Source organism: Ferrimonas sp. YIN67, assembly GCF_057219095.1.
This window is the reverse complement of record NZ_JBXVVJ010000004.1, coordinates 288,357-329,595: the sequence shown is the minus strand read 5'-3', so window position 1 is coordinate 329,595 and position 41,239 is coordinate 288,357. Positions and strand designations below refer to the sequence as shown.

General features: G+C 56.7%; 40 protein-coding genes, 1 tRNA gene and 1 riboswitch. Of the genes, 26 read left to right on the top strand and 15 right to left on the bottom strand.

The genetic code is table 11. The features are described from left to right. Positions 1–368 precede the first annotated feature (368 nt). Positions 369–1,127, bottom strand: a complete 759-nt coding sequence (gmhB, locus tag AC2D8U_RS11845) for a D-glycero-beta-D-manno-heptose 1,7-bisphosphate 7-phosphatase (RefSeq protein WP_484619258.1) — start codon at positions 1,125–1,127, stop codon at positions 369–371. Positions 1,128–1,256: 129 nt separating this feature from the next. Here gmhB and metN point away from each other — a divergent pair, with 129 nt between their 5' ends. From metN to AC2D8U_RS11790, 11 genes are all read left to right on the top strand, one after another. Then, a complete protein-coding gene (gene metN / locus AC2D8U_RS11840; protein ID WP_484619257.1) occupies positions 1,257–2,291 on the top strand; it encodes a methionine ABC transporter ATP-binding protein MetN in 1,035 nt (344 codons plus the stop codon). Then, on the top strand, positions 2,281–2,934 hold the full coding sequence (locus AC2D8U_RS11835) for a methionine ABC transporter permease (protein ID WP_484619256.1): 654 nt from the start codon (positions 2,281–2,283) through the stop codon (positions 2,932–2,934). The genes metN and AC2D8U_RS11835 overlap by 11 nt, the downstream gene beginning before the upstream one ends. A 91-nt stretch (positions 2,935–3,025) precedes the next feature. Further along, positions 3,026–3,820, top strand: coding sequence for a methionine ABC transporter substrate-binding lipoprotein MetQ (gene metQ / locus AC2D8U_RS11830; protein ID WP_484619255.1), 795 nt, complete (start codon positions 3,026–3,028; stop codon positions 3,818–3,820). A gap of 475 nt (positions 3,821–4,295) precedes the next feature. Then, positions 4,296–4,892 carry a LemA family protein gene (locus AC2D8U_RS11825; protein ID WP_484619254.1) on the top strand — a complete coding sequence of 199 codons (597 nt, stop codon included), beginning with the start codon at positions 4,296–4,298 and terminating at the stop codon, positions 4,890–4,892. Positions 4,893–4,904: 12 nt separating this feature from the next. Further along, entirely contained in the window at positions 4,905–6,719 is a 1,815-nt protein-coding gene (locus tag AC2D8U_RS11820; RefSeq protein ID WP_484619253.1) for a M48 family metallopeptidase, read from the top strand. A 332-nt stretch (positions 6,720–7,051) separates the two neighbouring features. Beyond that, positions 7,052–7,315 carry a hypothetical protein gene (locus AC2D8U_RS11815; RefSeq protein WP_484619252.1) on the top strand — a complete coding sequence of 88 codons (264 nt, stop codon included), beginning with the start codon at positions 7,052–7,054 and terminating at the stop codon, positions 7,313–7,315. A gap of 530 nt (positions 7,316–7,845) precedes the next feature. After that, a complete protein-coding gene (locus AC2D8U_RS11810; RefSeq protein ID WP_484619251.1) occupies positions 7,846–8,121 on the top strand; it encodes a hypothetical protein in 276 nt (91 codons plus the stop codon). Positions 8,122–8,154: 33 nt separating this feature from the next. Further along, on the top strand, positions 8,155–8,793 hold the full coding sequence (locus tag AC2D8U_RS11805; protein WP_484619250.1) for a DUF2589 domain-containing protein: 639 nt from the start codon (positions 8,155–8,157) through the stop codon (positions 8,791–8,793). A gap of 10 nt (positions 8,794–8,803) precedes the next feature. After that, a complete protein-coding gene (locus AC2D8U_RS11800; protein WP_484619249.1) occupies positions 8,804–9,361 on the top strand; it encodes a DUF2589 domain-containing protein in 558 nt (185 codons plus the stop codon). A gap of 20 nt (positions 9,362–9,381) precedes the next feature. After that, positions 9,382–9,993 (top strand): DUF2589 domain-containing protein, encoded by a 612-nt coding sequence (locus AC2D8U_RS11795; protein ID WP_484619248.1) that lies wholly within the window; start codon positions 9,382–9,384, stop codon positions 9,991–9,993. Positions 9,994–10,019: 26 nt separating this feature from the next. Beyond that, a complete protein-coding gene (locus tag AC2D8U_RS11790) occupies positions 10,020–10,379 on the top strand; it encodes a hypothetical protein (RefSeq protein WP_484619247.1) in 360 nt (119 codons plus the stop codon). Between the two features lie 8 nt (positions 10,380–10,387). Here the strand turns inward: AC2D8U_RS11790 and AC2D8U_RS11785 are convergent, their stop codons facing one another. Next, positions 10,388–10,702, bottom strand: coding sequence for a hypothetical protein (locus tag AC2D8U_RS11785; RefSeq protein WP_484619246.1), 315 nt, complete (start codon positions 10,700–10,702; stop codon positions 10,388–10,390). A 226-nt stretch (positions 10,703–10,928) separates the two neighbouring features. Between AC2D8U_RS11785 and AC2D8U_RS11780 the strand changes: the two genes are divergently transcribed. The 3 genes from AC2D8U_RS11780 to AC2D8U_RS11770 all read left to right on the top strand — a co-directional run bounded on the left by AC2D8U_RS11780 (position 10,929) and on the right by AC2D8U_RS11770 (position 13,606). Continuing rightward, positions 10,929–11,711, top strand: a complete 783-nt coding sequence (locus AC2D8U_RS11780) for a D-hexose-6-phosphate mutarotase (protein ID WP_484619245.1) — start codon at positions 10,929–10,931, stop codon at positions 11,709–11,711. Between the two features lie 72 nt (positions 11,712–11,783). Next, the gene (locus tag AC2D8U_RS11775) at positions 11,784–12,473 is read left to right on the top strand and encodes a GntR family transcriptional regulator (protein ID WP_484619244.1); all 690 of its coding nucleotides are present in this window, start codon (positions 11,784–11,786) and stop codon (positions 12,471–12,473) included. Positions 12,474–12,526: 53 nt separating this feature from the next. Next, positions 12,527–13,606, top strand: coding sequence for a beta-ketoacyl-ACP synthase 3 (locus AC2D8U_RS11770; protein WP_484619243.1), 1,080 nt, complete (start codon positions 12,527–12,529; stop codon positions 13,604–13,606). A gap of 208 nt (positions 13,607–13,814) precedes the next feature. Here the strand turns inward: AC2D8U_RS11770 and AC2D8U_RS11765 are convergent, their stop codons facing one another. Together AC2D8U_RS11765 and AC2D8U_RS11760 are read right to left on the bottom strand one after the other, a co-directional pair. Then, the gene (locus tag AC2D8U_RS11765) at positions 13,815–14,888 is read right to left on the bottom strand and encodes an AI-2E family transporter (RefSeq protein WP_484619242.1); all 1,074 of its coding nucleotides are present in this window, start codon (positions 14,886–14,888) and stop codon (positions 13,815–13,817) included. 22 nt (positions 14,889–14,910) lie between these two features. Beyond that, complete coding sequence (locus AC2D8U_RS11760) at positions 14,911–15,138, bottom strand: sulfurtransferase TusA family protein (protein WP_484619241.1); 228 nt, start codon at positions 15,136–15,138, stop codon at positions 14,911–14,913. A 131-nt stretch (positions 15,139–15,269) separates the two neighbouring features. On the opposite strand from AC2D8U_RS11760, the gene bepA reads away from it, so the two are divergent. The 5 genes from bepA (at position 15,270) to AC2D8U_RS11735 (ending at position 19,946) form a co-directional block, all read left to right on the top strand. Next, complete coding sequence (gene bepA / locus AC2D8U_RS11755; RefSeq protein ID WP_484619240.1) at positions 15,270–16,724, top strand: beta-barrel assembly-enhancing protease; 1,455 nt, start codon at positions 15,270–15,272, stop codon at positions 16,722–16,724. A 26-nt stretch (positions 16,725–16,750) separates the two neighbouring features. Continuing rightward, complete coding sequence (gene arsC, locus AC2D8U_RS11750; RefSeq protein ID WP_484619239.1) at positions 16,751–17,104, top strand: arsenate reductase (glutaredoxin); 354 nt, start codon at positions 16,751–16,753, stop codon at positions 17,102–17,104. Continuing rightward, positions 17,101–17,490 (top strand): DUF2069 domain-containing protein, encoded by a 390-nt coding sequence (locus AC2D8U_RS11745; protein WP_484619238.1) that lies wholly within the window; start codon positions 17,101–17,103, stop codon positions 17,488–17,490. The genes arsC and AC2D8U_RS11745 overlap by 4 nt, the downstream gene beginning before the upstream one ends. Positions 17,491–17,547: 57 nt before the next feature. Continuing rightward, the gene (locus AC2D8U_RS11740; protein WP_484619237.1) at positions 17,548–19,395 is read left to right on the top strand and encodes a hypothetical protein; all 1,848 of its coding nucleotides are present in this window, start codon (positions 17,548–17,550) and stop codon (positions 19,393–19,395) included. A 212-nt stretch (positions 19,396–19,607) separates the two neighbouring features. Continuing rightward, positions 19,608–19,946: a DUF1904 family protein gene (locus AC2D8U_RS11735; RefSeq protein ID WP_484619236.1), complete on the top strand. Its 339-nt coding sequence runs from the start codon at positions 19,608–19,610 to the stop codon at positions 19,944–19,946. Positions 19,947–20,036: 90 nt separating this feature from the next. Here the strand turns inward: AC2D8U_RS11735 and hda are convergent, their stop codons facing one another. From hda to upp, 4 genes are all read right to left on the bottom strand, one after another. Beyond that, positions 20,037–20,744 (bottom strand): DnaA inactivator Hda, encoded by a 708-nt coding sequence (gene hda / locus AC2D8U_RS11730; protein WP_484619235.1) that lies wholly within the window; start codon positions 20,742–20,744, stop codon positions 20,037–20,039. Between the two features lie 61 nt (positions 20,745–20,805). Further along, a complete protein-coding gene (locus AC2D8U_RS11725; protein WP_484619234.1) occupies positions 20,806–21,834 on the bottom strand; it encodes a DUF2066 domain-containing protein in 1,029 nt (342 codons plus the stop codon). Between the two features lie 85 nt (positions 21,835–21,919). Next, a complete protein-coding gene (locus AC2D8U_RS11720; RefSeq protein WP_484619233.1) occupies positions 21,920–23,143 on the bottom strand; it encodes a uracil-xanthine permease family protein in 1,224 nt (407 codons plus the stop codon). Positions 23,144–23,238: 95 nt separating this feature from the next. Then, a complete protein-coding gene (gene upp / locus AC2D8U_RS11715) occupies positions 23,239–23,865 on the bottom strand; it encodes a uracil phosphoribosyltransferase (protein WP_484619232.1) in 627 nt (208 codons plus the stop codon). A 285-nt stretch (positions 23,866–24,150) separates the two neighbouring features. Here upp and purM point away from each other — a divergent pair, with 285 nt between their 5' ends. The 3 genes from purM to AC2D8U_RS11700 all read left to right on the top strand — a co-directional run bounded on the left by purM (position 24,151) and on the right by AC2D8U_RS11700 (position 27,288). Continuing rightward, positions 24,151–25,188, top strand: a complete 1,038-nt coding sequence (gene purM / locus AC2D8U_RS11710; protein WP_484619231.1) for a phosphoribosylformylglycinamidine cyclo-ligase — start codon at positions 24,151–24,153, stop codon at positions 25,186–25,188. Positions 25,189–25,218: 30 nt separating this feature from the next. Beyond that, entirely contained in the window at positions 25,219–25,863 is a 645-nt protein-coding gene (purN, locus tag AC2D8U_RS11705; RefSeq protein WP_484619230.1) for a phosphoribosylglycinamide formyltransferase, read from the top strand. A 678-nt stretch (positions 25,864–26,541) separates the two neighbouring features. Next, complete coding sequence (locus AC2D8U_RS11700; protein WP_484619229.1) at positions 26,542–27,288, top strand: HAD-IIA family hydrolase; 747 nt, start codon at positions 26,542–26,544, stop codon at positions 27,286–27,288. Positions 27,289–27,325: 37 nt separating this feature from the next. On the opposite strand, the gene AC2D8U_RS11695 is transcribed toward AC2D8U_RS11700, so the two are convergent. Beyond that, positions 27,326–27,985 (bottom strand): SIMPL domain-containing protein, encoded by a 660-nt coding sequence (locus tag AC2D8U_RS11695; protein WP_484619228.1) that lies wholly within the window; start codon positions 27,983–27,985, stop codon positions 27,326–27,328. Between the two features lie 77 nt (positions 27,986–28,062). On the opposite strand from AC2D8U_RS11695, the gene AC2D8U_RS11690 reads away from it, so the two are divergent. Then, positions 28,063–28,710, top strand: a complete 648-nt coding sequence (locus tag AC2D8U_RS11690) for a helix-turn-helix transcriptional regulator (RefSeq protein WP_484619227.1) — start codon at positions 28,063–28,065, stop codon at positions 28,708–28,710. On the opposite strand, the gene AC2D8U_RS11685 is transcribed toward AC2D8U_RS11690, so the two are convergent. From AC2D8U_RS11685 to AC2D8U_RS11665, 5 genes are all read right to left on the bottom strand, one after another. Then, a complete protein-coding gene (locus AC2D8U_RS11685; protein ID WP_484619226.1) occupies positions 28,707–29,537 on the bottom strand; it encodes an SDR family oxidoreductase in 831 nt (276 codons plus the stop codon). The genes AC2D8U_RS11690 and AC2D8U_RS11685 overlap by 4 nt on opposite strands. 54 nt (positions 29,538–29,591) lie before the next feature. Further along, positions 29,592–30,848 (bottom strand): cyclic di-GMP phosphodiesterase, encoded by a 1,257-nt coding sequence (locus AC2D8U_RS11680; RefSeq protein ID WP_484619225.1) that lies wholly within the window; start codon positions 30,846–30,848, stop codon positions 29,592–29,594. Positions 30,849–31,033: 185 nt separating this feature from the next. Beyond that, a complete protein-coding gene (ligA, locus tag AC2D8U_RS11675; protein WP_484619224.1) occupies positions 31,034–33,067 on the bottom strand; it encodes an NAD-dependent DNA ligase LigA in 2,034 nt (677 codons plus the stop codon). Between the two features lie 73 nt (positions 33,068–33,140). Next, a complete protein-coding gene (gene zipA, locus AC2D8U_RS11670) occupies positions 33,141–34,247 on the bottom strand; it encodes a cell division protein ZipA (RefSeq protein WP_484619223.1) in 1,107 nt (368 codons plus the stop codon). Positions 34,248–34,278: 31 nt separating this feature from the next. Beyond that, complete coding sequence (locus tag AC2D8U_RS11665; RefSeq protein WP_484619222.1) at positions 34,279–37,737, bottom strand: chromosome segregation protein SMC; 3,459 nt, start codon at positions 37,735–37,737, stop codon at positions 34,279–34,281. 152 nt (positions 37,738–37,889) lie between these two features. On the opposite strand from AC2D8U_RS11665, the gene cysZ reads away from it, so the two are divergent. Next, positions 37,890–38,648: a sulfate transporter CysZ gene (gene cysZ / locus AC2D8U_RS11660; protein WP_484619221.1), complete on the top strand. Its 759-nt coding sequence runs from the start codon at positions 37,890–37,892 to the stop codon at positions 38,646–38,648. 129 nt (positions 38,649–38,777) lie between these two features. After that, a riboswitch (purine riboswitch) is annotated at positions 38,778–38,876 on the top strand. Between the two features lie 42 nt (positions 38,877–38,918). Continuing rightward, entirely contained in the window at positions 38,919–39,485 is a 567-nt protein-coding gene (locus AC2D8U_RS11655; protein WP_484619220.1) for a xanthine phosphoribosyltransferase, read from the top strand. A 158-nt stretch (positions 39,486–39,643) separates the two neighbouring features. Here AC2D8U_RS11655 and AC2D8U_RS11650 read toward each other — a convergent pair whose 3' ends face one another. Beyond that, positions 39,644–40,057 carry a VOC family protein gene (locus AC2D8U_RS11650; RefSeq protein WP_484619219.1) on the bottom strand — a complete coding sequence of 138 codons (414 nt, stop codon included), beginning with the start codon at positions 40,055–40,057 and terminating at the stop codon, positions 39,644–39,646. 312 nt (positions 40,058–40,369) lie between these two features. Between AC2D8U_RS11650 and AC2D8U_RS11645 the strand changes: the two genes are divergently transcribed. Then, a tRNA-Ser gene (locus AC2D8U_RS11645) sits at positions 40,370–40,457 on the top strand. Positions 40,458–41,239: the final 782 nt, after the last annotated feature.

Below are 41,239 nucleotides of genomic sequence, written 5' to 3'. Positions count from 1 at the left end.
TACTCAATGAATACTGAATTTCGTATAGTCACTCAGTAAACATTAAGAAATGATGATTTCTCAATCCTACGTGAGTGCCCACACAGATTGTCTGACAAATTGTTAAAGAGCTTGCTTCGTTACCAAAGCGAGATGCGCATTCTACACATCCATTTTTGTTCGTCAACCCTTGATTTCATTAAGGATTAACATCGCCGTTAGGGTCTCAGTGAAGAGCACCACCGCGAAACTGTTTCGCCATGCCCCGTCGACAGGAAGCGCATTATAGGGATGGCCAGGCAAGTTGCAACAATAAATCACTGCCAAACGAATCGCCTGGCTAATTTTCCACCAAAGCACCGAGATCTGGATGCCTTTTAACCAATCTGTCAGCTTCGATCAGCCGAATTAGTAAGGATCCAGGTAACCGCCTCTGGCAATGCATCGCTTACGGTATCGGCTAGAGCCGTTCCTTGCGCCGTTACACTCTTACCACTGCGAACCAAAACTTTTCCCGCAACCCCAGCAGCTTTAGCCGCCAGCATATCATCAGCCTTATCGCCCACCATATATGAAGCGCCCAACTCCACCCCATGTTCTTGGGCGCCTAGCAACAACATCCCGGGTTTCGGTTTTCGGCACTCACAATCACAGACGTAAGGTGCCTCTCCTTTTTGCGGATGATGAGGGCAGTAATAGATAGCGGTAAGTGGCGCGCCAGCAGAGGCAAAACGTTCTGCCATCCAATCGCACAGGGTCGAAAAATGCGCCTCACTATAATAGCCACGAGCGATACCCGACTGATTAGTCACCACGATAAGCTTAAAGCCGGCATCGACCAGTCGAGCACAGGCCTCCAGTACGCCAGGCACAAATTCAAAATCCTCGATCTTGTGTACATAACCGTGATCCACATTAATCACGCCATCCCGATCGAGAAATACCGCCTTACTCATTCGCTGTTCCTGCTCTTCGTTATTGCCCATTCCCCAGTGACACGCCTTTTTGGCATCAAGCATAGGGTGGATCTGTTTGTTGAGTGATATACCGAGCCATCCGCTGCTAAGTATCCCTTTGCCAGCTTGGCGGGTCAATTTAGCCCTGATATCACGATAGATTGGTCGACCAAGGCGCCATTGGGCGGTCATTAATCACGCAAACACCCGGTTTGGACGGCTAAATGGCTAAGTGTCCATTGACAGACTTCTGGACGGCTATTTAAACTGCATCCATCGGGCCAAGGCCCCACACGATAATGATAAGGCGACAGAATCGGTATGATCACTCTCGAAGCCATCCATAAAACATTCCGCCAGGGTGACCGCGTGATCCCGGCCCTACGCCCCACGGATCTTCATGTTCCTGCCGGCAGCATCTTTGGGATCATCGGAAGCTCCGGCGCCGGTAAGAGTACCCTGATCCGCTGTGTGAATCTGCTGGAGCGCCCCGATGGGGGGGCCGTAAAGATTGACGGTGTCGACCTCACCCAACTGAACGCCGCCGCATTGCGCAAGCAACGCCAGCAGATCGCGATGATCTTCCAGCACTTTAACCTGCTGGCCTCACGTACCGTCTTTGATAATGTTGCCCTCCCGCTCGAGCTGGGCGGCCTGGGTAAGGCGCAGATCACCGAGAAGGTAAACCAGTTGCTGGAGCTGGTCGGGATCGCCGACAAAGCGAGCAGCTACCCGGCCAACCTGAGTGGCGGGCAGAAACAGCGGGTGGCCATCGCCCGGGCCCTGGCCAATGAGCCTAAGGTGCTCCTGTGTGACGAAGCCACCTCGGCACTGGATCCGGAAACCACCAAATCAATCCTCAAACTGCTTAAAGAGATCAACCAAAAGCTGGGATTGACCATCTTGCTGATCACCCACGAGATGGAGGTGGTTAAGCAGATCTGCGATCGCGTTGCCATCATCGATCAGGGCAGCCTGATTGAGCAGGATGAAGTGGGCCCCTTCTTTGCCAACGCCAAAACCGAACTGGCCCGTCGCTTTATTCGCTCGACCCTGCATCTGGATGTACCCGATAGCTATAAAGCAACACTGCAAACCGAACCGTTCGAAGGTTGTCGCCCTCTGGTGCGCCTCACCTTCCGCGGCGACAGTGTCGATGCGCCGGTCCTTACTCAGGCCGCCAAACAGTTTGGCACCGACAGCAACATCCTCAGCGCCCAGATGGAATACGTTGGCGGCACCAAGTTTGGCCTCATGCTGGCTGAACTGATGGGCACACCGCAAGCCATCCAGGAAGCCCAACGCTATCTGATTGAACACAATATTGATGTAGAGGTACTTGGCTATGTCCAGTGATCTGATCCCCCTGCTGTGGAATGCCACCCTGCAGACCCTGCAGATGGTCTTCCTGTCCGGTCTGATCGCGGCCCTGGCCGGGATCCCCATCGGCGTGATCCTGCACCTGACCAAGACCGGTCAGTTGCTGGAAAACCTGTTGGTTAACCGAGTCCTCGGCGTGATTGTTAATGCCGGTCGCTCAGTGCCTTTCATCATCCTGCTGGTAGCGATCATCCCGTTTACCCGCATCGTGGTGGGCACCAGCATCGGCACCATGGCCGCCGTTGTACCGCTGACCGTCGGCGCCATTCCCTTTATCGCCCGTTTGATCGAAGGCGCGCTGATGGAAGTCCCCGGCGGTCTGGTGGAAGCGGCCCAGGCCATGGGCGCAAGCCCAGCCCAGATCATCCGTAAGGTTCTGCTGCCGGAAGCCCTGCCAGGGATCCTTAACAGCATCACCATTACCCTGGTGACTCTGGTCAGCTACTCCGCCATGGCCGGCGCCGTGGGCGGTGGCGGCCTGGGCGATGTCGGCATCCGCTACGGATACTACCGCTTCGAACTGGACGTCATGCTCGCAACCATAGTGATCCTGCTGGTACTGGTTCAAGCGATCCAATCCCTGGGTGACTTTGTGGTGCGTCGTATCGATCACAGATGAATGGCGCTCAAAAAACCAGCAGCACTCACGGCAATAACGCCAAAAACACGATAAAAAGACCAAGCTCAACATAACGAAAAGGTACAACCTCATGACCAAGACTCTACGCGCCCTGTTCGCCGCCGCCGCGGCTCTGGCCCTGTCCGCCTGTGGCAGCAGTGATTCCGATACCCTGAAGCTGGGTGCCATGGCCGGTCCGGAAGCCCAAGTCGCCGAAGTGGCCGCCAAACTGGCCAAAGAGCAGTTCGATCTCAACGTTGAGATCGTGCCCTTCACCGACTACGTGACGCCAAACGCCGCCCTCAATGACGGCAGCATTGACATCAACGCCTTCCAGCACCGTCCCTACCTGGATGGCCAGGTTGAAGCCCGTGGTTACGATCTGGTGGCCGTTGCCAACACCTTCGTTTACCCGATCGCTGCCTACTCCAACAGCATCAAGAACCTGGACGAACTGGCCAACGGCGCAAAAGTTGCCCTGCCAAACGATCCAACCAACCTGGGCCGCTCCCTGGTACTGTTGGAAGCTCAGGGCCTGCTGACCCTCAAAGAGGGCGTTGGGATCGCCGCGACCCCGCGTGACGTGATCGACAACCCGAAAAACCTAGAGCTCCTGGAGCTGGAAGCCGCACAGCTGCCCCGTGCCCTGCAGGACGTCAGCTTTGCCGTGATCAACAACACCTTCGCAGGTCAAGCTGGCCTGACCCTGGAGGAAAACGGGCTGTTTGTTGAAGACAAGGAGAGCCCTTACGTGAACCTGATCGTGGCTCATACCAAAAATCAGGACGACGAGCGTATCGCTCAGTTCATCAAGGCCTACCAGAGCGAAGCCGTACACGCCAAGGCCCTCGAGCTGTTCAACGGCAACATCGTGAAGGGCTGGTAAGCAAACGCTTTTGCCCTAACAGGGTTCAGTAAAAAAAGAGGAGGCTTCGGCCTCCTCTTATCGTCTCTGCTCTAGGGGGATGCACGGTTGCCAAGACTCCCAAGCTCAGTTCTAGCCTGGCTTCCTCTTTCTTTGTGACCCTATCGTGCCCATCCAACGCCACCGGCCAGATACGACTGAAACCTTGAGCACCTTCCTGAATGCGTGCGCCCAGCTTGCATAGACTCGCTAGGATCACAGTAGACGCTCAGGACCCGTATTGATGCCGTCGCCATATTGCCGTCCCGTCTCCGCCTAAAACAAAGCGTTACCTTCACGGCATGACCCCGTACTCCCAGCCCCATCGTCCCTGGCACCTTTCCCGCTGTTTCACTCCCCTGGGAGTTCCTGCTCGCAAAATCCCGGTTCCCCCCTTTCCATTACCAAAGCGGAACGCTACTGTTTAGGTCTTATCCATTTAGATCAGGACGTTACCATGTCTATCGGCACCATCGCCTCCCTGGCCATTGCAGTCATTCTCGTGCTCTATGTGATCAGTATCTTTAATAAACTGGTTGCCTTGAAAAACCGCCATCAGAACGCCTTTTCTCAGATCGAGGTTCAGCTCAAGCGCCGCTATGACCTGATCCCCAACCTGGTGGAGACGGCCAAAGCCTACCTCAAGCATGAACGGGACACCCTGGAAGCGGTGATCCAGGCGCGCAATCAAGCCATGGCCGGACTTCAGGCCGCCAGCAAGCATCCTACCGATCCGAGTTGTATCGGCCAGCTCGCCGCCGGTGAATCCGCCTTGGCCGGTGCCATGGGGCGCTTGAGTGTCGTGATGGAAGCCTATCCGGATCTCAAGGGCAATCAGAATATGATGCAGGTTTCCGAAGAGCTGACCACCACAGAAAATCGCGTCGCCTTTGCCCGCCAGGCTTTCAACGACGCCGTCACGGCCTACAACCAATACAAGCAGCAATTTCCACCCATCCTCTTTGCTGGCCTGTTTGGTCATGGCCAGGATGCGGCTTTGCTGGAGTTTGCCGACAGCGCCCAGATCCAGGACGCTCCCAAGGTCCAGTTTTAAGGGACATTCAGCATGGATTTCTTCGCTCAACAGGAGCAGGCCCGACGTCGTACGGGACTACTCCTGTTCCTGTTTGCACTGGCGCTTTTGGGGATCATCGCCGGGATCAACCTGGTGATTGGCCTGGCCTTGGGTTTTGGCTCTGGCACCACAGATCCAATGAGCTCCGTAACCACCTATCTGCTCTCCCCAAGCAGCGCCGGGATCAGCTTTATGGTGCTCCTGGTTATCGCCCTGGTGAGTGGCTTCAAGTGGCTGACGTTACGCAGCGGAGGCGTTGCCGTCGCCGAGTCACTGGGAGGCCGACCGATCCTGGCCAATACCGAGGATCTCGACGAGCGCCGAGTCCGCAACGTCGTCGAGGAGATGGCCCTGGCGTCCGGCCTGCCCGTACCCCCAGTCTATCTACTGGAGCATGAAGAGGGGATCAACGCCTTTGCCGCCGGTCACACCCCTGCCGATGCGGTGATAGGGGTCACCCGGGGCTGCGTCGCCAAACTTAGCCGCGCCGAGTTACAGGGGGTGATCGCCCATGAGTTCAGCCACATCCAAAATGGCGACATGCGCCTCAATCTGAGGCTGATCGCCGTACTGGCAGGGCTGCTGTTCATCAGTCAGATCGGTGAATTCGTCGTCCGTGCTATCGGCCGAAGCGGTCATCGCAGTCGAAATCGGGACAGTGACAAGGCCGGCATGGTGATCATGATGATCGGTGTTGCCCTGCTGGTACTGGGCTGGATCGGCACCCTGTGCGGCAATCTGATCAAGGCCGCCGTCAGCCGCCAGCGGGAATATCTGGCCGATGCCGCGGCGGTACAGTTTACCCGCAACCCCTCTGGGATCGCCGATGCCCTCAAGCTGATCGGGGCCGATCTCAATGGCAGCACCCTTGACCACCCCGAAGCCGCTGAAACCAGCCACCTGTTCTTTGGCCAGTTTCGACCCTTGACCTCCATGATGGCCACTCATCCGCCGTTGGAGAAAAGGATCCAGGCCATTGAGCCTCAATGGGATGGCAGCTACACCGAAGTGCTACAGCGACTGCGAGTACGCCAGGACAGTGCCAAGGAGAGCGAGCCCTCTTTGGCGGATGAAACTTCTGGACGCAACCTGGAAAGCATACTAACCGGGGCGGTGCTTCTCAGCCAGTTACCTCTGTTCCTGCAGGATAAAGCCCATGAGCCCGAGGACGCCAGAGAGCTCGCCTTGGCCCTGCTTTGGCCTCGTCAGGGTGCCAACACCATCGCAGAGCTTCCTCCTGCGGTTAAACAGGGGATCGAGCAACTAAGAGAACAACTTATTCCGCTCAGTCAGAAGCAAAAAATGGGGCTACTGCAGTTGGCCATGCCAACGCTGCAGATCTTGTCGCCCCAGCAAAAACGTACCCTGCTGCAACAACTGGCCACCTGCTGGCACTGCGACGATCAGGGCTTGCTGCGCTGGTGTGTCTGGCAAGTGCTCCGCCACTACCTCGAGGAGCGCCCCACCAGGCCGCTATCGCTGGATCAGAAAAAACGCGCAGCAACGTCGCTCATCGCCCTGTTAGCCCATCTGGGGCATGAAAACGGTCAACACACTCAAGATGCCTTTGAGCGAGGGATCCTCGCCTTTGGGCTGCGAAAGGCAGAACTGCCGATGCAGCCCCCATGGCATACGGCCGCCATGGCTATCCCACAGCTTAGAAACCTTTCTCCCCTGCGCAAACAACGGTTTCTGGAAGCCTGTCGCGTCTGCGTTGAACATGATGGACAACTGACCGCTGAAGAAAGCGTCCTCATGCAATGCTTGGCATTGTGTCTCGACGCGCCTCCCGCCCCGCTAGCCTGATGGTGTTAAGGCCGGTGATCCCATACCGGCCCTTGTTCACTTCAGAACGGTCCACGGGTAGCAAGGCATCGAAAGGAATGGGTCGCCGTAAACCTGCCTCCCTGACTCCCACGGGCATTCGCTTACGCATCTCAGATCTGCACCTTCCTGTGCTGCCCCTATTTACCGAAATCAGGATAATGGGTCCGTTTAGCCACTTCCAACTCGACCTGTTCGTTAGTCAACACCGACAGCCGAACTCAAGGGATTTAACCTCGCTTCACTCAACCGGTTTAGTCCCTTATGTGGCATAGGCAAGGCTGACCCTATTGAGTCGCCAAAAGGAGTGGCAGATGGAAACCAAGCAAATAGCTCAACTTAGATATGCCTACCAGTTCCTCACTCAGAACCAAGGGCAAACGATTTCATTGCAGGATCTCGCCGTCGCAACCGGCTGGAAGTTAAGCAGCATCCGCGCCTGCTATGGCAAGAAATGGAAGGGGGTGATATTAAAACCTCTGAAGAAAAGCCAGTTTAAGGTGATCATGCCAAAATCCATGACGCTAGATGAATTCACAGAGCTGCCTGCGCTGCTTGTCGAGCCCGTAATTCCGTAATCAAAATGAGCAGTCCCCATGCCCATTTCGAATGCGCTCCAGGGTTCATCCCCCTTTTAATCCCTGATTGGTGTTCAGTCGATATACGGGCTCGATTGTTTGCTCTCTCCTGGCGCACCAGAGCCAACCAGCGCTTCACCTTCGACTCTCATGCTCTAACACCAGGGAGTAAAGCCGCCCAAAAACGCCGGCTTGTGGCTGAGTTTCGTTCCTAACTGAGAGGAGACCAGAATAGATTAGACGCAACGATTCTGCGCAAAACCCTGCCCGTGTGTTGAAAGGCACCAGCCATCCCCTAAACGCAGGCCCATCAAGGCATATGGGCCGTTCTATCACCGCCATACTTTCTCACTAAAACTGATAACCACTTATTTAATAAGGATAAAAATCGACCCCACTTCACTCAACCAAAGGAGTACCCGAACCACAATCGAACCAAACTCCTCACGCTGACGCTAAGAGCAATGGAGCGCCTTCGTCTGCCGGTATTACTCAATTCAGACCCTTCCGTACAGCTCAAGGAGTGAGCTATGGCGTTGCTGCTGTTACCACACAGCATCAGGAAAACCTCTTTCTTGATGTTGCTTTCATCTTCTTGCCACGAAAGCGAGAACCCTCTATTGGCTCTCCTGAAGAGAGGGGTCTCAATTGACCTGCGGCAGGCTCTATCAACACTGCTTTACTACGGTTTTATGCGAGACCCTCTGGCCTGCTGGCTTGCTCCAGGGTTACACCACCGCCGCAACATTGCAGAAATCCTGCTCCTCTCGAGCCGCCATACCCGGCAGACACAGATAGTGTTTTAAACCTTTTATTGAACCACCTACTGGGGTGACATCATGAGTAAGAAAAACCAAACCAGTGATCAGTTTCAAGGGTTGCCCATGTCCCACCTGATAGGCGGCCCTTTGTCGGCCTTATGTGAAGGGCAGGCGCAATTGGCTCGCACTACCAAAGAGTACATAGAGGACGTCTGCTTTGAGCACTTTCAGGACGAGCAGGGTGAAGACAAAAGCCGGATCCGTATGGTGGATTTTAACTTCGATCAGCCCCATGAAACGGTCAATGAGAAAACCGGCGAAGTCGAATTACACACCCAGCAATATAAGGTGTCCGTTCCCTTTATCTCCATCATCTCCGTACCCAACCTTCAAGTGGAGAGCGCCGACATCAACTTTCGCATGGAGATCAAAGCCAGCCACTATGTCGAGCGCAAAGATCAAGCCAACAAGGCGCAAGATACAACGCCTAAAAGCGGGTCTCTCCAGGCGCGTTTTGAGCAGCGTAAACGAACCGTACTTACCGGCAGTGTGAGTGGCCGACAGGAGAACAGCACCGCCGCGACCTTTGATTTCAACATCAAGACCCGCCAGCAGGGCACTCCGGAGGGCCTATCCCGAGTAATGGATCTGCTCCATAAAAGCATCGCCCCCGTAAAGGTGGGCCCCTCGAAGCGCCTAGAGACAGATAACGACTAAGGAGAGCCGAATGAAACTGCATGATCTGGTCGAAGCGATCATGGACTCGGTCACAGAGGCCCAGAATCGCATCGAACAACAAAACATCGCCAATGTGGTTCAGTATTTCGAGGTCCACAGGGAGGACGTTGAGAAAGAACCGCACCAACAGCGGATCGTGCCAAAAACCCTGGAGTTGAGCTTTCCAACCCAGGAGATGGACGACCAGGGCGAACCTGTGATGCAAAATGGCCAGCCCAAGATGGTCGATCAACCTGTGCAGGTTCCGCTGCTCGCCATGGCTCAACTTAACCCAATTAAGATCAAAGACATGTCCGTCGAGTTTGAACTGACACTCGATGGCATTGAAAAGGTAAAACGCACGCAGGGCGAACAAGAGTCAAAAAACCTTCTGCAGGGCCTGCTGGATCAAAGTGATGCTCGAACCGTTATGAGCACAGATCTTAGCGGCAAATCGACTTTCGGTCGTCGTAAAGGCCGAAATGCGGAGGTGAAGATCACCTTCGAAAGTGGCGAGCTTCCGGAGGGCTATTTGAAGGTTAATAGCCATCTAATGAAGCTATTCTAACTCTGTGAAAGGAATCAACCATGTCAGAACTAGTCAAAATGTCCGATCAGTTCCAGGGCTTGCCGATGGAAAGCCTGATCGGCGGCCCACTCAGCGCAGCTTGTGATGCTCAGATCAACCTGGCACGTGCTACCTCGGACTTCATCGAAAGTGTCGGATTCGAAACCGTTACGGTCGATGGCACTGCGTCCAAGAAAGTCCGTAACGTCGAGTTTTCTTTCTCTAAGCCTGAAGAGATCCCCCAATCCGATGGCTCGGTAAAAATCGAATCCCGCGACTATGTGATCAACGTGCCTTTTATCTCCATCGTCTCGGTTCCCACCCTGCAAGTGGATAATGTGGACGTGTCCTTCAACATGGAGGTGAAATCCTCCTTCTCTGAGACCAGTAAGCAGGACATGCAGGCCTCCATGGAAGCGGAAGCGGAGTACAACGCCGGACTCTTCAAGGTACGGGCCAAGGTACAGGGTTCAGTCTCCTCCTCCAAGGAGAGTCAACGCTCCAGCGATAACTCGGCAAAATACGCCGTTCAGGTAACCGCTAAGCAAACCGGAACCCCCGAGGGCCTGTCCCGGGTACTGGACATCCTGCAACAGTCCATCGCCCCGGTACCGGCAAACCAAACCACCTGATTTCAGGAAAATAGAAGGAGACTGCGGTGATACAAACTCAATCGCACACTGACACTTTTGACATTACCAATGTGGTTTATGTCCACCGCGTGGTGGTTGGGAGCGTCGATCCGCAGTCGATCCCCACCGAAGAGCAGAACCAGGAAAAGCTGGCGCTGATCAATCGCTGTCTCAACGAGTCCCCCAAGGGTAGGATCATGGGCATGGAGCGAAGTTTCTCCATTCTCAGGATCGGGGAACACCAAGTGGTGCTGGAAGCTATGTCCTACCACATCGGGTTTACTCGCCAACCCTACTGGCTGCTGGAAGAGGAGAAACGGCGCAAACAGCAGCCCCAGTTCAAAGTCGATCCGGAAAAGATGAAACAGTTTATTGAGCCCCAATAGTCGTGGCCCTACTGCAGACCTTTCCTGTCTCCTGGCGCCTCAAGGCGCTGGGCAGACATCTCCCCTTCGGCGTTCAGTAGATAATGGTATTCGCAAAAAGTGTCGCACTCGGGGCATTTGGCCCGGGCATTGAGCACACAGCGATTACCTTCCAGCGGCGTGATGTTGCCATGGATCTGTGGTAGCTCAATGGTGAAACCACACTGATCGCACTGTGCACGAAACCCATTGAAAGTTGCGCCATTGGCAAACTCGTGGGGAAGAACGTCCGTGATGGGGGGTAGCAGAGTCCATTCTATCTGTTTTCTGGTCGTAGGAGTCATAAGGCCCACTTTGATCAACAAATAGAGGCTCAAAGCCTAGACGAGATTGGTAAAGCTGCCAGTTACCAAGTGGCATCATCTTCCCTCCTAGTGCCAAGTTCAATGCATTACCCTGGCTTGCGCCCGCTCCCGCCCTTGAGGATACTGTCTGGTCGAGGCCAATTCACAAGCGTTTCCGCTCGAAGGCCCCTCGGCTTCGCACGCTCAAATACTGCAAGGAGATCCTATGGAAGCACTCAATCCCCTGCTCTTCTCTTTTGGCCTCCATACTCTGGAGATCAGCCGCTTCGGTGGTCAGATCCTGCGCTGGCAATACCGCAACCGTCCCATCCTTTGGCTTAGCGAACGGACAGATCTGAGTGGTAAAACCCCCATCCGCGGTGGCATCCCCGTCTGTTTCCCCTGGTTTGCCGATCTCCAACCTGGGCCCAAGCATGGTTTTGCCCGTACTCAGATCTGGACCTTGATCGAGCAGGATGAACAAAGGGGCCGGGTCTGCCTTCGCCTCGAAGATAACACAGCAACCCGTGCCATCTGGCCCCACGCCTTTCGAGCCGAACTGCTTGTGCAACTTAGCGACCATCAATTGGAAGTCACCCTGCTGATAGAGAACAGCGACAGCCAGCCATGGGAATTTACCGCAGCCTTGCACAGCTACTTTCAGGTCAACAAGGTGGCTGACTTAACCCTGCCTGAGCTGGGCGGTCGATACTTTGACAATAAACTCACCGGCACCCGGGATCAGTTTACCGACAGCACGCTGCCCATCCCGTTGGACGCCATCGTTCCCGGCCTGATTAACCTAGACCTGCCATCGGTGCAGTTGCAACATCAGGGCGCCGATGCCCTGGTCCTGTGGAACCCAGGCCCCGGTTCAGGGATCTCCGATATCAGCCCACAGGGCAGTGAACACTTCCTCTGTGCCGAGGCAGCGGCTTTAACGCCCATTACCTTGGCACCCGGCCAACAGCACCGCCTGTCACAACGCATCCGGCTTCAGCACCGCTGACCAGCTAAGGTTCCCTTTTCATTCTCCTTCGGAATGGGTAACCTCGACGGCAGTCATGCAAGAAAATACGCTATGAATCAGTCCAGTCCAATTGTTCATAAAACTCGCACCCAGGTGGTCGTCGAGGTACTCAGGGAGCGGATCCTATCCGGAGAGATCCGGGCCGGTGAGCCCCTGCGCCAGTCTAATCTGGCCAGTGAACTGAATGTCAGCCGGATCCCGATACGGGAGGCCCTGCTTCAGCTAGAAGCGGAGGGGCTGGTCCATTTCGAAGCGCATAAAGGGGCAACGGCAACAAGCTTATCGCCGGTACAGCTTGACGAACTCTTTGAGCTGCGGGCACAGCTTGAGCCCAAGTTGCTGGCACGCTCAATTCCCAACCTCACCGAGCAGCATTTGGCCATCGCTCAGGAGTATCTTGAGCAGCTGGGGGTTGCCTTTGCCCAGGAAAATGCCGTCAACAGCTGGAGTGAGCTCAATAGTCAGTTTCATATCAGCCTGTACGCCGGTGCCGATCGGCAATACACCCTGGATATCGTCCGTGGGCTCAACACCAATGCCGATCGCTATATTCGACTACAGCTCCTGCTCGGAGGCGGGATCCCCACCGCCGAGCAGGAGCACCAACAACTGCTCGACTTGTGTCGCCAAGGAGATGTGGAGGGTGCCACCGACCTGTTGCGTCAACACATTCTCAGTGCGGCTGACAGCGTCAAACGCCTAGTCACTCAGCACGTCTCGCCGACACAACCGCAAGCTTGATCCCAACTACAATGAACGAAAAGACGGTACCCGTCTTCTTCTAGGAGTTTTCTATGCCTTTTGCCCAGATCACGGGATGGGGGAAGTGTTTGCCACCGGCAACCCTGACCAACGATGATCTCGCTACCATCATGGACACCAATGATGAGTGGATCCGCAGCCGCACCGGTATCCAGGAGCGCAGGATCAGTCATGTAGATACCTCTGCCCTGGCTACCGTTGCCGCCAAGCGGGCCTTGGCGGCTGCTGGGCTCAGCGGTACAGATATTGACATGATCATCCTGGCCACCGCGAGTCCGGACACCCTCGTCCCGAACATTGCTGCCACGGTACAGGCCGAACTCGGTGCCCAATGTGCTGCCTTTGACATCAATGCTGCCTGCTCGGGCTTTCTCTATGCGCTGGGGCTGGCCACGGCCCAGATCCGCAGCGGCCAAAACCGCCGGATCCTGGTGATCGGTGCCGAACGACTGAGCTTCTATATCAACTGGACTCTACGCGATACCGCCGTGCTGTTTGGCGACGGTGCCGGCGCCGTCGTGCTTGAAGCCAGCGAACAGGAGGGCGGCGTTCTCAGCTATGCCATGGACAATGATCCCGCCGGACGGGAGCACCTCAAGGTTAGCGGGTTTGGTTCTGGGATGGACCGGTTCTCACCCCAGGCCAACGAATTCTTCCTCCAGTTCAATGGCCGTGAGATCTTCAAGCGTGCCGTCGGCGGCATGGCTAAACTGAGTCAGCAGGTTATGGGCCAGGCAGGCCTCACTGCTGACGACATCGATCTTGTCGTCCCGCACCAGGCCAATGTGCGCATCATTGATACCCTGGTAGCCAAGATGGGTCTTCCCGCCGACAAGGCCTTTGTGAACATTCAAAAGCACGGCAATACCTCCGCGGCCACCATTCCCATGGCACTGTGTGACGCCTTGGAGCAGGGACGTGTTCAACCGGGTGACATCCTGCTTAGCTGCGCATTTGGTGCCGGGTTAACCTCCGCCGCCGCCGCAATCCGTTGGGGCAGCCGAGTGACTCCACTGAGCCAAAGTGACGCCGAATTGCCCCCATGCACGCAGACCGGGCTGGAGTTGATCGCAACCGCAGTGGCACACCAGAAAGCCAAACCGGCTCAATAAGCTATCGATAAAGCTCCAGCTTTACTAACGGCCACCGGGATCTTCCGGTGGCTTTTTTTATGGTGATCGCACTGGATTGGGTAATGCCTTAGCCATCACTCAAAGACCCCAACAACAGAACAGCGACGACACATCCCTCGGCTTCCGTACAGTGACACAGTCGTCTCCCCTAAATGCAGCAAGGCGCCCGAAGGCGCCTTGTCTCGACTCAAGCCTCTGAAGGCTCGCTCGGCCTGGGAGTATGCGGCCAGGCATTGATCACGGCCTTGACCAAGGTCGCCAGCGGGATGGCAAAGAAGACGCCCCAGAAACCCCAGAGCCCGCCGAAGATCAAGACAGCAACGATGATCGCCACGGGATGCAGGTTAACCGCTTCGGAGAAGAGCAAGGGCACAAGTACGTTACCGTCGATCGCCTGGATTATACCGTAGGCCAACAGGAGGTAACCAAACTGAGGCGAGATCCCCCACTGAAAAAACGCCACCAGGGCCACCGGCAGGGTCACCACGGTGGCACCGATATAAGGGATCACCACCGACAGGCCCACCAGTACGCTCAACAAGGCCGCATAGCGCAGCCCCATGAAGTAGAAGACCAGGAAGCTGCCGATCCCGACGATCAGGATCTCTATGACCTTGCCCCGGATATAGTTGCCGATCTGGACATTCATCTCATTGGCTACCTGGGTTGCCAGCTCTCGGTTGTCCGGGACAAAGCGGGCCAAGCTGCCCAACAACTCCTGCTTGTCCTTGAGAAAGAAGAACAGCAGCAGGGGGACCAGGATGGCATACACCATCAGGGCCACCAGGTCGACCAGAGAGGCCAGCGACATGGATACCAGGCTCTGCCCGGCCTTTAGCAGGGAGTTGTTGAAGCTGGAAACCAGGGTCTGGAGTTGGTTCTCGTCCAACAGGGTCGGATACTCCTCAGGCAGTGTCATCAACAACTCCTGCCACTGGCTGACCATGGCAGGCAGTTCGGCGACCAGAGCCATCCCTTGATGCCACAGGGCCGGCAGCATGACCAGTACGGCCATCGCCATTACCACCAGGAATAGCAGCAGCACCAGGCTGGCCGCAACCGATCTTGGAATGCCGATCAGCGCCAAACGGGATACGGGCCACTCCAGCATATACGCCAGCACCACGGCCACCAGCAGGGGCATCAGGATCTGGCCTGAGAAATAGATCACGGCAAACCCACCCAACAGAATCACCGCGAGGGTAACAGCCTGGGGATCGGAAAATTTCTCTCGATACCAGTTACGGATCAGATCCAGCATTATCTCGACTCTTCCTACAACATCATAAAAAAACCCGCACCAATGTGTGGGTTGGGGGAACCTGTACGAGCTCGAAACGACGCCCCTTTTTCTTCAACCAGCGGGGAACATCCCGACAGGTGCCAGGGTCTGAGATCAGGAGTGTCAGCGAGCCGCCTTCTGGTTGTGCCATAATGGCCAACTTGGCTTTGACAAAAGCCATGGGGCAGCGCTCGTGACGTAGATCGACTGATTGGTCCGGGTGTTGCATCGTCGGCCCCTAATGGGCAGGTCCATACTTGGCGCCTATTATTGCTTGCCTCTATGAAAACCACAAACGTCTGGCGTGACACTTTTTTTTAGCGATACACTACACGGGAATACCCCTAAGAACATCGAGCTGTGAAAACACCACTGACCCGCCGACTGACGGCCCTGCTGCTAACCCTGATCACCCTGTCACCGTTAGCCGCCGTGCAGGCCAATAACAATTTGCCCGAGCTGGGCACTGCCGCCATCACCACCCTGACCATCGACAAGGAGATTGAGATCGGGGGCTTTTACATGCGGGTTCTACGCAATCAGTTGCCCATCGTGTCCGATCCCGTGATGACCGAATACCTCAATGATGTCGGCCATCGGGTTGTTGCTCACTCCAGCAACGTTAAAACGCCATTTCGTTTTTTCCTCGTCAACAACTCCGACATCAACGCCTTTGCCTTCTTTGGCGGGCATGTGGGCGTCCATAGTGCCCTGTTCCACCACGCTCAGACCGAGAGCGAATTGGCCTCAGTACTGGCTCACGAGGTTGCCCACGTTACCCAACGCCACCTGGCCCGCTCCATTGAGGCTCAGCAAAAGACCGCTCCGGCCACCCTGGCAGGGGTACTGGGCTCCATCCTGCTGGCCATGGCTGCGCCAGAAGCGGGGATCGCGGCACTGCAATCCACCCTGGCGTTGGGGGCCCAGGCCCAGATCAACTACACCCGTTCCAACGAGCTGGAAGCGGATCGGATCGGCATGCAATCCATGGTGGCTGCGGGATTTGATCCCCACGCCGTTCCCAGCTTCTTCGGCAAACTGGCCGCGCAGTACCGCTTTGCCAGCAAGCCGCCAGCCATGTTGATGACCCACCCTCTGCCCGAGTCCCGGATCGCCGATACCCGCAACCGGGCCGCCCGCTATCCTCAACGCCATATTCCCGACAATCTGATGTTCCAACTGGCCAAGGCCAGAGCCCAGGTGCGCTTCTCCAATTACAGTACCGAGCGGGCTCGGGATATTTTTGCCCGGCAGTTGCGCTCGGCGACCTATGCCTTCCCGGACGCCGCAAAGTACGGCATGGCGCTGACCCATTTCCGCGCCGAAGAGCTTGACCAGGCAGAGGCTCTGATCCGTGAACTGCTGGCCAAGGACAGCAAGAACCTGTTCTATCTGGATACCCTTACGGACGTACTGCTGGCCACCGACCGCCACCAGGAAGCGATCGACACACTGGAGCGCGCTCGCAAGAACCGCCCCAACAATGCGGTGATCGATCTCAACCTGGCCAATGCCTATCTGGAATTCCGCCAGCCGGAGCATGCCCGCCCCATTTTGGAGCGTCACCTTGTGCTGTCGAAGGACAATCTGGTGGTGTACGACCTGCTTGCTCAGACCTACGGTGCCCTGGATCTGCCCGCGCAACGTCATATGGTGCAGGCGGAGATCCTGGCACTTCGAGCCGACTATCCCCGGGCCATCGATCAGCTCCAGCACGCCTATCGCCTGTCCCGCAACGAGCCGCTGCAACTGGCGAGGATCGATGCCCGCATCAAACAGCTGCGCGAAGCCGAACAACGGATGCGCAACCTGTAATTTTTTATCCCTACACGGAGGTATACATGCAATCAAAGGAACTGAGGATCTGGCACAATCCCCGCTGCTCCAAGAGCCGGGAAACCCTGGCCCTGCTGGAGGAGCGTGGCCTTGACCCCACCATCATCAAATACCTGGAGACGCCACCGAGTGTTGCCGAGCTTGAGGCTGCCCTGGTGCTGCTGGGCCGCTCGCCCCGCGACTTGATCCGAAGTAAAGAAAGCCTGTACAAGGAGCTGGATCTGGCCAAAGCCGATGAGCCCCAACTGCTCCAAGCGATGCATGAGCACCCCAAACTCATTGAACGTCCAATCGTCTTTGCTAACGGCAGGGCCGCCATCGGCCGTCCCCCGGAAGCCGTACTGGCGATCCTGTCATGACAGCCATGGCAGCCAAGACTCGCCGAGCCCTGAGCCTGGCCCGCGTAAGCTATGGCCTGAGCCTCCTCGCCATCCCTTTATGGATGCTGCTCTCCCCCGAGAAGCCGGGTTACTCCCTGCTGTTTCAACTGCTGCTACTTATTCCTCTGTGCCTGCCAGCCTGGGGGCTGATCAGGGGAAATCCCTATACTCACGCCTGGTCCGGTTTTATCGCCTCCCTCTACCTCTTGTGGGGCCTAACCGCCTGGTGGGTCCAGCCGGAGCAACGCCTGGTCTTCGGTGCCATCGTACTGGTACTGTTCATCTGGCTGGTCGCCGCCACCTATTATGCTCGGCTCAGGGGACGAGAGCTGGGCCTGGGTTTAAAACAGAGGAAAGCCCAGTAGCGACTAGACTGGGTGAGAATGCAGCGACTCTGACACCAACCAGAAGGAACTGATCTCATGCACAAACCCTTTCTTCTCGTGCTGATATTGGGACTCTCATCGTGCGGGGGCTCCGGCGGCGAGCCTCCCGCTTCCGGGATCACCGCGCCGGATCCCCAAGATATCCGTCAGGGAGACGCCATCTCCTGGTTCCAGGCTCCACCGGAAGGTGATAGCCAACTCTGGCGCTATCAGTGGCGACAGCTCAGCGGCCCTCCGCTGAATATTGCCAACCCCAGCAGCCCTATCGCCGCATTTGATGTCCCGGCTTCCGGTGATTACGAATTGGCAGTCACCCTGACTCGAGGCAGCACCCGGATCAGCGAGCGGATCACCTTTGCCGCACAGGGCACGGGATCAGGCCTCAATATTCTGAGAGATCACCAGGTCACTGAAGGGGGACGAGTCAGCCTGCGGGCCAAGGCGCTGGATAGAGATGGCACCCGTTTCCCGGACAACCTGGTATGGCGTCAGGTCGCCGGTCCGGCAGTCCTTGATCTGGATAACACTGAGCCCCTGCTGCTGACTTTTACCGCCCCGCAGGTGAGCGGCGATCGTCTGCTGCAGTTTGAGCTGCTTGGCACCGTCGACGGGAATCGCGTCCGAGACATCGCCAGTGTTTTGGTCACCAACGGCCCTCAGCCCGTCCCTAACGCCCTGTTCGATGCCCCCCTCGCCAGGGTCCAGGCCTATCGCCCTGACTCACCCTGGGCCAGTGCGCTGGAGGAGTGTGTATACTCCAACCAGTTTGCTCGCCCCTGTGGGATCAACGCCCTGCCCCTGATCGGTCAGATCACCCCAGATCCGCAGATCGATGATATCCTCGATCGTGTTGTGGTCTCTCACCCTTGGATGGGAGAGCAGTTCGAGGCCTTTCTCCGCGAACAGGATCCGTTTGGCGATTTTCGTACACTGCTGGCTTCGGTGACCGCGATCGTCCTCAGCTATGATATCCGCCCCTCCTTCTACTGGGTCGCCACCGGTGCCATCTACCTGGATCCGGATAATCTCTGGCAAGCCCCCTGGCAAAGAGACACCATTAACGAAGATCCCGACTACCGCACCGGGTTCGGCTCAAGCTTGCAGTTTTTGATGCCCTGGCGCTACGTGCTGGGCAATGAATACGCCAGCCTTTACTATCCCCGCGAACTGCGATTTTCACGGCCCTGGTCTCAGATCACGCCAGATCTGGCCAGCCTGCTCTACCACGAACTGGCCCATGCCAATGACTACTTCCCGCGCAGCTCCCATGGCAACATTCGCCAGGAGACGCTGCTTGACGAGTTTTATCAGCGTATGGAGGCGCAGGGCCTGCCCTCGGATCAACTCTCACAGTCGCTCCCCCTGCTCAGCGAACAGATGGCCGGGCTGGCCGCTGTCAGTTTCCACGGTGATACGGCAGACTCAGTGCAACGAAGCTATACGCCAGAGGATGTGGCTGGCTTCTTCTTTTCCGATCGCGCCAATGATTACTACAACTACGCCAGCCGGCGTGAAGATCTGGCCATGCTGTTTGAGGAGGTTCTGATGGAGCGCCGCTACGGCATCCGGCGGGATGTCGCCGTATCAACGGGTCGAAGCAGCGATCCGGCCAACGATCTGATCGTGGCACAGGGACAACGAGGGCGGGCTGGTGAGGCGACAATACAGGAGCGGGTCGACTCGGTGTTTGACCTCCTCTATCCTGAGCAGACCGATCGTGCCCTGCCACCGCCAGTGTGGATGACCCCGGGGATCAGTTGGTGGGACAACATTGAGCTGGAACCTCAGCCGTTGAAGGCCACCTCCCGAGCGTTTTCCTCGAACAGCAAGCAGACAGGACGTACTCACTTCGGTCCTCGTCACCCGCCAATCGTTCCTCGGTAGCCATGCTAACGCACCCGCTTCCTCCTATCCGGCCAGGGCCAGGTTATCGCGAGGGAGCTCGGTGCTAGGCGTCAGGTCGCATTGTGAACGGTTCCTGTCATGCATCCGAGTGTGATGGGTATAAACGCGATAAAGCTGGCAGGCTTAACGCTCGCCAGGCTGGACAAACTTCACTAAGATCCGATTGTTACTTCTCATTTCAAGGAACTCTTATGCCTCATATTCGTATCAGTGGACTCGAGCACCAGCAGGTGCAGGCGATCAGCACCTCTTTGGTCGATCAACTGGCTCCGCTGACCGAGTGTCCCCGGGATCACTTTACGATTGAGTTGCTTCGGGTCGACTTTGTCTTCGATGGCACTCTGGGCGCCAATGCCTACCCGATGATCGATATCCTCTGGTTCGATCGTGGTCAGAGTGTTCAGGATAAGGCAGCATCGGTGATCACCAACGCCGTGCGTGCGGTCCTGCTCGATCCCACCACGGATATCTGTGTGCGCTTTACCGCCCTGACACCAAGCGCCTATTACGAAAACGGGCAGCATTTTTAACCTTGCTTTAAAACGGTTCCCCGGCCAGAACCACACCTAAAACAACAGCCCGGCCATTGGCCGGGCTGTTGTAAAGGAAACATCTGCTCGTTATAGATGCAGGGTCTCTTTGACGAAGGGGATGGTCAGCTTGCGCTGCGCCACCATGGAGGCCTTGTCGAGACGATCCAACACCTCAAACAAAGTCCGCAGATCCCGGGCCAGCCGGGTCATCAGGAAGCGTCCCACATCCTCGGGCAACTCCAGTCCACGCATCTTGGCCCGTCGCTGCATGGCGGCCAGCTTGGCGTCATCACTGAGGGGATGAAGCTGATACTGGATCCCCCAATTGAGCCGGGAAACCAAGTCAGGCAGCAGGAAGCCCGCCTGATTTGCGGCACTGCGTGCCGAGACCACTAGGCGGCAACGCTCCGTCTCTGCCACGCGATTGTACAGATCGAACAGCGCCTCCTCCCAGATCGGGTGTCGGCTCACCTCATCTATATCATCCAGGCAGATCAGATCCATGTGTTCAAGCCCCTCGAGGATCGCCGGCGACATGGAGGCATTGATCCCCAATGGCAGGTAAAAGGCCTGCCTGCCCTGCTCATTCGCCAGTGCACAAGCCGCGTGCAGCAGATGAGTTCGGCCGGACTTCGCCATCCCCCAAAGATAGGTGATCCGCTCACCCTCGCCAGAGGCCGCCAGCCTGAGACTTTCAATCAACTGCTGGTTATCGGCAGGGTAGTAACTTTGAAAAGTTTCGTCATCCGGCAGGTGCACGGCGAGCGAGAGCTGTATGGGCGAGCTTGGGATCACAGGATAGAGACTTCCTTCAAATCAGTGGTGCCGTTCAAGTGTAACACGGCTCATTCGAGGATCAGCGGTTTCGCCAGCGATAGCGACGCTGATTGTCCAGTTCATCGTCACTTTCCAGCGCCGAGACCCTGGAGTCCAGCTCCATCAGCAACTCAACCTCTCTGAGTCCGCCGACAAGATCCAGCTCCAGTACCAGTTCAGTGCCCGAAACGGAGCGCAACAAAACACCCTGAACCGGTGTCAGGCTAAGCAGATATCGTTCCAGCTCTACCCAGTGCTCGATTCCCCCAGCCAGCTCAAACACCAACTGGCTGTGTCCCTCCTCGTCCGTCGCCACGGCCGCATAGCGTCCAGAGTAGTACTTGGCCAGGTCCGCCAGCAAAGCATCAGATGCCCCAGTGGCACTGGCTGCTGTGCCACTGCGACGCAGCAAAGGCCGCTTCGATAATTCAGCACCGGGCGGATATACCGTCAGACGGTAATGCCATTCCCGCCCTGAGGGACCGATACGGGCATTGATGATAAAGTCACCATCGTACCGTCGGGACGCGGTCTGCACCGGCTCGGCAAAATTACCCCATACGTCACTGACGTTGATCACCATGGAATCTTCCAGGTCCATCAGAGGCAGCAACAGGGGTAATCCCCGGATCTGTGACTGCTGTTGCAACTGAGACGCTACCGCATTGCCATCCGTTACCAACTCACGCCGTGAGCCATCGTCGTATGCCAGCCAAACCAGGCTTTGTGGACGTTGCACGCCCCATACGGGCAGTTGCATCGCCTGCATCTCCTGGCGGATCCGCTCCTGATCGAAGTCCACTTGCAGTTGGTTGTTACCACGGTAGCCGTAACTGAGCAGGTAACTCTCGGCACTACGGATAATGGCGCGAGCGGCCTCGTCCTGCAGGATCTCGCTGTCACCACTGACCCGAACCAAAACCTGGCCTAAGGCATCCCGGATAGCCCGCTGACGATCCTGATTGCTGCGGGACTCGACCTCCACCAGCCCACGATACAGATCGGTGACCGTCGCAGCCGATGCCCCGCCGGCCAAACAAAGGGTTAAGAGAAGAACAAGCGATCGCACAATCATTTCCATCCATTTCGGTTAAGCGCAAAGTGTATCACAGCCCAATCCCCGGGAAAGATCTCCCGGGGAATGGTATCTAAGCTTAACGAGCGTCCTTAGGCAGCAACAAATTCAGTGCAATCGCGGTTACGGCGCACAAAGCGATCCCTTCCAAGGCAAAATTGCCAAACGGCAGGACCATGCCACCAATACCAAAGACCAGGGTCACCGCCACGATCACCAAGTTACGGGATTCGGACAGATCCACATGCTGTTTGATCAAGGTATTCATCCCAACCGCGGCAATCGAACCGAACAGCAGGATCATAACGCCCCCCATCACCACGGTGGGAACGGTCATCAGCAAGGCACCAAACTTGCCCACCATCGCCAAGGCAATAGCAAAGAAGGCGCCATAGGTCATCACCTTAGGATCGAAGTTCTTCGTCAGCATCACGGCACCGGTTACCTCAGAATAGGTGGTGTTCGGTGGCCCGCCAAATGCTGCTGCGGTCGAGGTCGCCAGACCATCACCCAGAAGGGTACGGTGGATCCCGGGTTTCTTAACATAGTTTTTCCCGGTCACGTTAGAGATCGCCACCATATCACCGATATGTTCCACCGCGGGTGCAATGGCCACCGGCAACATGAACAGGATCGCCTGCCAGTTGAAGCTCGGTGCAGTGAAGTCCGGCAGGGCAAACCAGGCAGCATCGCGCACGGGAGTAAAGTCCACCAGGCCAAAGACCAGAGAGAGGCTGTAACCGACGACGATGGCAGACAGGATTGGCAGCAGACGCAACATCCCTTTGCCCATGACGGACACCAGCAGGGCCGTCACCAACGTTGGCAGTGCAACCATTAAGGCAACCGCCGTATCTACCGTCTGGGTGTCCCCCTGATAGCCCAGGGCCATGCTTACGGCCACAGGAGCCAGTGCCAGACCAATCACCATGATCACCGGCCCGACGACTACCGGCGGTAACACGCGGTTAATGGCGTTGATCCCTCCAATTCGTGCGATCTGAGACAGCAAAATGTAGACAAAGCCGGCAGCCATCAAGCCACCCATGGTATCGGCAATCCCCCATTGAGCCACACCGGCAGAGATGGGTGCAATAAAGGCAAAGGAGGAAGCGAGGAATACCGGTACCTGACCTTTGGTCACCAACTGGAAGATCAGGGTTCCGATCCCAGCGGTAAACAGGGCAACACTGACGCTCAAACCGGTCAGCAATGGCACCAGCACCAAGGCACCGAAGGCGACAAATAACATCTGACTGCCAGCCAAGATCTGACGAGCAGGGGACAACTGTGGGGTGTCCATGAGGACTCCTTTTTTATTATAGAATTTTCGCATGTCGGCATACTGGCAGACACAAAAAAGGCGCCGTTACCGACGCCTAAAGGCTTCATTGCAAATTATTTAGTACCAAAGATCTTATCACCAGCATCACCCAGACCCGGCAGGATGTAACCCTTGTCGTTCAGACACTCGTCAACGGAAGCGGTGTAGAAATCCACATCCGGGTGGGTCGCTTCCAGTGCCTTGATCCCTTCCGGGGCAGCAACCAGAACCAGCACCTTGATGTTGGTACAGCCGCGCTGCTTCAACAGATCCAGGGTGGCGATCATGGAGCCGCCGGTGGCCAGCATGGGATCCACAACCAGGGCAATACGCTCATCGATGTTGGACACCAGCTTCTCAAAGTAAGGCACAGGCTCCAGGGTCTCTTCGTCACGGTAGATCCCCACCACAGACACCTTGGCAGACGGGATATGCTCCAGCACACCGTCCATCATGCCCAACCCGGCGCGCAGGATAGGCACAACCGTTACTTTCTTTCCTTTGATCTTGTTGACCTTGATAGGACCGTTCCAGCCATCGATGGTCACCTCTTCCATCTCGAAGTCCGCTGTGGCTTCATAGGTCAACAGAGCGGCTACTTCACTGGCCAGTTCACGGAAGCGCTTGGTGCTGATCTCAGCTTCGCGCATCAGGCCCAGTTTGTGTTGGATCAGAGGGTGCTTGACTTCGGTGACTTTCATCGCCATCTCCAGAATAGGTGCATTTTGCCAGACAAATTAGCGGAATTTTAGCGTGTTCCGACCAGTTGCGAAAAGTACCGCGCCAGTTCTTTGACTCAAATTGTGATCCAGAAGACCTACGCACTGCCGGATTTATTCAAGTTTGGCAAAAGCTTGGGGTGAATCACTTTCACTGGTAGAATATCGCGCAAAAAATTACACCGGGTAAAGCGATGTAGTTAAGCGCATCGTTACAGCCTGGAAAACACCTCCCTACTCCTTGATAAGAATCATAACGAGGCCTCTGTGACTAACTCCGATCAACTGAGCTACAAAGACGCTGGTGTCGATATCGATGCAGGTAATGCCCTGGTAGATAACATCAAGTCCGCCGTGAAGCGCACCCGTCGCCCCGAGGTTATGGGTGGGATCGGTGGCTTCGGTGCCCTGTGCCGCCTGCCTGAGGGCTACAAGAAGCCCCTGCTGGTCTCCGGTACTGACGGCGTTGGCACCAAGCTGCGTCTGGCCATCGATCACAACCGCCATGACACCGTGGGGATCGATCTGGTCGCCATGTGCGTTAACGATCTGATCGTGCAAGGCGCCGAACCCCTGTTCTTCCTGGATTACTACGCTACCGGTAAGCTGGACGTCGACGTAGCGACCTCCGTTGTAACCGGGATCGCTGACGGCTGTGAGCTGGCTGGCTGTGCCTTGATCGGCGGTGAAACCGCGGAAATGCCTGGCATGTACGAAGGTGCCGATTACGACATGGCCGGCTTCTGCGTCGGTGTCGTGGAAGAGGAAAAGGTGATCGACGGCACCAAGGTCGCCGCCGGTGACGCCATCATCGCCTTGGGCTCCTCCGGCCCACACTCCAACGGCTACTCCCTGATCCGCAAGGTGCTGGAGCGCGTTGAGGATCCATCCGCCGTGACCGTCGGCGACAAGCCGCTGATCGATGCCCTGATGGCCCCGACCAAGATCTACATCAAATCCGTATTGAAGCTGCTGGCCCAGCACGATGTGCACGCCATCTCCCACATCACCGGCGGTGGCTTCTGGGAGAACATCCCGCGCGTTCTGCCGGACAATCTGAAAGCCGTGATCGATGGCAACAGCTGGGAGTGGCCTGCGGTGTTCCACTGGCTGCAGGAAACCGGCAACATTACACAGCACGAAATGTACCGTACCTTTAACTGTGGTGTCGGCTTGGTGATCGCCCTGCCCGCAGAAAAAGCTGCTGTTGCCATCGAACTGCTCAAGGCCGAGGGTGAGAACGCCTGGCTGATCGGCAACATCGCCGACCGCGATGGCAACGACGCCCAGGTTGAGATCAAGTAACCCCTCCGGTTACCCAAAGTAGGAAGCACCATGAAGAAGACCCGCATCGCCGTTTTGATCTCAGGAAACGGCAGTAACCTGCAAGCCATTCTGGATGCCTGTGGCAACGGCGAGATCGCCGGTGATGTTGTCGCCGTGATCAGCAACAAGGCCGATGTCTTTGGCCTGCAACGCGCCGCCGATGCCGGTGTACCAGGGATCCTGGTTGCCGCTGAGCAAGGCGAATCCCGCGAGGCTTATGATCAACGCCTACTGGCCGAACTGGATAAGCTGGATGTCGACCTTGTGGTGCTGGCTGGCTTTATGCGGATCCTGTCCGAGCCCTTGGTTCAAGAGTTCGCCGGCCGGATGTTCAACATCCATCCGTCCCTGCTGCCTAAGTACACCGGGCTCCATACTCACCAGCGTGCCCTGGAGGCCGGCGATACCGAGCATGGCTGCTCCGTTCACTTCGTGACACCTGAGCTGGATGGCGGTCCTGTTGTCCTGCAAGCCAAGGTGCCTGTCTTCGAAGAGGACGATGCCGACGAGCTGGCACAGCGGGTCCACACTCAGGAACACCGTATCTATCCCCTGGTGGTCAAATGGTTCTGTGACGGTCGCCTGGCCATGCTGGATGGTCAAGCCATCATGGACGGTAAAGTGCTGCCCGATGCGGGCTATGCCGCCGAATAAAAGCAGAAGAACGACAAAACAAAATGGAGCCGTATGGCTCCTTTTTTTTGTTAACGCTTTAGCGTTCTTCCCCTTGGTCGGGGGACTTCCTCTGCGTGACAAAAGGATAGCGCCCTCGAAGCCGCCTAACTCGCTCAACGGTCAAGCCGGTTTCACTCGCGATGATGCTATTGCGCAGACCCGATGATGACCCACATTTCGCTAAATGACGCGCCACCCGCCGATAGTGGTGCCATTCTCGTGCAATCAGCCAACATACGATCGTCAAGATCAGGAAAAAAATCAGCAATTCAGAGCCTCCCAATGATGGTTGCTCAGGTTAGAACGCGGAGCGAGACTGAAAAACCCACCGGAACAATCCACGACTCTCAACGCTCTTGAGCAACAATGTTCTTGTTCTTATCTATCAATATTGAGCACCTGGGGATGGCCGATAACCGACCAGAACCCATGACCATTAAGCACCACTCAGAGGCACAGCAAGGGGTGGATTATTGACGGCGCCACCTATTTGACGGAAAAAAGATACCCCGTAACCAGTTAGTTAACAACGTCATAGGTCACACACCCAATGAGCAGACCAGTCGCAGTAACGGGCTTCGCTGGATCCATCGCGCGATTGTCATCCAATTACGTTAAGGTAAGGCCATCGAGATAAGTTTTGCTCAAGGAGAGCTGATGAAAAGCGTGATCTGCGATATCGATGGTGTACTACTGCACGACAATAAACTGATCCCGGGTTCGGACAGCTTTATTCAGCGACTGCTGGATCAGGGCAATCCCTTGGTCTGCCTGACCAACTACCCGGCTCAAACCGCCAAGGATCTGGCCAATCGGCTGGGCTCGGCAGGGCTTCCCCTAACCGAAGAACATTTCTACACCTCAGCCATGGCGACGGCGGATTTCCTGCGTCATCAAGAGGGTAAAAAAGCCTACGTAATTGGCGAAGGTGCCCTGACCCACGAACTGTACAAGCAGGGCTTTACCATTACCGATATCAATCCTGACTTCGTGATCGTCGGCGAAACCCGCAGTTACAACTGGGACATGATCCACCGTGCCGCCCGATTCGTTGCCGAAGGGGCCCGCTTCATTGCCACCAATCCCGACACCCATGGGCCCAATCACAGCCCAGCCTGCGGTGCCCTGTGCGCGCCTATCGAGCGGATCACAGGTAAAAAACCCTTCTACGTCGGCAAGCCCAGTGCCTGGATCATCCGCAGTGCCCTTAACCACCTCGGCAGCCATGCCCAGGATACTGTCATCGTCGGCGACAACCTTAATACCGATATCCTCGCAGGCTTCCAGGCTGGCCTGGAGACCGTCATGGTACTCTCCGGCGTCAGTAAGATGGCCGATCTGGATAAACACCCCTTCCGGCCGAATCACATCTACCCCTGCGCCGCAGAGATTGATGTGGTGTAAATCAAGCCAAGAGAAGGCGAGCTCTCACAGTAAAAGGCTAATCGAGGGCGATCTTGACCCTGACACGCACCCGTTCGATCACCGAACCACTGACATAAGTCCCTGTTCCACCGCTTGCCTCCATCATGGCGCCCCGTGGTAATGGTCCTTCCGTCAATTCGGTGATCTCTTTCACCCGCCCCAATTGCTGGGTTGGTGGGACCAGTGCCTCAGCCCGGGCCATCGCATCGGCCAGCGCCGCCTGATAGAGCGCCGTCCGATGATCTTCGCCATCGGGACTCAAATAGCGGGGTGGCCGAATGAGGGTCACTCCAGCCGCTACGAATTGCTCAAACCAACGCCCCACTTCGGCCACGGGGACCTGCACTGTCACCTCACGAATCGCCATAAATCCCATCAGGATCTGCGCCCCCTCCTCATAGCGATACTGAGGCGCCAGCCTCAAGTGACCTGCACGGATCCTTTCCAACTCCCGCTCCTCCCCTTGCAGACGCTGGAGGAGCATGTTCACCACGGAATCCGACGCTTGCATCGCCTCCTTCGGGCTGGATGCCAGCTGCTCCACCGATACCGACAACTCTGCCTGCTCTGGCTGTCGATGGAGCAAGGCCTCCCCCTCGACCAGGATAAAGCCCTGCGCCTGGGCAGCACGACAACAGAGCAGCACAATCCCACACAGTACGAGAACCCTGCTCATGGGGACTCCTTATATAAAGTACTTAGTTGAAAAATGATTGTCCGGGGGTAACAATAGAACCTCCAGAAGGAGCTACCATGTCCGCCACCGCCAATAAAATTCTGTTTTACCTAAAACAACAGGGCAGTTGCGCACTGCCCCCTATCGCCCAGGCCTTGTCCATGACCACCATGGGCGCCCGGGGACATCTCCATAAGCTAGAACAACAAGGCCTGATCGCCTTTGAAGATATACGCCAGGGGCCAGGGCGACCAGCCCGACACTGGTTCCTGACCCCCAGTGGTCACGGGAGTTTTGGCGATCGTCACCAAGATCTGGCGCTGCAGTTGATCGATGGACTCGACAGTCTGCTAGACCCGGAACACCTGTCCAAGGTGATCCGGTATCGGACGGCGCAACAGGCTCAGCATTATCAGACGGCTCTGCGTCAACATCTTTGCCTAGAAGACCAACTGGAGTGCCTGGCTCAACTGCGCAGTGCAGAGGGCTATATGGCCCGACTACAAACCACGGAAGAGGGTTGGTGGCTGATTGAAGATCACTGCCCCATCTGTACCGCCGCCCAGCGCTGCCAAGCCTTGTGTCAGCAGGAGTTGCTCCTGTTTCGCCAGCTGCTTGGCCCCAATGCCCGGATCGAACGCCACGAACACCTGCTGTCCGGCGGGAAACGCTGTCGCTACCGGATCCAGCAAACCGATGTTGCTGTCCAGGAAGCGGCCATCTAAGGGCTCAAGGGCGGCATGGTAAAGGGATCGGGGTATCGAAACGCGAACCCCAGCTTCAGCACCAGTTTATCGCTCTGGATCCGCTTACCCATCACCCGTTGGCCTGAGAAGCTTGGGGGTTCCAATCCCAAGGCCTGGGCCGCATAAGGATAAAATTCACCCCGCGTCGGATGAACGGGGGCGGCCAGGTTAAAAGTCTCCCCCCAGGCTGGGCGTTGCAGCAGACACTGAATCGCCCCGATCACGTCATCCCGATGCACCAGGTTTACGGGGCTCAAGCCACCGGACAGCTGATGCCGTCCAGCGAGGAAACGACCCGGATGACGCTCTCCCCCGACCAGCCCGGCCAAACGCAGGATCATCACTCGCTCGAATCCATCCCGAACCACGGCTTCCGCCGCCAACATCTCTTTTGCCCTGGGTTCTTCACAAAGTGGTGCGGTCTCGTCACAGCGGGGATGGTCTTCGCCATCTGCGTATACGGCGGTGGAACTGATAAACAGGGCTTGGCGGATCCCCTGCTTCCGGGCAGCATCGACCAGCAAGCCGATACGATCGGCATACCGATTCTCCTGGGCCTGTCGGCCTGGGGGCACATTGATCAACAGGGTATTCGGCGCAAGCAGGCCATTGAGATCATCACACACCAAGGTGGTATCCAGGCTCAAATAGAAACCCGGGATCCCGAGCGACTCCAACACCGCGAGGGTCTCTTTCTGCCGACTGGAACCGGTTACCCGCCACCCCTGGCTGTGCAATGCCTGGATCAACTCTAAACCCAGCCAGCCACACCCCACCACACTCAGCTCTGCCACAGCCTTATCCACCAGCCTTGCTCCCCAACATCCACACTTCCCTTCATAGCAAACTGATAAATATCACTATTTCCTTACATAGTACGCGAGTACAGGTCCCACATCCAAGTAGTGGGCCTCCATCTCACTGAGCTCACTGGCCTTGTGTACCGATGCGATTTTAATCTTCAGTGCATCGAGGCCAACAATGGGAGCATCTCGCTTGGGGACCTCTGGATCATACAAAAGCAGCAGGGGATCGAGTGCCTTTCTCTGCTTACTGCTGATCACCTTGCCCAGTTGACCGTTCTCCAATCGAACCAAGGTTCCCGGTGGGTAAACGCCGATATTCTTGACCAAGACCTGCAGATATTGGCCATTGATCTGTTCGCTACGGTGACGAAACAGATAAGCCAGAGCCTGGTAGGGAGACAGAGGCCGGTTTTCATTATTGACCAGAGTGTCATACTCATTGGCGATGGTGAGGATCTGCGTCATAGAGCTGATCGCCTTCCCGGACAAGCCCATCGGCGTCCCACTGCCGTCAAGGTACTCATGGTGTGCCACCACCATCTCGTTGATCTCAGGCGTAGAAAACGGGCTCCCCTTGCACATCTCGATCGACAACTTAGGGTGAAGATCCAAAAAGTTCTGTTCACTCTTATTCAGCGGCCCTTTCTTATTGCGGATCCCTTCCGGCACCTTCAGCTTGCCCACATCATGGATCAGGGCTGCCAACCCCAGTTGCTTCAGCGCTCCACTCTCCAGACCCAGTGCCCGCCCCAGCAGCATGGCCACCACTGACACATTGAGTGCATGAAACTGCAGGGTTGGCTCCTGTGGCGTGGCAACAATCTGCAAAACCGCCCCATCGCTGCAGACTAACTGCTCATGCAGATCGTCCACTACGGTACAAGCATCCTGATAGGCCAGCTCCGGCGATGTTCTCAACCGGCCAAAGCCACTCTTTAGGGAAGACATCGACTTGTTATAGGCCCTTTCACACTCACGAACACGGCGCCGGTAATCACGACCCAAGTCGACCCGTTTTTCCTCCTCAGTCAGAGGAGGGGGCACATCGGGTACTTCGATCTCCTTGGGTGAGGAGGGGGTTTCGGGCATCTTCTGTGAGGGAGCATCGTTGGTCTTAGGTGGCTCGGCATCATCGGCTAGCTGAAGATAAACGTGCTCCAGTCCCAGCTTGCGGATCAACTGGATCTGCTGCCCGTCTTTGATGCGAAAACGGCTGAACAAGAAAGGGTGCTCTTTCCAGGACAAGGGTAAACGGATCGATTGACCTATCTCCAGTTGTGCCACCGGCCATTTGTGCTCCCGACTCGCCATGCTCCGTCCTCGTATCATCCATCTGGTCCAAGACCTATTCCATGTCCCTAAAATGATAGGACAAAAATACCTATACAGAGCTAAGAAGCCATAAACCACACGCCCCTGATGCATCAAGTGTCCAGCACAAATACAAAGAAGCCCCGATCTGCAACGCAGGCCGGGGCCAGTAGACGAAACCCGTATTACCGCCCGTGGTTAGCCAAAAGATCCAATAGGCCCTGCTCATCAAGCACAGCGACCCCAAGTTCCGTGGCCTTGGTCAGCTTAGAACCCGCTTTCTCGCCGGCGACCAGCGTATGCGTGTTTTTCGAAACACTGCCGGAAACCTTGGCCCCCAAGGCTTCCAGCGCCGCCTTGGCATCGGAGCGACCCATCTGGCTCAAGGTACCGGTCAACACCCAGGTCTGCCCCTTCAGGGGTTGGCTCTCTTCGGCTACGGACTCGATGGCTGGCCAATGAACATTGGCCCCCTCGGGATCGATCAAAGCCTCCAGCACCTCAATATTGTGGGGCTGGCGGAAGAAGTAGTAGACGTGCTTGGCCACCACCTCGCCCACCTCACTGACCTCCTTAAGGGCTTCGATCTCTGCGTCACGCAGCGCATCCAATGTCTTGAAGTGGCGGGCCAGATTCGCTGCCGTCGCTTCCCCGACCTCGCGGATCCCCAGGCTGTAGAGGAAGCGTGGCAAGGTCGTGCTGCGCGCCACATCCAGTGCGTTGACCAGGTTCTGCGCCGACTTCATCCCCATGCGCGGCAGCATGGTCAGGCTCGAAGCCGACACTTTGAACAGGTCCGCCGGTGTTTCCACCAGTTCCTTGTCCACCAGCATCTCTACCAGCTTGTCGCCCAGGCCATCGACATCCAATGCCTTACGAGAAGCAAAGTGTTTGATCGCTTCCTTACGCTGGGCTTCGCAGTACAGTCCACCAGAGCAACGGGCTACCGCCTCCCCTTCGAACCGTTCCACCTTGGCATCACAAACTGGGCATTGCTGGGGGATCTCTATGGGGCGCGCCTCTTTGGGACGCCGCTCCATCACCACAGAGACGATCTGCGGGATCACATCACCGGCTCGGCGGATGATCACGGTATCGCCGATCATCACCCCGAGGCGCGCGATCTCATCGGCATTGTGGAGCGTAGCGTTGGACACGGTCACCCCACCGACGAATACCGGCTCCAGCCTTGCCACCGGCGTCACTGCCCCGGTTCTCCCCACCTGAAAATCCACCCCTTTGAGGACCGTCAACTCCTCCTGTGCCGGGAATTTACAGGCGATGGCCCAACGGGGGGCCCGGGCTACAAACCCCAGTCTCTCTTGCTGTGCCAGGCTGTCGACCTTAATTACGACGCCGTCGATCTCATAGGGCAACTCGGAACGCTGCTCACCTACCCGCCGAAAATAGGCCAAGGCTCCCGCTTCCCCCTCAACCGGTTCAACCAGAGGCGAGACCGGCAATCCCCACGCCTTGAGCTGGTTCAGACGGCCATACTGACTGTCCGACAGTGGGGTGTGCTCCCCCTCAACCACTCCCATGGCATAAGCATAAAACGCCAGCGGACGCGAGGCCGTTACCCGGCTATCGAGCTGTCGCAAACTGCCGGCCGCCGCATTTCGCGGGTTCACGAAGGTCTTCTCCCCCGCGGCATGGGCCTTGGCGTTCATCGCTTCGAAACCTTCTGTGGGCATAAAGGCCTCACCACGGACTTCCAGCAGGGCGGGAACATCCTCTCCCTGCAGACGCAGCGGTACCGCACCGATGGTCTTGACGTTATTAGTGATCTCCTCACCGGTGATCCCGTCCCCCCGAGTCGCCGCCCGCTCCAGAACCCCATCTCGGTAAAGCAAGCTGACGGCGATCCCATCAAGCTTGGGCTCGGCACAGTAAGTGATTGCACTCTCCCCAACCCGATCCGCGAGCCGCTGATGAAAGGCATTGAACTCCTCTTCATTCATGGCGTTGTCCAGAGACAGCATGGGGCGCAAATGGGCCACGGACTCAAAGTGTTGCAGGGCTTCACCGCCCACCCTTTGGCTGGGCGAGTCGCTTCGAACCCACTGAGGATACTCTGCCTCCAACTGCTGCAACTCACGCAGCAGGCGATCGTACTCGGCATCCGGAATGCTGGGATTATCCAACACATAATATTGATGATTGTGGTGATTCAACTCCTGACTGAGTTGATCAATACGCTGCTTCGCTGTGTCGCTCATAGTGATTTCCAAACAGGGGCAGACAGCCCCAAAAAAGGCCGCCCGGGGCGGCCTTAAGATGATTCGATAACGTTTAGGCTGGCACGGCTTCCGAGGCTCGGATCCGCTCCATATAACTGAATTCCAGCTCGTCACTCCAGGGCTGATGCTGATCATCGAGTAACTGGGCATCGTGCAGATCGACCAAGCCCTGAGCCGTGCCCAGCATCATGGAGAAGCTGACCCGTGCATCGGTTTGCGCAGGCAAGGTCATAAAGAGTGCCACGCCTTCAGTGGAAAACTGCTCCATGCTGTCCGGATCAAAGGTACCGGGTTTGACCATATTGGCCAGGGAGAACAAAACGGGACCTGTGCCCGCCGTGCTCTGATGACGATGGAATATCGCCATCTCCCCAAACTTAAAGCCCAAGGTCGTCAGGCTCGGCAACAACTCCTCGCCGCGCAAGGGTCCCTGTTTGCCCACCACATGCAACACCAGCACATCGGTGGGCTGAATGGGCTCAGGCTCGATCTCCTGTACCGACACGGGCTCGCAGGAGACCGGCTGGGGATCGGCTGGCTTCGAGCTTTCAATCTCAGCCACCCGCGATGGTTCCAGTTCGCTGACGACGGCCTGAGGCTGACCCACAGGCGTCACGGGTGCTTCGGGTTTCTGTGGCATCAAACCAGGTTCGACATCCACAGTGTCTGCCAGGGCGCCCCCAGCCTCTGTCGCTAACGGCTTGTCTAGCGCATCGGCAGGATCGTCGCCCAACCCCAGTTCAATCTGCTCATTGCCTATAACAGGCTCCTGGCGTAAGGCCCGACGACGGGGTTTCGCTGGCGCAGTGGCGACAGGTTCGAACTGCGCCTCATTGAGCGACGCTTCATCCAGTAAACTGGGTTGCTGTGGTTCGGCGTGAAGCTGTGCCCTAGGACTCTGACTGTCAGCGTTTAGACTTGGCTCAACCGGCTTGGTCGAAACGGTGCGGGCAGGCCCAAGCACCCCTTCATCGGCCGATGCCATGATGTCAGTCTCAGGTCGAGAGCTCCCCGAAACCTTAGTGATCGGAGTCTTACCGCGTCTGGTCCGACGATTACGCGCCGGGCTGTTGCGTCGCAATGACCAGAAACCATGAACACACAAGCCAATGATGGCCAGCAAGCCAACGACAATAAAGACGATACGCATGTCATCCATCGTAATGCTTTCCCCTAAAACTCCGATCTGGTTATCCGATCTGGGCCATTGCAGCGGCCTCTTCGATATCGACGGCGACGATCCGGGAGACCCCGGGCTCATGCATGGTCACCCCAGTGAGGCGATCCGCCATCTCCATGCTGACTTTATTGTGACTGATGTACACGAATTGCACCGTTTCCGACATCTCCTTCACCAGTCGACAAAAGCGACCGACGTTGGCGTCATCCAAGGGTGCATCCACCTCATCCAGCATACAGAAAGGCGCAGGATTAAGTCTAAAAATTGCAAACACCAATGATAAAGCGGTCAAGGCCTTTTCACCACCGGAGAGCAGATGAATGGTGCTGTTTTTCTTGCCTGGGGGGCGAGCCATAATCGTCACCCCGGCTTCCAGCATGTCATCACCCGTCAACTCCAGGTAAGCACTGCCCCCGCCAAATACCTTGGGAAAGAGGTGGATCAGATCGGCGTTAACCTTATCGAAAGTCTCCTTAAAACGACTGCGGGTTTCCCGATCGATCTTGCGGATCGCCGCTTCCAGCACCTCCAGAGCCTCGGTCAAGTCGGCATTCTGCTCATCCAAGTACTGCTTACGTTCTACCTGCTGTTCATACTCTTCAATGGCCGCCATGTTGATCGCACCAAGTCGGCGGATCCGCTCTCGAACCCGCTCGAGATCGGCGGTCCACTGGGCTACCGCCGCCTCGGCACTGAGCCCCTCCAGGATCCCTTTCAACTGCATCTGAGACTCGGCCAACAGATCCAGCTGCCCCTGGGCCTGCACCCTTAGTCCCTCATGTTCCAGTTGCAGTCGAGTGATTTTCTCCGACAGGCCCTGGAGCTGCGCCTGCTGCCCACGCTGGCTGTCTGCCAGCCCGGCCAGAGCCTGGTCCACTTCGGACTGACGGGCCCGTGCCTCGCCTTGGACCGCTTCCTGCTCTGCTCGCAGCAGCAACTGCTCCTCGAGTTCCAGCTCAAACTGAGCGAGAGGCTCGGCCAGCTCGATCTGCTCCTCCCGGGCCTCCTCGATCCGCTCTCGCCATTGCTCTGCCGAACTCCGAGCCTGGCTTCGCCGCTCATCCATGCCCTGAAGCCGAGCCCGCTGACTCTGCAGTTGCAGTTGCAGTTGCTGCAGCTGCTGGCCTAACTGGCCCTTATGTGCTTGGCGCTGTCGGGTTGCGGCACGCTGATCCTGCAATCGCTCTTCCAGGGCCGTCAGCCCATCACCGGCCTGCTCAGCTTCGAGCTCAAGTTGCTCCAGCCGCTCCTCCAGCTCAAAGCCTCGCTGCTCCAGCTCCTCCAACCGCAGCGTCAACTCCTCCTGCTGCAACACCAGCATCTCCCGTTGCTGAGCCTGCTGACTCAACTGATCGGTCAATCGAGCGCAACGGTTTTGCAGATCCAGCCAGCGCTCGCGAGCAGCCGTCGCCGCTTTCCGAGTCTGATGGGCGTCTTCGCGTCGGTGCTGAAGCTGCTCCTGAGCCATCGCAAAAGCCGCTTCGGCTTCCTCGACGGACAGCTCGAGCGCTTCCAGCGCCTGGCTCAGTTCATCCTGCTCGGCCAGGAGGGCCGTCAGGGGCTTTTCATCTATCTGACCCGGGCTGATCTCAAACCCGGGACCACGCCAACGACCATCGGTGGTTACCACGGATTCACGGGAGTCACATTGAGCGAGAAATTCCTGAGCCTGTGCTTCATCGTCGGCACAGTAGATCCCGGCCAGCCAGGGTGCCAGGTTATAAGGCCCCTGGATCTTCGCCATCAGGCTGGGCCACGGGCGCTCTGCGTGATAAGTCGACTCCCGTGCCGTCACCCGCATTAACCCAGGTGGCAGTGGCTGGTCGTCGGCACCAATCACTGCCTGGATCCGGCTACCCATCACCTGCTCCAGTGCCGCTTCCCAGCCTGGCGCGACACTCAGCGACTGCCACAGCTGCGGAAGGCTGTCGAAGGGGGCTGGCAAACTGTGCTGACGTGTCCGGATGGCGGTTGCCAGGGAGCGCTTCTGAGCCAATAGCTCGTTGCGCTGACGGATCCGCTCCTCCTTGGTCGTACGGCTGATCTCAAGCTGAGATTCGGCCAGCTCCCAGGCTTCGCCTGCTGCCGTCGCTCCTTCACCTGCGGCATCGCTGGCCAGCTCTGCTTCATCCCGCTGCGCTTCCAGCTCAGCCAGTTGTAGCTCTATCTGCTGGACAGGCTGGCACTGGGCCAACTGTTCATTCAGTCGCTGCTGCTGACTGGCCAGTTGCGCTCGCTCGCGGCCGAGTCCCGCCAATTCGGTCAACCCCACCTGACGAGCCCGCTCTGCCTGTTCGCGCAGATCCCTGCGCTGCTCTCGCTGCTGCTCAAGCTGATCCAGCTGGGCTTCCTGTGACAATAACTGAGCTTCCAACTCTTCAAGCTGCAGCTCAAGCTCTTCACTTTCGGGGGTCAACATCTCCAGAGATTCAGCCAACTCCGCCTGCTCCTGATCCAGCCCGCTGAGCTGCTCCTCGCTGCTCGCCAACTGCACCGAGGTACGGCGGATCTCCTCCTCCAGCTGCTGTGCCCGCTGTCGAGTATGCAGGATCTGCTGCTCCAGGCGGGTCACTGCCCCACTGCTTTGAAACAGCTGCTGCTGGCAATGCTCCAGTTCGGCCTGAACATCGGATTTCTGCTGTTCCAGCTGAATGAGTGCCGCATCGTCCCCGGCGAAGGCGCTCTCCCGCTGGGCCTTTTGCTGCTCCAGCTCGGCCATATCCCCTTCGAGGGCATTCATCTTGCTCGATAACTCTCGCCACTTGAGCGCTAGCAGCTCGCCATGCAGAGTCCGTTCGGAGATCTTCAGCTCCCGGTATCGACGAGCGGCATCGGCCTGGCGACGCAGACGTTCGATCTGACTGCCCAACTCGATCCGCACATCTTCCAGCCGTTCAAGGTTCTCCCGAGTGTGGCGGATGCGGTTTTCGGTTTCACGCCGACGCTCTTTGTACCGAGAGATCCCGGCGGCTTCTTCAATAAAGACCCTCAGTTCCTGAGGCTTAGATTCAATCAGGCGGGAAACCGTGCCCTGCTCGATAATGGCGTAGCTACGGGGACCCAGCCCCGTGCCCATAAAGAGATCCGTGATATCCCGGCGACGACACTTGGTGCCGTTCAAAAAATAGCTGGACTGGGCATCGCTGTTAACCTGGCGCTTAACCGAGATCTCGGCATAACTGGCATATTGACCTTGCAATCGCCCTTCACTGTTATCGAATACCAGTTCGACACTGGCCACAGACGATGCCTTCCGACCGCTGGAGCCATTAAAGATCACGTCCGTCATGGAGTCACCACGCAGGTTCTTGGCGCTGCTCTCTCCCAACACCCAACGTACCGCATCGATGACATTGGACTTACCACAGCCATTGGGGCCAACGATGGCCGTCATCTGTTCGGGAAAGGGAACCTTGGTGGGATCGACAAAAGATTTGAAGCCGGCCAGCTTAATGAGTTTCAGCCGCATGGGGCGCTTGAGCATCTCGGTTAGGGGGCAGATTGGCCCACTTTACCAGAGCCCCCAATGTTTTGTAACAGGCTGAAATACGCTGGATGTTGACCAAGCGGAGCGGATCACAACACAATGCATTCATCGACTGAAAAAACGAAATACGTACGATGCAATCACAGGTTCTTCCCCAAGGTGCCAGCGGCGTCCAATATTTTCTCAAGGGCTTCGAGCTGATCCGTCAACCCGGCTTACGCCGCTTCGTGGTGCTGCCACTGACGGTCAATCTGCTGCTTTTCTCCACCGCCTTCTACTTCCTGTTCCAACGCATGGGCGGGTGGATCGAGCAGATCATGGCCTGGCTACCCGAGTTTCTCGGTTGGCTCGATTTTGTCCTCTGGCCACTGGCGGTGATCACCGTCCTGATCAGTGCCTCCTTCCTTTTCAGTGCACTCATGAACTTTATCGCCGCACCTTTTAACGGCCTGCTGGCCGAACAGGTGGAAAAAAAACTGACCGGCAAGCCTCTGGACACGGGCGGGGTCATCGATCTGCTCAAGGACACACCAAGGCTTATCGGCCGTGAATGGACCAAGTTATGGTACTACTTGCCTAGGGCACTGGTCTTTGTCCTGATCCTATTTTTCGTTCCCGGATTCGGCGCCGTGATCTGGTTCTGCTTCACCGCCTGGATGCTGGCCATTCAATATCTTGATTACCCTTTTGACAATCATAAGGTCCCCTTTGATCGCATGCGCAGCGGCCTGGCCATGCAGCGCTGGCGCAGTTTCACCTTCGGCGCCGCCGCCGCCCTGATGGCGATGATCCCGCTGGTCAACCTGATCCTGATGCCTGTGGCGATCTGTGGCGCAACCGCCTTCTGGGTCGATCAGTACCGGGAGGTCCACGGCCGCTATGGTATGGAATAAGGTTCTCCCGCCTCCTTGCTTCCCATCGTCAGCATGTGAGGAGGAAGAATAAGGCTCAACAGCCTAATCCATGCGAGGTTTTCCCTATCCCGCCGTTGCAAAACGGCACCGGCCCATTAGAATGCGCCAGCAATACCGTAAGGTTGAAGCTGTATAAGCCGACAATAGGGTTGGCTGTCTCTACGTCCAGGCCATAACCTGGACACTACAGTCCCTACGCATTGTCGCTGCAGCTTCCCTCCTCTGACCCCGTTGCCAACGAGAACTAAAATGAACCCTTTGCAACAGCGCATTCTGGCGCAAGGTGTGATCAAGAGCGCTGCCGCCCTGGATGCCAGCGCCTTCCTGACCAAGCAGATTGATCCTGATCTGCTTAACTGGTGTGCACAAGCTATCGCCGATCACTACCGCGATCACAAGATTGATAAGATCATCACCATCGAAAGCGGCGGGATCGCCATTGGGATCCTAACTGCCCTGGCACTGAGCGTCCCCCTGGTCGTGTGTAAGAAAGCCAAGAGCACCCTGGATAACGCCGAGCTTTATACCGAAACGGTGAAAAGTTTCACCAAAAACACCCAGTACACCCTGACCTGCGACAAAAGCCACATCAGCACCGGTGATCGCCTGCTGTTTGTTGACGACTTCCTGGCCCACGGTCAGGCGGTACTTGGGATCAAGAGTGTCTGTGCCCAGGCGGGAGCCGAGTTCGCGGGCCTGGGGATCGTAGTTGAAAAGAGTTTCCAGCAGGGCCGTAGCCTGGTAGAGCAGAGCGGCCTGGAGATCCTGTCTCTGGCAAGACTGCAATCCCTGGAAAACGGGATCCAATTTCTTTGACTCTGGCCAACCTTAAAGCATAAAAACCGAAGCACACCGCTTCGGTTTTTTTATGGCCGCTTTCCCGCATTTTGAACTCCCAATCTGACAAACGGAACTCTGTCACGGGGCCTGCCACGTTTATGTGTGCCCATGCCATGGCCGGAGTTTGGACAGGCTCAGGCATTGCGTAGCGCCGGGATGTCCGTTTTGTATTGAACAAACTCCACCTCATATCCGGCGGGATCGATAAAATAGACATTTTCCCGGTAACGACTGTCGGCGCCAGGCTGGCTGATCTGATAACCGGCATCACGAAGCCTTTGGACCACAGAGGCGATATCGTCCACCACAAAAGCAAAATGGGCCAATCCAACACTGTGCCCTGTCAGATCCCGATTCTCACCTTCCCCATGATCAGACAATGCCAGGTACTGGTGATCATCGCCCAGATGCAGCCAACGACGCGGCTTGCCATACCACTCCCCATGGCCACTGATCCGCACCCGCCAATGGGGAAAAGCCGCCCGATAAAAGGCCACCACAGGCTCAAGCTCTGTCACCACCAAGTTCACATGTTCCAATCTGATCATCATGCCACTCCATAACCGAACCCATTTTTTAAATTAAACACTTTACTTACATGAATGACTCTAGCAGCTCATCTGCTGGATAACCACTTAAATAAACCAATCAGTTTACATAATGGAGCTTACGCTCCTCCAATTAGCCTTGGGCTTGGTGATACCCATCACCCAAGTGGACAAAACACTCGATATGGTGAACAAGTGCACAAACAAACGGTGTTGCCGAATTTCCTGCTTGACCCGCAGGCTAACCGACCTTAAAGTTACGCCCCGTTGAGACGGCAAGCCCCAGAGCTTATGTTTCAGCAACAATTTAAAGGTCAGGTGTCCGAGTGGCTGAAGGAGCACGCCTGGAAAGTGTGTATACGGCAACGTATCGAGAGTTCGAATCTCTCCCTGACCGCCATATTCCAGCAAAACCCGCACTGTGTGCGGGTTTTTGCGTTTTTGGGACAAGAATCAGAGTCAGGGAGAGTGGCTACTCTAGAAAATCACTCGTCAGAGTTCGCAACGTAAGCGCGAAGCGCTGGAGTAACGCCGAAGGCGATCATCTCTCCCTGACCGCCATATTCCAGCAAAACCCACCTCTTGGTGGGTTTTGTCGTTTTCTGGATCCGCATCCCGTATCAGGGAGAGTGGCTACTCTAGAAAATCACTCGTCAGAGTTCGCAACGTCAGCGCGAAGCGCTGGAGTAACGCCGAAGGCGATCATCTCTCCCTGACCGCCATATTCCAGCAAAACCCGCACTGTGTGCGGGTTTTTGCGTATTTGGGACAAAAATCAGAGTCAGGGAGAGTGGCTACTCTAGGAAATCACTCGCCAGAGTTCGCAACGTCAACGCGAAGCGCTGAAGTAACGCCGAAGGCGATCATCTCTCCCTGACCGCCATATTTGATAAAACCCACCTCTTGGTGGGTTTTGTCGTTTTCGGGATCCACATCCCGTATCAGGGAGAGTGGCTACTCTAGAAAATCACTCGCCAGAGTTCGCAACGTCAGCGCGAAGCGCTGGAGTAACGCCGAAGGCGATCATCTCTCCCTGAACGCCATATTCCAGCAAAACCCGCACTGTGTGCGGGTTTTTGCGTTTTGGGGACAAAAATCAGAGTCAGGGAGAGTGGCTACTCTAGAAAATCACTCGTCAGAGTTCGCAACGTCAGCGCGAACCCTGGCGAGACGGAGAAGGAG

Coding starts and splice junctions, on each gene's coding strand:
- AC2D8U_RS11815 (WP_484619252.1), top strand. CDS start 7,052: ATGGAAACCAAGCAAATAGCTCAACTTAGATATGCCTACCAGTTCCTC.
- AC2D8U_RS11695 (WP_484619228.1), bottom strand. CDS start 27,985: ATGAGCAGGGTTCTCGTACTGTGTGGGATTGTGCTGCTCTGTTGTCGT.
- AC2D8U_RS11810 (WP_484619251.1), top strand. CDS start 7,846: ATGGCGTTGCTGCTGTTACCACACAGCATCAGGAAAACCTCTTTCTTG.
- AC2D8U_RS11775 (WP_484619244.1), top strand. CDS start 11,784: ATGAATCAGTCCAGTCCAATTGTTCATAAAACTCGCACCCAGGTGGTC.
- AC2D8U_RS11665 (WP_484619222.1), bottom strand. CDS start 37,737: ATGCGGCTGAAACTCATTAAGCTGGCCGGCTTCAAATCTTTTGTCGAT.
- AC2D8U_RS11780 (WP_484619245.1), top strand. CDS start 10,929: ATGGAAGCACTCAATCCCCTGCTCTTCTCTTTTGGCCTCCATACTCTG.
- cysZ (WP_484619221.1), top strand. CDS start 37,890: ATGCAATCACAGGTTCTTCCCCAAGGTGCCAGCGGCGTCCAATATTTT.
- AC2D8U_RS11765 (WP_484619242.1), bottom strand. CDS start 14,888: ATGCTGGATCTGATCCGTAACTGGTATCGAGAGAAATTTTCCGATCCC.
- AC2D8U_RS11700 (WP_484619229.1), top strand. CDS start 26,542: ATGAAAAGCGTGATCTGCGATATCGATGGTGTACTACTGCACGACAAT.
- AC2D8U_RS11745 (WP_484619238.1), top strand. CDS start 17,101: ATGACAGCCATGGCAGCCAAGACTCGCCGAGCCCTGAGCCTGGCCCGC.
- purN (WP_484619230.1), top strand. CDS start 25,219: ATGAAGAAGACCCGCATCGCCGTTTTGATCTCAGGAAACGGCAGTAAC.
- arsC (WP_484619239.1), top strand. CDS start 16,751: ATGCAATCAAAGGAACTGAGGATCTGGCACAATCCCCGCTGCTCCAAG.
- metQ (WP_484619255.1), top strand. CDS start 3,026: ATGACCAAGACTCTACGCGCCCTGTTCGCCGCCGCCGCGGCTCTGGCC.
- AC2D8U_RS11760 (WP_484619241.1), bottom strand. CDS start 15,138: ATGCAACACCCGGACCAATCAGTCGATCTACGTCACGAGCGCTGCCCC.
- zipA (WP_484619223.1), bottom strand. CDS start 34,247: ATGGATGACATGCGTATCGTCTTTATTGTCGTTGGCTTGCTGGCCATC.
- AC2D8U_RS11820 (WP_484619253.1), top strand. CDS start 4,905: ATGGATTTCTTCGCTCAACAGGAGCAGGCCCGACGTCGTACGGGACTA.
- AC2D8U_RS11835 (WP_484619256.1), top strand. CDS start 2,281: ATGTCCAGTGATCTGATCCCCCTGCTGTGGAATGCCACCCTGCAGACC.
- metN (WP_484619257.1), top strand. CDS start 1,257: ATGATCACTCTCGAAGCCATCCATAAAACATTCCGCCAGGGTGACCGC.
- AC2D8U_RS11785 (WP_484619246.1), bottom strand. CDS start 10,702: ATGACTCCTACGACCAGAAAACAGATAGAATGGACTCTGCTACCCCCC.
- AC2D8U_RS11825 (WP_484619254.1), top strand. CDS start 4,296: ATGTCTATCGGCACCATCGCCTCCCTGGCCATTGCAGTCATTCTCGTG.
- ligA (WP_484619224.1), bottom strand. CDS start 33,067: ATGAGCGACACAGCGAAGCAGCGTATTGATCAACTCAGTCAGGAGTTG.
- AC2D8U_RS11805 (WP_484619250.1), top strand. CDS start 8,155: ATGAGTAAGAAAAACCAAACCAGTGATCAGTTTCAAGGGTTGCCCATG.
- upp (WP_484619232.1), bottom strand. CDS start 23,865: ATGAAAGTCACCGAAGTCAAGCACCCTCTGATCCAACACAAACTGGGC.
- AC2D8U_RS11740 (WP_484619237.1), top strand. CDS start 17,548: ATGCACAAACCCTTTCTTCTCGTGCTGATATTGGGACTCTCATCGTGC.
- AC2D8U_RS11680 (WP_484619225.1), bottom strand. CDS start 30,848: ATGGCGAGTCGGGAGCACAAATGGCCGGTGGCACAACTGGAGATAGGT.
- AC2D8U_RS11690 (WP_484619227.1), top strand. CDS start 28,063: ATGTCCGCCACCGCCAATAAAATTCTGTTTTACCTAAAACAACAGGGC.
- AC2D8U_RS11655 (WP_484619220.1), top strand. CDS start 38,919: ATGAACCCTTTGCAACAGCGCATTCTGGCGCAAGGTGTGATCAAGAGC.
- gmhB (WP_484619258.1), bottom strand. CDS start 1,127: ATGACCGCCCAATGGCGCCTTGGTCGACCAATCTATCGTGATATCAGG.
- AC2D8U_RS11735 (WP_484619236.1), top strand. CDS start 19,608: ATGCCTCATATTCGTATCAGTGGACTCGAGCACCAGCAGGTGCAGGCG.
- AC2D8U_RS11650 (WP_484619219.1), bottom strand. CDS start 40,057: ATGATCAGATTGGAACATGTGAACTTGGTGGTGACAGAGCTTGAGCCT.
- AC2D8U_RS11800 (WP_484619249.1), top strand. CDS start 8,804: ATGAAACTGCATGATCTGGTCGAAGCGATCATGGACTCGGTCACAGAG.
- AC2D8U_RS11720 (WP_484619233.1), bottom strand. CDS start 23,143: ATGGACACCCCACAGTTGTCCCCTGCTCGTCAGATCTTGGCTGGCAGT.
- AC2D8U_RS11795 (WP_484619248.1), top strand. CDS start 9,382: ATGTCAGAACTAGTCAAAATGTCCGATCAGTTCCAGGGCTTGCCGATG.
- AC2D8U_RS11770 (WP_484619243.1), top strand. CDS start 12,527: ATGCCTTTTGCCCAGATCACGGGATGGGGGAAGTGTTTGCCACCGGCA.